A 56,438-nucleotide genomic window follows, 5' to 3' on the forward strand; every position below is an offset into this window, starting at 1 on the left:
CGGGACAAAATAGGCCCCGTTGCAGGGGAAGATCAGGGCCGACCCGAAGGTGAAGACAGCTCTCAGCGGGTCGCTAGTTACATCGTTGGGTCGGGCCGGACCTGTGCCACGCCGTGCGGAAATCGCAACACCACGAACCTCTCGCCAAAGATCCGGGTGTCGAGCTCCTCCTGGATGTGCGTCAGCATGAGACGCAACGCCACCAACTCGAACGGATCATCTGGCCAAAGACCCGCGGCGCTTCGACCTGAGACCCGAATCGCATGACCACACTCCCGGGGACTGAAGCCGAGACGCATCACGATCCGAGTCTGGTTCCATCCATCAGATCCGATCGCTGGCTGCACAGACCAACCACCACCGAAAGTCCTGATCCCGTCCCGGATCAGCGCCACCCGCAGCTCACCGACGAACCGCGCAACCCGTTCTATCATCGGGCCCCAGTATCGACGACCTAGACCACTGAGTTGGCTCCACCAGGCACCAAGCCCGGCAGGCGCCCCACTGAGACAATGACGCAGTGACCTCCAAACGGGCGGTGACGGCAGCCATCACTGTTGCCGTTGCGGTCCTCGCAGGTTGTGCCCACTCACAACCCGCCAGCACGTTTGGCCCGAGTCCTGCGCCTCACCCAGGAACCACCCAGATCGCACCAGAGCAGCGCAAGACCGTGCCGGTGCTCCAAGGGCCGGCACTGAACAGGGGCGGTGTGGTGTCCACTGCTGGTCTTGCCGGTCAAGTCGTGGTCATCAACTTTTGGGCCTCATGGTGTCCTCCGTGCCAAAAGGAAGCGCCAGCCCTCGCACAAGCGAGTCACTGGGCCGGGGATCGAGCAGTCTTCGTCGGCGTGGACAGCCATGACGAGGCACGGTCGAAGGCTTCAGCTCTACTCCGGCAGCGAGGGCTGCGCTATGACAACATCTACGACCCGGCCGACAGCCAACTCGACAAGCTGGCGGGGAACCTCCCCACTGACGTGCTGCCCTCAACGATCGTGCTCGACAAGCAAGGACGGCTGGCCGTGCGGATACTCGGGCCCGTAAACGCCGACACACTCCTGACCGAAATCGAGGCCGTAAACCACGGCCGCTAGAACCCGCGGCCGGCCGCCACAAAGAGACCCTTAACCCGTCCCGGTCGAGCGTCGCCCTCCTCGGCCCGCGCTCGACTGCCGGTGGTCACGCAGAGCGTGCAGTTCACGGGGGTCACGCGGAGCGTGCAGTTGACGGTGGTTTTGCAGACGCCCGCAGCGGCCGGTGTTCGTCGGGTTCCCTCGCGCTCTCCTACGGGAGCTAGCTCTGATCCCAGACAGGCGATTCGGGATCCGCATCGAAGGCGTAATGGACAAGCAGGTGCCCGCGCAACGCGGACTGCAAGCGGTTCGCAAGCGTCCGGCCCATCGCCCGCCACCGCTGTTCACGATCGGCTGACGACTCAACACCCGCTGACACCGCAGCGACCCCGCTCTCCCAGTCTCGGGCCCACGAACGCAGAGCGTCGACGAGCTGAGTTTCGAGTCCGAAGGCGTCGAGGTCCAGGTTGCCCACGACGCCTTCCGACCTGAATGCCCAGATCGGATCCGCTCCGTAATCCACGTCCACGACGACGCGCTCAAGGCCCTGGTCGAGCAGCACCTGCAATCTCCGACCCGGGACGACAGGAGAGACCATGGCCGGAGCGTGCCACACCACCGGTCAACGCAAGAGAGCATCAAAGTCGCCGGTCTCACCCGAACGCGTCGGTAGCCGGTGGTCCCGCGGAGCGTGCGTTAGCCGGTGGTCACGCGGACGCGTGCAGTTGCCGGTGGTCAGAAGACTGATGCGGGAGCGCTACCGCGGCTGCAGCCACGTCAGTCCCGGCGATTGTTGACTAAAGCTCTCGCTCGCGCGGGACGCCGTCGTGACGCGGAGGCGCGCTTTGCTCCAGGATGTTGGGCTGTCGCCGATCACAAAGGACCCACCCACACCCCAGCTCGAGCCCCACCTCCTCCCTACAGGCTGGACCAACACCCGATGTAGAGATCTTGGCGACCTACCTCTGGCATTGACGGGCGTCGGCCAGAAGTTCCCATCGGATCTCACCGAGCGAAGCTACGGCACAAATTCCAGCCGGAACGGATGAGCGCTGGCGGTTCAACCAAATAGCTCGAAGTCGAGATCGGAGAGCACCTTGTACGTCTTGACTCAGTGAATCGCCGATCATCAATGACTCTTCTGCCAAAGCTCCGATGATCGCGACGGCCTCCAGAAACGCCTCAGGAGCAGGCTTTGCTGCTGAGAGAAGTGATGAGGCGATAAACACATCTACTTTCGAAGACAGCCCACACTTTTCTAACTTGAGGCGCTGGTGCCCGGCATCACCGTTGGTCAACACCCCTACGATTAGACCTAGATTAAGCGCTGCATCTAACGCGGGCCCAGCATCTTCAAAAGCCCTCCAGCCGGACTCATACAATTCGAGGTACTCCTCGAACAATTGGTCCAACTCGTCGTTACCTGCCTTTACCTGCAAGAAATCCTGCACCCGCCGCCGACGCTGCTCCTGAAATGTGAGTTCTCGCCTCTGAAAAGCAGCGTAATGCTTTTCCGAGAGGGCACGCCACTTGTCGACGGCGCCTTCGCCCTCGCCGCAGTGGCGGCAGGCCCACTCGGTGGCGGCTGCGTCTGCGGCTGATCTTTGATCAATCAGAGTCTCATCGAGGTCAAACAATACGGCCTTGAGCATGCTCGCGCCTTCCATCCTCAAAGACTTAGGAATGGGCTCCGTTGCGTAGTGAACATCGTGCCGTCGACCGCAACATCGAACTGGTAGAAGGGAGTCCGTCCTGTGCACTTGTCGATACAGTAATCGGCGAAGGCGGCAGCCACGGGAGCTATGGCCGTTGACTTCACCAACTCAGATGCCCTATCCAGAGACAGCCACGAAGCCGACCTTACGTTGCCACCGGGGTCCGTGTTCTGAGGGAGCTCAACGGTCTCACGCAACAGGAATTCAAACCCAATCGCCAGCCAACCATCCATGCCCCCCGCGTCATTCTGCATGAGCATATGTGTGACATAGGCAAGGCGAGTCGGAGACTTCACGTTCAGCCCCGTCTCTTCGGCAATCTCACGTATTGTCGCTTCGATAGGCTTCTCACCAGGCTCGACTTTGCCACCCGGGGCCGACCACTGAGGGCCAAATGGAGACGAGTTTTCAACGAGAACCACTTGGTCCCCGCTACGTAAGATGCCGGACACTACTAGGCTTACTTTTGCAGCTGCCATTTGCCCTCATGATGTCTCGTTAGGTCAGAGCGCCGTCAAGCCCTTAAAATACACTGACCCGCTAGGCAGGACAGATGCCCGCTCAGCTTCGGGTGGGTCAGCCCCAGACTCCTTCAGCCTATCGACCGGTACAGCGCGGCCTGGGTAGCGTGCTCCCTCCTCAGCGCGAGTCGTGCGATAGCCGGTGGTCACGCGGACGCGTGCGGTAGCTGGTCGTCGGGCAGCGCGCATCAACGCTCCTGCCGGGACCACCACTGCTAAAAGGGGGATCGCTAGTCGACGCTGAGTTCCCCAGAGGTCAAGGTCGGGGTGCCATCAAGCTCGCGGAACGAGATGTACACGGTCTCGCCTGAGGACTTGCAGCGAACGGTCAACTCGTCGGCTGCTGACTTGCACACACGATCCCGAAGGAAGGTCGCCTGGACGTCAGCAGGCGCAAGCTCGGACGTGAAGGAGACAAAGCCAGCCCCATTGTTGTCGCAATCATAGGTTCCGGTCTGAACGTTCCGTGCCGCGATGTGCCTCATCACGAAATCGCGCTGGGCATCGAGTGTGGCTTGCGACGGGGAGCTGCATTCAAAAAGATCGTAGGCGACCCGGACGACAGGGAGGGCTGCAGCAACGATCGCGATGACGACCAAGAAGACGAGGAAGCGCCGCGGACGTTGGAGGTGCCGCCCCAAGCCCACGTCGCCACTCTCGGGTACCCCCCGAGGCAAGGCGCTCTCCTCTGTCGTCACGAGCCAAATGTTGCATGTACTGCGGCAGCATTGAGGTCAGCTCAGTCGAGCAACTGCTAAGAGCCTCACGTCACGACGAGTTTGGGTTTGCTAGGTGATGCGGTTCCCAGCCGGTCATCCGAAGCGTGCGATAGCCGGTGGTCACGCGGACGCGTGCAGTTCACGGTGGTCACGCGGACGCGTGCAGTTCACGGTGGTCACCGGGCGCGTGCAGTGACCGGTGATCACTCGGCCCGAGCGTGGTGGGTCCACAGACCCGTGTCAGGTGTTAAGGCGATCAGTCTCACGAAAGGCATCAAGAGTTCGCTGCACGCAGTCGTCCAAGGCGGCTTCTGCGCTGTAGTACCGGACGAGCGCGAAGGCGTTGTGGATGAGATCTTGGATCTCCTCGGCGAGGTGGTCAATGCTTGGCTCGCCATGCTTGGCTACCTTTGCTCCGTGGCGTTCGAGATGCGCGACGGCTTCGGCGACCTCACCCAACTCCTCGGTGAGGCGGGCCAAGATGTGCAAGGGGCGGTCGCCATCGGGAAACGTGTCCCGGTAACCGCGTGCGATCTCCAGGAAGTCCTGTCCTGTGCTGTTCACATCGCCACCATAAAGGCAGGCTCCCAGGCCGAGCTGGCGAAGTTGGCGAGCGCAGGCCAAGGCGGTCGTCGGTGGTCTTGCGGACGCGTGGGATTGCCGGTGGTCACGCGGACGCGTGCAGTTCACGGTGGTCGCGCGGCCGCGTGCAATGGCCGGTGGTCACGCGGACGCGTGCAGTTGCCGGTGGTCGAGGGAGACGGAGGTCGGTGGTTGATCCGTACAGTCGTTAGGTGAATTCAGACGACCGCAGCGAAGGAGCCGACGGTCCACGGTCTCCCTCCGACCCCGACGTGGCGCGCGTCGCTGCAATCAACCGAAAGGCCGGCACGAGGTATGTCGCGACCGGACGAGCCAGCACCGGAACCCTCGGCGGCGGGGTCCTCATCGACTTGGGCGACGGTCGGACAGGTGTCGTCACACGGTTCCATGGTCCCAGGGCACACGCCGACCAGACCGCCGCCATCGCGAACCAGCTGCGCCAGCAAGGGCTGCCCATCGCCGCGCACCGCCGTGTCGTCGAGCTCGAGGACAGCATCTACTTCGTCCAGGAACGCCTGCCAGGTTTGCCGCCGCCGCGCATCCCCTCCGTCGACGCACTGCAGGCCATCGTGGCGGCCAACGACGCGTTCCGCGACGCGCTGGCCGACCGCACCGACGTTCCCCTTCTACCGATGTGCCTAGTCCCGGACCACGACCCTGTCACCGCCAGACACGACCAGATCGCAGCACACTCACGCGCCACCCGCCGGGTCCTCGAACACATCCACGCACTCGGTCACCACCCGGAGGACGGATTAGGCAACGACGCCTTCCATATCGACCTCACTCCCTCCAACATCCTGATGTCCGACGGGACAGTCAGCGGCATCGTTGACTGGAACCTCGGTATCTACCGAGGCGATCGGGACCGTGCCCTGGTTAAGCTGTGCTTCGAGCTCGAGCGCGAACCCGTCAGCCAGGACCGTGAGTCTGCCGTCCGCTACCTCGACCAGATCCTGGCAGAACGCGTCCCCCCGGAGACGTTGCGCCGCTACTGGGCCTCACGCCTGGTCTACGAGCTTCACTGGGCGGTCCAGACAGGCGCTGACAAGGCGGTCGAGGCAATGCTTGGAATCGTCGACGAGCGGGTAGTCCTGTAGCACTCGGACTAGCCGGTGGTGAAGTGGGCTGGAGACAGTCTTACTCGCGAGGTGTCCGTCGACGGCGCCGAACACGGATCGCGGCTAGGACGACGGCGAGGCATACAACCAAGGTCGCCGCTCCCCACAGCAGTCCCATACGCCACCCCTGTCCGAACGAGACGGCAAAACCGACACTAGTGGCCAGCGAGGCAGGAATACTCATCACCAAAGCCCCGGCCAACCGGTTGGCCTCTTCCCGCCAAGGGTCGTATCCCACGGCTGCAGGCTATGACGCCAAGGGGTGCTCTCGGACGAGGAAGTCAGCTTTGCTGTCAGTCGGTAGCCGGTGGTCGCTCGGACGCTGTCTCCCTCGGTATTCAGGTCTCAGAAGACAGCTAGCGCCACTCTGTGCAGAGTGTCAGGGTCCGCAGTGTCATCCGCGTCGACCAGAATCGGGTCTTCCTTTGTCGGCGGCTCGAAGCTGTCCCCGTGAGCAGCGAGGACGTCATCTGAAACATCCATCCGGCCACGCTTCTCCCGGTTCGCTAGTACGCGCTCGCGTTGCCGCGCTGAGTCAATGGTGACCCAGACCAGTGAAAATGAAGTACCGGCCTCAGCCGCAACCTCACGCCAAGCGTCTCGAATGAAGCAAGGGGATCCGGTGTCGTCCACGATGACGTGGCGGCCCTTGCGCAACGCCTCTGCGGCGACACGGTGCGCCAGGTCGTTCGTCTTCGCCCATTCCTCGAGTGGCAGTGCTTTGGAGCCGTCGAGTCCTCGGGCCGCATTGATCTGATCCAGATTGATGACCTCGGCATCACCGAGTTCGGCCAGTCCGGCGGCGAGCGTGCTCTTGCCGGAGAAGGAGTGCCCGCACAGCAGCGTCAGAGTCACACCAAAAGACCTTAGGAGGGCTTGCACGCAAACCGCAGCCCACGAGGGCCTTGAGGCGCTGCGTGGAGCGATCTAGCAGCTGGCGGTACTCCCAACGGAGCGTGCGGTAGCCGGTGGTCACGCGGACGCGTGCAGTTCACGGTGGTCACGCGGACGCGTGCGATAACCGGTGGTCACGCGGAGGCGTGCGATAACCGGTGGTCACGCGGAGCGTGCGGTTGCCGGTGGTCACGCGGAGCGTGCGGTTGCCGGTGGTCACGCGGAGCGTGCGGTTGCCGGTGGTCACGCGGAGCGTGCGGTTGCCGGTGGTCACGCGGAGCGTGCGGTTGCCGGTGGTCACGCGGAGCGTGCGGTTGCCGGTGGTCACGCGGAGCGTGCGGTTGCCGGTCGCCATCCGAGATGTCCCTCCTAGCGACCCAAATGGGCCGGCTCGGCGACATAGCCAGGCTCATGCAGCGCTGCTTGCGACTGTCGAGCCTGGTCAACTGCGAGGTGTCGCATATAGCCCGCCCGCATTGATTCTCAGTGAGGGGGCCTCAACTGCTACACGATTTGGCCACCGTGGGCACGGCGCCACAGGTCCATCCCATACACCGGCCCGAGCGACCGCCGGCCCCGTTCGAACCCGACCCGCAGATGCTCCTCGAGCTGGTTCAAGTCCGCGCCGGCGTAGATGCACAGCCCGGCCAGCAGCAACTCGGTACCGATATGAGTAGCCGGTGAGGCCACCCAGGTGCCGACACTCGTGCCGGCGGTCTGCGCCAACAGATCAGCTCGACCGTCCGCGATCGCCCTAAGTTCGGCGACCGCCGCATGGACGGAGCCTCGTTCGGTCGCCCGCCGCCACGCCGTCCCGTGCAGAGCCGCCACCGTCAAGTTGTCCCGCGTCGCCACCATACCAGTATCGAACACACGTTTGATTGCAGCAACACTGAGCGGTTGGCCTTCAGGACTGGCAGGCTGCGGTCGTGGAGGTTCCACCTCGACCGGGCGTGCCGGTCATGTCGAAGGTCTATGCGGCCTGGCTTGACTCGCTGCCCTGGACCGAGATCACCGCCCGGCAGCGCGCCGGCGAAAGCGTCAAAGCCCTCGCCGCCGAGCTAGGAATCAACCGAGCCACTCTGGCCCGCCGGATCGCCTCCGATGATCCGATCCGTCGCGGACCACCCAGCATCCAGCTGCCCGTCAGCGACGACGACCTCCGCGCCCGCCACGCGGCCGGGACGACCGTCACCGAGCTGGCTCGCACCTACCAGGTAAGCCGCGCCACCATCTGGCGCCACCTCACCGTCCAACCCCTCAACACCACTCCCGCCACCACGACCAACCCTCGAGCTGGGCGCAGTGTCCGCGCCACCGCACGAACCCGCGATTACCGGGCCTGGCTGAACGGCCTTCCCTGGCCCGAACTGGCCCAGCGCTACCAGGCCGGCGAAACCATCATCTCCATGGCCAACAGCCTCGACATCCCAACAGCCACGCTCTACAAACGACTACGACAACACACCACCATGCGACCAACCCGACAGCCAGCCGACATCTCAGCCAGCCCAGCCGAACTCGACGCCGCACACCGAGCCGGAGTCAACGCCACCCGCCTCGCCCAAGCTTTCGGCGGCACCGCCACCAGCGTGACCCGACGCATCAGACTCCACCGTCAAGCCCAGGCCTCCGAGAACGCCAGCGAGTAGCACTGCCGAATTTGGCTCTATGAGATCAAGGCGGCTCGCTGCGCTCGCCGCGGCTGCGGTCCGTGTCCTCACTCGCTGCGCTCGCTGCGGGCCGGTCCTCGCTCCTCGCGGCCCTCTGGCAACGTGGGATGCCGCCAAGCTATTCGATGCGCTGACGGAACGACATTGAAGGGCTGCTGGCTCCATTGAATTCCAATCTGAGCCAACTTCTTTGACTGCCTCCTTGGTAGGTGCATCTGAAGACCAAGAAACTGAATAATCGCTACAATAAGCAAGAAAAGCGCGGCTAACGCCACCGTATAAACCGCAAGCGCGGATGCGCCACCCGTCTTTTGAGTGAATTGCACTACAACTGACTCTTGAGGAAACATCCCGGAAACAATGGTAATCGCATCACGCAACGCCGGCAGGCCAAAGACTACGGTGCCGATCAGACCAAGAAGTGTGAAAAAACCGGCACGTCGATCTCGCTTCTCTGCCACAAATGCCTGGGACACCGCATGTAGACCGTTAACACGGTCCTTCAGTCGTTCATAAAGTTGATCGGCATTCGACATCCCGAGCAACCTATCGACGACTGCCTGCAACTGGATCTGGCTGTGGAACCGGCGCTTGTACTCAACGAGACCCGCTGCAAGCTGCATCTGCGCCCACAAGAGTTTTCGCCTGGTTTGGCTTGGATTAGATGTCGCCTCATCGATCATGGTCAGCTGCCAGAATTGCAGCAAATACTGCTCAATTGCGGATACGACTGCAAATTGCGAAAACAGCACGTTCGTCGATGCCCTTCGACGCACGTGCAACGCATTGCCCACTGCAAGCCAAAGGGACTCGCTATCTTGGAACATGACGTCCTCCAAGACTTCATCGAGCGCGCGCCCTCGCAGTACAACCTCCCCTTTACCTAAGCGCGAGATGACGGACCCGAGTTCTGTCTTGTGATCCTCAACGAGGCTGAGGCAGCAGCCTTTCTGGCCATCACAGAATAGCGTGGTGTACCAGAGCCAATAGGAAGTAGTTAGACCGAGAACTGAAAGTAAGCTGTCGAGGTAGAGCACGCCCAAGTCTTCGGGAGCAAATGGGTACGACTGTTCTTGGGTGTCTTCAGCAGGGCTAAAGACGACAGTCTTCGCTCCTTCTGAAATTGCCGGCTGCTCTACGCCGTCAATGAGTCGTTTTTCGCGGAAGATTGGCCTACATTGGCCAACAATGTCACTCGACACTTCAACCTCCCGCAGAAACTGGGTGGTTACGGAAGAAAGCGCAGTGAGGTGGCCGACATCTCCAAGACTTTCATTCGGGAAGACTAGCGTTAGTATCGCCGCCCCTGACCGATGGAGTGTCAACCAGACCATCACCTGCCGCGGCTCGCCGTCGACTCCGTCGTCCGCCCACCTGACAAAGGCGGGTCGAGCCTGAAGACGCACATACGGCTCAGACTCTAGATATCCGTAACTATAGACAAATTGATCAACTGCGTTCCGAAGGCCACCAAGTATTTGGGCTTCTTCCACAGCCACTGCGGCCGCCTGTCGCAAACTTGCTAGTTCCGCGATTTGTGCGTCGTATCTACCAGACCCGGAACGCTCTTCTTTCGCGTCAATGTTTTTACGCCTTAACAGCGCTGGCAGAAAGATCTTCGCAGACAGCAAGGGGTGGGCGGTCAGCAAGCTCGACATGCGAACTTCCTGGTCATTCAGCCTTGTCATGAAGTCGATAATCGAGTCTAGATCACGCTGTGATTTTTCGACATATTTAAATCTGTGGGCGACACGCACAGAAGCTTCAGCCGGCGTCGTTGAGGTTCGCGCCCAACCGACCCGGAGCAGCCTTTCCGCGGCACTGGAGAGATCTACGCCAGCCGCTAGTGAAAAGGCCATGCTGTAGACGGAGGTCTGTGCATAGAGATTGAGCGGATGCACGGTCGGTTTGCGACGATGCCAGTACATTACAGCATTGTACATAGACCGAGCACGTAAAGTCGTGTGGCTCTAGAAGCCACCACGGAATTAGTCGCCTCAGCACTGCGGCTCGGCCAGCCGGAAGCCACTAATACCGGAGCGCCGTTGAACATTGCTTGGGCATACATAATATGTCATGCTGCCTGCCTTCACTGAGGGGTTCAGGAAATCTTGACCTTGGGTGGCCCCCCGAGTCGAGCGTCCCGACTAGCTTTGTCGCGAAAAGTTGATGCAGACTTGCCCGATGGGACTCGAGAGGGCGCAGGCGGCCTGGGAGCGAGCAGCGCGAATGGTCGCCGACCTGAGCGCTCACGCTAGCAGCGGTGCGCCCTTCGAGTTCCCGGACAGACTCCCTTACGTCCTTGATCTCTTGGCAGGCGTGAGACGACAAATTAATGAAGGCCTCAAGTCCGCTAGCCCAACTGTCCTAGCGTGGTGGCGCTCGCAGCTCACCCCGCGCCGCCGAGCCATCACTGAGATGCGCAACGCAGCCTTGAAGAGGCTCGATCAGCAAGTGGAAGAAGCCGGCTTTTTTCAGGTTTTCAGTTCTGATGGCACGATCAAGACAACAACTACCTCACTGATGGGCGAGTCAACCAGCCAAAGAACGGTCCCCTCTGGGGACGTTGTACGTATCTCGACGGGCTGGCAGTTCGTCGGAGGCATCTTCAATGGCGAGGACGTGCTTCGAGTTGTGAGAGAGGAGCTTGACGACCTTGCGAAGCTGCTCGTTGAAGCCAAGCGGCGCGCTGGTGAGTGACTGTCTCGGTGACAACACTGCGGGCGGTGAGCCTATCGATGTCGACGGGCACGGACGGCATCGACGCTCAGGATGCGTTCCGCGAACCGTAAAAGGGTGATTCGCATGCAGCAGTCCCGCCCAGCTTGAAGGCCGGGGGAGCGACGCTGGACGCCACGGCTGCAATCCGGCGCCGCGGCAGATCTGCAAGGTGGCGTCGTCCGGCAGCCATGATGGCAGCCAAGCTCGTGCAACGGCCCTGACTTCGACACCCTTGAGTGGACACTCCCAGGCGGAGGCGGGCGAAGCAGGGCGTCCCGCGGCCGACTCGTAATGCGTAGGTCCGGGGTTCGAATCCCCGAGGCGGCTCCCACCACGACAGCTGATCGGTCTCCTCGTCCACTTCCTTGGTCCTGTCGATCGGACCAGTTGGCCAGCCGGTTCGGTTCACCTCCAGCCCGTACGAGGGGCCTCGAGGACGCGATCCCGCTGGTCGGCGACGGCCAGCGGCCGTCGCCGCAGACCCGGCGCTGTGCCTTGTTCGCTGAGTGGTCGTGCCCTGACAACCGCGCGCACCCGATGAATTCGGCCCGGACCCGAGGTCGACCGCCTTGAGACCACCGAAAGCCACCGCCACTGCCACCCCGGAGGACCTGTGAAGCTCCTGCTGACGTCTGGCGGCGTCACCAACCCGTCCATCGAGGCCGCGCTGACCGGCATGCTCGGCAAGCCGGTCGCTGAGGCCGACGCACTCTGCATCCCGACGGCCCAGTGGGGTCACCCGGACTGTGGGCCGGCGTCCGTCCGCGGCTTCGTGCAGGGCGTGCCGCCGTGGAACCTGACCGGCCTGCCGTGGAGATCGGTCGGCGTCCTCGAGCTGACCGCGCTGCCGAGCATCGGCGCCGAACGCTGGCAGCCCTGGGTCCGCGACGCCGATGTGCTGCTGGTCGACGGTGGCGACGCGACCTACCTGGCCCACTGGATGCGTGCTTCGGGGTTGGCCGAGCTTCTCCCCGACCTGACCGACACCGTGTGGGTCGGGATCAGCGCCGGCAGCATGGTGATGACGCCCCGGATCGGGGAGACCTTCGTCACCTGGCACGGGGCCGCCGACGACCGCACGCTGGGTGTCGTCGACTTTTCGATCTTCCCCCACCTGGACTACCCGGGCTGGGAGACCAACACGCTCGCCCGCGCCGAGGCCTGGGCCGCCCGGATCGGCAGTCCCTCCTACGCCCTCGACGAGCAGAGCGCGATTAGCGTCGTCGACGGCGAGGTCACCGTCGTCTCCGAGGGCCGCTGGCGCCGGTTCCCGGGCTGAGGGCGACCGACGCCCGTGGCTCACCGGTCCGGCGAGCCCGCTGGCGACAGCCCGCATGCTCTCGAGTCCGCCGACGGCTCAGAGCCGTGACCTCTGGACGAGGGTGAGGCCGGTCGGCTGTCAGGTGACCAACTCGTCATGCGTCGGCCCTCGTGCAAATCCTCGAGGCGGCTCCGCAGCCGGGTCAGTCAGGCGGTTCCGCTGATCGCGGTGCGGAGGACGACGTAGATCGCGACGAGGAGGACCAGGACCGCAAAGCCGCGGCGAAGCTTGAGTCCGGAGAGTTTGGGTGCGAGCCGGCCGGCGGCCAACGCGGCGACGACACTGGCTGCGGTGAACGCGGTGGCGACCGACACGTCGATGGTGGTGTCGCCGAGGTGAGCGACCAGGGCTGACGCCGAGTTGGCGACGATGACCACGAGCGAGGTGGCGGTGGCCGCGGCCATCGGGAGCCCGAGGAGCAGGGTCAGCGCGGGGATGATCAGGAAGCCTCCGCCGACGCCGAACAGCCCGGTGAGGAAGCCGACGACCACACCGGCCGCGGCCGCCTTGGGGAGGCAGCTCCGCCAGTGGACGCCACCGCCCGGCAGGGCGCAGGAGCCGCCGACGGCGTCCCCGCTCCGCAGCATCCGCACGGCAGCCGCGATCATGACCGCGGCGAAGCCGAGCAGCACGATCGACGGATCGAGCAGCTTGTTGACCGCGGTGCCGGCAAAGGCCGCGACGCCTCCGGTGACGGCGAACACGAGGGCCAGCCGCCACTGCACCTGCTTGAGTCTCGGGAGGGCGCCGGCCGCCGAGGAGAGCCCGACGACCAGCAGCGAGGTGGGCACCGCCTCGGCCAGCGGGAGCCCGACTCCGTAGACGAGAGCGGGGACGGCCAGGATGCTGCCGCCACCGCCGAGCAGCCCGAGCAGTGCGCCCACCACCAGACCGAACGCGGTGGCGAGGACCAGGGTGCCGATCACGAGGCCGGGCCGGCCGGAAGTCGGTCCAGCAGGGCCTGGTCGCCGGGCTGGCCGGCTCGGTTGTAGGGCAGCTTCCCGAGCAGCCGGGCCATCGTGCAGGTGTCGGTGAGCGCCGAGACGGCGAGGCCGGCGCCGATGCCGCCGGAAAGGATCAGGGTGAACGACGTCAGTCGGCTGGTGAGGACACCGAGGAGCACGAGTCCGCCGGCCACCATCCGAACCTGCCGCTCCATCGCCCACCGCGACCGTCCGGTGGTGACGGTGCCACCGGCCTGCGCGTAGCCGTCGACACCGCCGGTGAGGACGTGCAGGTTCGCCATGCCGACGGCGGCGAGTCGCTGTCGGGCCTGGTCGGCTCGGACCCCGGACTGGCAGACGAGGACCACCTTGCGGTCCAGCCGTGCGGCCAGCGCAGCGGCATGCTCGCCGACGAGGTGCAGAGGCAGGTTGAAGGAGCCGGTGATGTGGCGGGTCTCGAACTCGCCCGGGGTGCGGACGTCGAGGACGGTGACAGCGTCGGGGTCGGCGGTCATCCAGGCGAGCACGCTGGACGCGTCGACCGGGCTGGCCTGGTTTCGCGGCGGGTGCTGGTTCGTTCGCGTCACGGGATCTTCCCTCACAGGACGGTGCCGGGGCCGCTGGCGGTGACGACGGGCAGTCCAGCGGCCGACCAGGCGGCCATCCCACCGTCGAGGTTGCTGACCGAGCGGCCGTGCGCGGCGAGCTGGCGCGCGGCGAGGGCGGATCGTCGGCCGGAGCGGCAGACGGTGATGACGGGACGGTCGGCGGGGATCTCGCCGAGTCGGTTCTCGAGCTGTCCGAGTGGGATGTGCAGGGCCGACGGGGCGTGGCCGGCCTGCCACTCGTCGGCCTCCCGCACGTCGAGCAGGAGTGGAGCTGCACCGTTGCCGGAGACGGCGGCGTGGGCGTCGAGGGGGGCGATGGTGATCGGCGCCGAGAAGGTGGCGCGGAGTCGCTTGATCATGAGTGGTCGGCCTCGCTGTTCTGGTCGGTGATGAGCGGGAGTCCTGCCGGCCCGGCGTTGCTGAACGAGTCGTCGACGGCGACGAGCTGCCGTCCGGCGGCCGACAGGAAGGAGGCGGCGACGGAGGCGCGGTAGCCGCCGCCGCAGTGGACCCAGACCTCGCCGTCGGGGACGTCACGGATTCGGCCGGGCAGTTCGTGCAGGGGGATGGTGACGGCGCCCTCGATCCGCGCCGCGGCCGACTCGGCGGTGCGACGCACGTCGAGGACGACCACGGGGCGGTGGTGTCGTACGTGGGCGAGGTCGGCGAAGGTGGCCCGCGGGAAACTCGCCAATGGGCGATCCGACCAGTCGTCAGGTGAGCCGGTGGCCATCGCCGCTGGACGGTCGATGCCGATCCGCACCAGCTCGCGCTGTGCTGCCTCGACGTCGGTCCTCGTCTCACCGAGCAGAGTCACCGGCGTGCCCCAGTCGATCAACCAGCCCAGATAGGTCGCGAAGCCACCGTCGAGGCCGAAGTTGAGACTGCCGGGGACGTGGCCGGTGGCGAAGACGGTCCGGGTGCGCAGGTCGACCAACCACTCACCGGCCTCGATCCGGCGTCGCAGCTCCGTGCGGTCGGCCCGACCGGGCAGGGTCAGGTCGGCCTCGGTAGGCCCGGCGCTGTTGGTCGGGGCCATGTGGACGTAGTAGGCCGGGTAGACGTCGAGCCCGTCGAGCAGCGCCTCGACGTACTCCTCCTCGCTCGAGGTGAGCACCGGGTTGGTGGTGCGCTCCCGGCCGATCGTGGAGTCGGTGGCCTCGGACTGGCTAGCCGAGCAGAAGCTGCCGAACCCGTGGGTGGGCAGCACCTCGGCGCGGTCGGGAAGCTCTTCGGCGAGACGGTGGGCGGAGTGGTACTGGGCGTGGACGAGGTCGTGGGTGTGGTCGGGCCCGAGCAGGTCCGGGCGGCCGGTGGCGCCGAACAGCAGTGAGCCGCCGGTGAAGACCGCGACCGGGTCGTCGCCGGCGCTGAGGGCGTAGGCGAGGTGGGTGAAGGTGTGGCCCGGCGTGGCGATCGCCCGCACCCGCATCGTCGACCCGACCACGACCTCGTCGCCGTCGGTGACCGGGGTGCGCTCGTAGCTGACCTCATCGGCGGCATTCACCAGGTAGGCCGCCCCGGTCAGCCGGGCCAGGGCGAGGCCGCCGGTCACGTAGTCGTTGTGGATGTGGGTCTCGAACACGTGGGTGATCCGCACCCCCTGCGTGGCGGCCAGGTCGAGCACCCGGTCGATGTCGCGCTGGGGGTCGACCACCAGCGCCACCTCGCCGTCGTGGGCCAGATAGCTGCGATCGCCCAGGGTGGGCGTCTCGATCGGAATGATCGTCGGTCGCACACTGCCGCTCCTCTCGTCCGATACCCATGGGGGTATCTGTCGGGTGACAGAGTAGGCGGCGTCACGGCTGTGATCAAATCGCGGATTCACAACCACGGAACAGGTGTCGATACCCCTGGTGGTATGCTTCGGCCCTCGATACCGAGGAGGAACGTCCGTGACCTACGCATTGCGCACCACCGTCGAGCGCCCCTACGCCGCCGTCGTGGAGGAGACCCGCCAGGCCCTGTCCGACCAAGGCTTCGGCGTGCTCACCGAGATCGACCTGCAGGCCACCATGAAGGCCAAGCTCGACGTGGAGATCGCCCCGCAGGTGATCCTCGGCGCCTGCCGGCCGCCGCTGGCCCACGCCGCCCTGGAGGCGGAACCGTCGATCGGCCTGCTGCTGCCGTGCAACGTCGTGGTGAGGGCGAGCTCGGAGACCAGCACCGTGGTCGAGGCCGTGGACCCGCAGCTGATGGTCGGTCTGACCGACAACTCAGCGCTCCAGGCGGTGTCCGACGAGGCTGCTGGTCGGCTCCGCGCCGCGCTCGGGGCCCTGGACGGCACCCCGGTGGAGCAGGCCTGATGGTTCAGCTCGATCAGGCGTCCATCCGACCGGCGGTGAACCGGCTCAAGCGGGCCCGTGGGCAGCTCGACGCCGTGATCCGGATGCTCGAGGAGGGCGAGGACTGCGAGGACGTCGTGACCCAGCTGGCTGCGGTGAGCCGAGCCCTGGACCGGGCCGGTTTCTCGATCGTGGCCACCGGGCTCAAGCAGTGCATCGCCGACGAGGGCGTCGACAGCCTGGACGTGCAGAAGATGGAGAAGCTCTTCCTGTCCCTGGCCTGAATCGCGCCTGCGAGTCAGCGGCGGTCGGCGGAGCTCCGGGCGGCCTCGACCCGGGCGATGTCGCGGTCGTCCGGTCCAGCCGCGTGGAACTGACGCACCAGCGCGGACTCCTGGTCGCGCAGCGCGGTCTGGACGGCCGGATCGTCGGAGACCCGACCGATCCGCATCCGCAGATCCAGGAGGGCGAGCACCACCTCGGTGGACGAGACGGCATAGGTGCGGATCTGGTCGAACGCGAGGTCGACCAGCTCGGCGACGCCCACCGGACGGACGAGCAGGCGCACCTCGCCGTCACGCCCGAGCTGCCCCGGTGGATCGCCCAGCTCGCTGATCATGGTCAGCCCGGTGCCGATCTCGAGGATCGCGTTGATCGCGGTGTAGGGGTCGTTGGTGCCGCTCGACAGCGCCCGGACCGCCATCTCGGCGAGCTGTAGGACGGCGTACCGCTGGTCCTGGTGCGGCGTCCGCGAACGCCCGAAGTCGAGGTGACGCCGCAACCGCTGCTCGACCCGCTGAGGCAACTCCCCCACGCTGCGGAACTCGATCAACGGATCGCCGGCCACCACGTGGTCCCCGACGCGGATCAGCAGCCGCGCCCAGCCGTGCAGTTCGGCGGTCGTCTCCACCAGTCCGCGGTAATCCACGTGCCGGAGGAAGCCGTGGTCCTCGGCGCGGAGGACGAGATCGGCTCTCGACTCGCCCGTCGGGTCGAGCACGACGTTTCCGGGCACCGCGAGATCGCGGTGGTCGTCGAAGCGCAGGCTGCTCTGAAGATCCTGGAGGACGCGGGCGGCGAGGTTGGCGATCTGGATCGACTCGGCGATGTGGTGGATGAAGTAGATCAGCACCGCGACGTCGAGCACGGCCAGCCCGATCGCCAGCGTCACCGCGAGGTGCGGCACGAACTCCGGACCGGCGGACGACTGCTCGCGCACCGACCGCAGCACCAGCAGCGCATAGAGGAAGGTGGCGCCGAAGGTGCCGAGCACCAGCTGGTTGCCACGGTCGGCCATGAAGTTGCGGACCAGGCGCGGGCCGTAGGTCGAACTGGCCGTGGCGATCACCGAGATGGTGATCGAGAACGACGTCGCCGCCACCCCGAGCATCGATCCGCCGATGGCGGCCAGCAGGTCCCGGCTGCCCGAGGCGCCCACGTTGTTGACCAACGGCAGGCCGGCGACGCCCCGACCGACCAGGTCGCGGTCGAGCCCGACCAGGACCTCGGCGAGCACGGCGGCCACCGCCAGCAGGACCGCAGGGACGAACCAGAACGACTCCACCACCGAGGCGAGCCGTTGACGCAGAGAGTGCACGGCGCAGCCTAGCGGGAGGGCGTGACGGTCACGGCTGGACCACGATGCCGTCCCCGACCGCGGTGATCACCAGCCCGTCGTCGGTCGCGCTGATGCCGCTCAGTCGCTGCGAGAACGGGAGCGATCCGAGCGGGATGGTGACGGTGAGCCGCTGACGCAGCAGGAGGCGTGCGGTGGCCCCGAGCGTGCCTCCGTTGGTCGAGACGGTCTGTGGGATCAAGCGGAGGTTGCCGTCGGTGACGGCGAGCCCGACCTCCGCACTCGCCTCGAGCCGTTGGTCAAGCACCTGCACCGTCCCGGTCAGCCGGACGCTCTGGTCGCCCTCGGCCCGGCTGATCGTGAGACGACGACCGGTGGCCGTGAAGTACCGGTTGAGCGCGTCGTAGGTCAACCGCACGGTGGCGTCGGAGTGGCCCACCCCGATGGTCCGGACGTCGCGGACCAGGACGTCGTGGAAGGGCACTCGGACGTCGGTGAGCCGGGCGTCCACCCGGGCGATGGTCAGCGGTCCGTCGTGCAGGTCGTCGACCCGGACGTCGACCTCGTCGTAGGCGCCGCGGACGACCTGGGGGAGGAACAGCCCACCTCCGATGTCCACCGACGGCGGCCGGCTGCTCCCGGTCGCCGAGGCGAGGTCGCGGGAGATCAGGTCCTCAGCGGAACGCCGGGCGAGCCGATCCCCGGCCCAGCCGAGAAGCAGCAGGGCGATCACCACGGCGACGGCAGCCGTCCAGGAACGCGAGCGTCGCGCGGATCGGCTGGAGTCAGGCACGCTGACCTCCTGGCAGGCCACCCGCCGTGCTCGGTGCCGGACCGCCGTCGGGCGTGGGGTGCGGGAGAGGCCGGGGGCCGGGCACTCGCGGCGGTCGGCTCGGCCAGCGCGCCGCGGGCCCGAGCAGGGCGAGGACCGCGGGCGTGAGCACCGGCCGTACCAGGAAAGTGTCCAGGAGCAACCCGACCGTCATGGCGAAGGCGATCTGCCGAAACGTCGCCAGCGGGATCACCGCGACCAGCGCGAACGTCGCCGCGAGGATGGCGCCGGCGGTCGTGATCGCGTGGGAGGCGCGCGGTACCGCCTCGATCAGGGCCGGGCGCATGGGCTGTCGTCGAGCTTCGTTCCAGATGGTGCCGATCGAGAAGACGTTGTAGTCCGAACCGAGGGCGATCAGCAGGACAGCGGCCGCGAAGGGCGCGTAGAAGGTCAGCCCCTCCTGGCCCAGGATGTCCTGGAAAACGAGCGTGGTGAGCCCGAGCGCGGCCGCCACGCTGAGCACGCTGCAAGCCAGCAGCGCGACTGGCGCGACGACGGCTCGCAGGAACAGCACGAGGATCATGAGCTCGATCGCCATCGCGACCAGCAAGGTCACCTCGAGGCTGCGTCGCGTGAGCTGTCCGACCTCGTCGGCGATCAGGGTCTGACCGGTGAGCGACAGCTGGGTGTCCGCCAGCCCGGCGCGAGCGCTGAGGGTGGGCAGCCGGTCGCGGAGCAACCGAGCGTCGGTGATGGCCCGGGAAGCCAAAGGATCGCTGTCGAAGACGACGACGTAACGCGCGGCACGACCGTCTGGGGTCAGCACCAGACCGCGCGCCTTCGCGGTGGGCAGATCGGCGGGGCCGATCACCCGACTGACCCCCGGCTGAGCCGAGAGCTTGCGTTCGAGAGCTGCCAGCGCGGTACGGCGACCGGTCAGGTTCGTGCCTTCGACGAGGATCTCGGTGGGCGCCGTGATGCCGCGCAGACCGACCTGGTCGAGCAGCCGAGCTCCCTCGGCCACGGCGTCGTCCCGCGGCAACCCTGCGGTGAAGGACAGGTCCAGCCGGGCGCGGGCCAACGGGAGGGTGGCCAGGCCGAGGACGACGACGACCAGCACCAGCGTGACCAGAGCCGGACCACGGCGGGTGATCAGCGCGACGAACCTGGTGAGGCGGGAGTCCGTGGAGACCTGCCGTCGGCGGGTGATCGCGCGCTCGCGCTCGGAACGTCGGCCGGGCAGTGGTGTGAACAGTCGGCGACCGAGCACCGCCATCACCGCGGGGGTCAGGGTGAGGCAGACGGCGAGCCCGACCAGCACGGTGAGAGCGAGGGCCGGACCAAGGCCGCGGAAGATCGCGAACGGTGCCGCGAGCAGCGCGATCGTGCCGCCGGCGACGGTCAGGCCGGCGACGCCGACGATCGACCCGTTGCGCTGCAACGCTGCTCGAGTCGCGTCCGCCACCGTCGGCCGGGTGTCGAGCTCGTCGCGGAAGTCGGCGAAGAAGAGGACGCAGTAGTCCGTGACCACGCCGAGCAGCAGGGCCACCAGCACCGGTTCGAGCTGGGTCGGGACCTCGAAGCCGAGGGCGGCTGCGAGCGAGGACAGCACGGGGAAGTAGACGCCGTAACCGACGGCGGCGATGGCGAGGACGGCGAGCGGGGCGAGCAGCGAGCGGAAGGCAATCGCCACCACCAGGATGATCAAGAGCACGGTGGCGATCTCGAAGAGCCGGAGGCGCTCGCGCAGATAGTCTCCCTGGGCCACCTGGGCCGGCACGAAGCCGGTGACGTAGGTGCCGACCCCGCTCTGGTTGTTGAAGTGGGCGGCGTACTGCTGGGCGAGGCGCACGGTGTTGCGCAGACCGGTGCCGTCGGTCATGAACAGATAGGTGACCGTGGTGTCGGAGCGGCCGGTGGGCACGGGGATCGCAGCCTGGATGGCGCCGGGTGGGGGCGGTTCCGGGGCTTCCAGCACCGTTTGGGTGGTGCCCAGGGCCCAGAGCAGCGAATCGGCCCGGGTCAGCACGCTGAGCCCGCCGGGCTGGTGGACGACGACCGTGGTGCCGGCGATCACCGGGACCCGGAACGTGGCCAGGATGCGCTGCTCGACCCGGAGCACCGGGCTGTCGGGTGGCAACAGATCGCCGAAGCCGCCGCCGTTGGTCTGGACCGGAACCAGGATGATCATGATCGTGGCCAGGGCGGTCCAGGCCCCGATCACCACCCAGCGGCCCCGGACGACCACGGTGCGATAGCCATGGCCGACCGCCGCGACCACGGCCGAAGCGCTGGCCGCCATCCGCTCGATCAGCCGAGGCTCTCCCGGATCCGTCATCGGATCATCGGGTCGGCGTGGGGCTGGGTGTCGGTTGCGAGGTGCTCGGCTCCGACGTGGCGACGGGGCTCCCCGGGGCGCTCGGGCCGGCGTTCACGTCGGTGCGCACGCGACAGTCGGCGAGGTCGGTGGCCAAGCGCGGTTCGACGGGCTGCAGCCGCCGGACGATGTCGTCGAGGGTCGTCAGGTCGTTCTGGTCGAGGGCGGGTCCGAGATCGCCGAGGGCCGCGTACACGTCCTGGGCGTCGTTGATCACGGCGAGACAGGCCGCATTGACCTGCGCCTGCGCCGCGGCGCCATTGGCGACTGGGGTGGGTGTCGATCGGCCCGGAAGCGTCGACGTGTTCGATGTGCGGGTGGCGAAGTCGGGCGTGCCGGCGTCGAGCAGTCCGACCGTGAGCACCCCGACCAACAACCCGGCGGCGAAGATCAGCACGGCGAGCCAAGGGGCGGGCCGGCGCGCCCGAAGCGACTGACCGACAGTCGGCGGCGTCCCGTCGTCCGGTCGATCGTCCTGGCGGTGATCATCCGACGTCGTCATGATCGGCTCCTCCCGTCCCCCACGGCCACGGCCGCCCACGCCGGCGATCGCCTCAGCGGTTCCGCCCGGCGTCACCCGGTCGCTCGGACAGTACACCGAGGTCGAGAGCGCCCACGATGATCAGGTGCGGAACCGTCAGCGCGAACAGGGCGCTGAAGGCGGACGCGGCGAGACCCGAGCCGCTGCGAGCCAGGACGACCAGCGCCGCCGTCCCGGTCAGCGCCAGCCCTGTGGGTACAGCGGCCGCGCGCAGGAACCGGCCGACCGGTGCCGCCCGGCGACCACGGCGGAGATCAGCTTGGTTTTCCGGCTGGCTCTCGATCATCCGAGCCGAGTGGCGCAGGCCGTGCCAGCCGCCGAAATAGACCCCGAAGGCCGCCAGCGGGGGCACGCAGCCGAAGAGGGCGAGCAGCGCGATCAGCTCGACCACCGTGAGCGGATCGTGGCGACGCCCCGCCTCCACCAGGCTCACGGCCACACACCCGACCAGCAGCGCGATCAGCGCGAGTCGGATCGTCGGGGTGGCCGGGTGAGCCCCGGGCGCGACGGCGCGCAGCATGCGGTCCGTCCGTGCGGGCCAGACAGCGAGCGGGAGGACGACGGCCGGCAGACCGCGGGCGAGAACCGCGCATCCGAGCAGGAGTCGGCGCATGCGCGGGCGCGTCGTAGGCCCCGCGAGCCGCCCCCGGTCGGCCATCACGTCGCCGACACCGAAGTGCAGCACCGACAGCGCGAGCAGCACCAGCAGCGCAGCGGGACCGACCAGCCGTAGGGTCACCAGCACGGTGGCGGCCAGCGCGAGATAGCCGCCGAGGACGACGGTCATGGCCCGCGCCCCCGACCGCAGCCGGCCGGTCCAGAACGGCACCAGGTGGTCGACGGCCCCATGCGGCATCCCGATGACGATCCCGATCGCCAGGACGACCGGACCGCCCCGCTCGAGCACTACCGGATCGGCGAGCCCGAGCGCGACGGCAAGACCGGCGAGCACCAGCGAGCACCGGACCGCCGCCCGTTCCCACCGCACCGGCGACGGGTCGGGGCGGACGGTGACCGCGTGCTGGACCTGGGTCACGATCAGCGGACCGTGGCGCCGACCGGTCGGGCGTCGGCGAGGCGCTCACCGGAGACGAACACCGGATCCGGGTGCGGGGCCTCGCCGTCGGCGACCTCGGAGCCGGTGCGGTGCTTGGCCACGGTGTGGATGAAAATCCCAAAGCCCACCTTGGCGGCGATGTCGGCCAGGGTGAAAGCCAGCTGTCGTCCCACGGCCCACCCGGAGGAGTCGGCGAAGAAGAAGGGCACGCAGTAGGCGAGTGGGTAGACGCCCCAGGTGAGTGAGAGCAGCAGGCCGGCGCTCCGCAGCGCCGATCCGGCCGGCCCACCGAGGGCTTTGGCCGAGCGGAACGCCGTCCGCAGCAGCAGCACGTAGAGCGGGATGAAGACGACGGTCGAGATCAAGCCCCAGACCAGTCGCCCGGTGTCGCTGGAGAAGGTGTCGGCACCGAGGAAGCCGGTGACAATCATCAACCAGGCCAACACGATCAGGAGACCGCGCATCCGACGGGCCGCCCGCCCGACCAGGGTGGAGACCACCACGATCTCGACGGTCAGCAGCGGCACGGTGACCGACCAGTCGACGTACCGGTAGGCGTTGCGGAACTGCAGCGCGTGACCGGACGGGACGTACATCGCGGTGCCCGGATCGAAGCGGAAGCCGACGATCCAGGAGATGATCAGCAGCAGGTAGGCGAGAAAGGCGACCAGGCAGACGATCGAGCCGGCAATGCCGGAGGACCGGAACCGGGCCGAGATCTCCCGCTTGGTGCTCAGCAGATAGACGAAGCCGCCCAGCAGGGCGAAGGCGGCCATCACGAACGAGGCCAGCACGATGTCCCACTGGGACTGGGTGAAACTGAGATGACTCTCCACGAACACTCCTCATCGATGTCCGGGTCATTACCGCCCGGCTCGTGAAGAGCATAGTTGCTATATGACAATCTTCAGTCGGCGGGGTGAGCCCCGTCCGGCTCGAGGGTCGCTCCGAGGCGTCGGCCGGCGTCGGTGAGCGTGCGGTGCGCTTCCTGGGCTGCCATTCCCTGCCCGGTCAGCAGGGTGATGGCCACCCCGATCTCCCGGAACACCTCCGACGAGCGCTCGCTCGCCACCGGCTCACCGATCACCAGTTCGCTGAGGGAAGCCAGCGAGCAGTAGGAGGCGAGGATCGAGCCGAGCGCCACGTCCTCGGAGTCGAAGGCCTCCGGCCACTCGGAATAGAGGGTGAAGGCCACGCGATGTTCGCGGGTCAGATACAGGCGGAAGCACAGCGCGCTCGCGATCGACGTCTCCGCCCCGACGCGGCGGGCCCACTCCGGCCACCGCTCTTCGGTGCGCACGTCCGGGCAGACCACTACGTCGTTGCTGTGCAGGACCTCGAGCACCGGGGCGGCTCCGGTTTCCTCGCCGATCCGCAGCACCGTGTCGATCGTCGCGTCCGTGCGACCCAGGGGGCGGAGGCGACCGTCGCGATGCTCAACCAGCTCGACGTAATGAGCTTGCGGGAGCAACCGTCGGGTCAGTCCGGGCACGACCTGGGCGGTGGTCGTCAGGGAACCGTCCGCCAGTTCGCGGACCAGGAGCCGGAACGCTTCCGCCAGCTCAGCCAAGGAGCTGCCGTCGCCCGCCGTCGAGCGGTCTGCGTCGTGCAGGTCGGGGTCTGCGGCAGAGGGGAGAGTGGTCATCGTCGCTCCTGGTGGTCCGCACGGGCCTGGTCGGTCAGCCGCTCGACCAGCGACAGCAGCGTGCTCCGGTCGCCGGCCGCGAGTGGCTCCGTCATCCGGTAGAGCTCGCGGCTTTGTTCGCGTTCGATCTGCGACACCGCCTCCCGTCCACGGTCGGTGATCACCACCGAGAGAGCGCGCGCCGCGCCAGCCTGCCGGTCGACCAACCCATCCCGCTCGAGCCGCTGACCCAGGCGACTGGCCGAGGGATCACTCATCCGCAACTTCTGCGCCCAGTGGCGGAGTGGCACGCCGTCGGGTTCGTCGAGCAGGGCGTAGAGCGCGCGGAGCTGCACCAGGGTCAGCGGCACGTCGACGCGGTCGAGTACCTCGGCGAAGCGCTGGGTCACCGCTCGGGCCACCAGGCGGAGGCTCGCGGGCATCTCGGTCTCCTCATGCGGACGGCGCGCGTCCGAGGGATGCGAAGCCGGATCGTTCACGCCGTCACCTTCGTTTCGCCCTGGTCTGGACTGCCAGGATCATAGGCCGACACGCCAACGAGCCGGCGGAGATCACCGCCCAGGACGACGAGGCGAGAGCTCCCGCGACTTTGGTCAACCCGAGTCGGTCTCGAGGACGGCCCGGAAGGTCTCACCCAGCTCGGCGGCGAGGACGAGTGACTCGCTGCGGAGCTCCTCGGCCCGGGCGGCGATGGCCGCCACGTGTCCGCGCATGGCCAGGCAGAGCTGCAGCGGTGACTCCGTGGTGTGGGAGGACGGGGCACCGGCCGGTGCTCGGCGCCACGACGTCCGTACGCAGTTCTGTTCGGGTTCGTAGCCGACCCCGGACGGCCCGTCCTGCAGGAGCAAGATCAACTCCGTCACCGTCGGTGGACGGTTCAGTCGTCCGCGCAGCACGATCGGTCGATCGGGATGGCTCAAGCAGTCGGCGAGGTAGCGCGGTGACAACTCGACGAAGGAGACGATCCGCAACTGGACGGCGGGGGCCTCGACTGCCACCTCCGCGTTGGGGCCGTCGTCGGCCGCCTCGCAGACGTGGGGGCCCGCACTCGGGATCCCCGCGGACACAGGTCTCGGGGCGATAACGATGATCTTGATCCTTTTGGCTCGGGGTGGGAATCCTCCCTAGAGTCGGCAACTCCTGGAGCGATTCGTCACCGACGACGGATTGATCGGCAGCACAGACCGGTCGGCTCCGGGGCTGTCCGGCGGCCGAGGGGATGGCCCGAGCCCTGGAGGGAGTCGGGTCGTCGCGGACAGCCGGGTTCCCGTCGCGCGCCGTGGGAGCGGGCGACGGGAACCCAACCACCGCGGCGATCCAGGCCCGGGTGTCTCTCGACGAAGCTCTCGAGGCTCGCGTCGAATCGGGAACCGGTGACGTCAGTTTCGGCCGCGCTCCCCGGACGCATGATCATGGGTGACGTCTTCGGTTCGGACCTGCGTGGATTCGTCCGCGGATCCCTCAGCCGCAGGCGGAACGATCGGCTGATCCGCCGACAAGGCGCCCAGGTCCGGAAGGCCCATGCGCTGGCTGGCCTGCGCGCTCACCTTGCGCGCTCGGACGGCCGCCACCACACACAACACGGCGACGACGACCACCACGGCGACAATGACGAGAACGGTGGTTGTGCTCACGGATTCGGCCTCCTCGGCTCGATGTCGTCCGCTGAGCATCTGCAGCGCCCAGCGGCTGTCAGGTCACTGACCACCGTTCCCAGGAACTTGCATGAATGCAACCATGTGTCGGGATCGCGACGAATTCGTTACCTCGGGACGCTCGGAGGTGCGGGATGCGTCGTGCCCGAAGTCAGCCGGAATCAGCCGGAGAGACTGCCGGTCCGCGGCTCGCCTGCCGCGTCGGCGAAACGCTCGAGGCTGCGGGTGAGGGTGCGCTGCTGCGTCGCTGGCAGGTCCGCGACGATCTGCGCGAACGCCCGACGCCGCTCGGCCATGATCGCTGAGAGCAGCGAGCGTCCTCGCCGGGTGAGGACCAGGAGCGAGCTGCGCCGGTCCGTCGGCGATTCGCGCCGGGTGAGCCACCCAGCGGCGACGAGACGGTCGCAGAGCCGGCTGGCCGAAGACAGATGGATCCGCAGTTCGCTGGCGACCGCCGTGGTGGTGACGTCGGGTCCGGAGGCGACCATCACCAGCACGCGGAGCTGCGGCATCGTGATCCGGTTGTCGTTCCGCGCCATCGACCGTGCCACGATCGCGGTGACGACGCGAGAGGCGCGCATCAGGGCGTCGAGGGTGGCGGACTCCAGGTCGACGTCCTCGGTTGGGCGTGAAGCCGTGGCCGGGAGCCGAGGAGTCTTCGTCAGGTTCTTCTCACCTGTCCGCTGGTCCATGACACCAGTTTGCTTGACTCCGGCTGTGTCCGGGATGAACCCGGCTGTCGGCGTAGCGTGAACACCTGCAATAGTTGTCATCATGCAAGGAGTTCGTCGTGGCGGCCGGCGCTGAGTCGGTCGCGGGTCCTCAGGGTCTCGCGCAGAAGCTGCAGGCTGTCGTGCTCGGAGTGCTGGACGCCTACGAGGGACGGCCGGAGCCCGAGGTCGCCGTCCTGCTGCGACGCTCGATCGCGCTCTCGAGGCTCCCCATGCCGCCGGATCCCTGGATCCGCGCGGTGGCCAGCGAGATCGAGGGTCACCGGGTGTATGTGGTCGGTGCGATGACGATGCCGGCGGACTACTTCGCCAGCCCGGCGGCACGAAGCCGTCGTCGAGGCAACATCGGCGACGGTCACGACCTGGGTCCCGACCCGGAGGCGCGCCGAGAGGCTGATCAGGAGGGAGAAGCTCCCGGTGACCAGGTGGTCTGACGACGGGCGACCCACCGGTCCTCGGATCGCGCCCGTCCAGCGAGGCGCCGGGTTGCTGGCCTTCGTGTTGTGCGCGGCTGGCGTCCTCGGCTTCGTTCCCGGGGTCACCGAGCACCTCGACCGGTTGGCCGTGGCCGGTCCTGGCTCGCAGGCAGAGCTGTTCGGACTGGTCAGAGTGTCGGTTCTGGTCAACGCCCTGCACCTGGTGGCAGGCGGGCTCGGCCTCCGAGCGGTCCGGCGGGGTCCGGCGTCGTCGGTCCGCTATCTGGCGGGGCTGGCCGTCGTCTTCTTCCTGATGTTCGCCTGCGGGGTGGAGACCCGGGCCGGGTCCGCAGCCAATTTCCTTCCGGTCGACGATGCGGCGACCTTCGTCAACATCGCGACCGTGGTGGTGGCGCTCGTCTTCATGATCTTCCTCAACCGGACCGGCCCCGACGTCGTCCGTGAGGTCTACGTCAGCCCGGACCTGCCGTCCGGGGAGCCGCCGGCCTGGGTGGACGCGCCCGTGGTGATCGCCCCGCCGGTCGATCTCCGCGGTGCCACCGTGACCGGCCGCGAGCCGCCGCAGGCCATCACGAAGACCGCATCCCCCGGCGACAAGAACCCCTGATGCGGCGTCGGCCCGGGCACCGTGGCCCGCGCCGGCGGCGCATCAGGTCAGACGATCGAGAAGCCAGTGCAGTGCAGACGCGAACGACACCAGGAGAGGACGCCATGACACAGGTCGTGGTCATCACCGGGGCATCCGGTGGGATCGGCCGAGCGGTGGCCCGGGAGTTCGGCAGCCGAGGGGCCAGGGTCGCTCTGCTGGCCCGGGGCGAGACCGGGCTGCAGGGAGCCGCCGAGGACGTGCGGAACCGTGGCGGACAGGCGTTGGTGATCCCGGTCGACGTCTCCGACGCCGATGCCGTCGAGGCCGCCGCGCAGCGGGTGGAGGACGAGCTCGGGGAGATCGACGTCTGGATCAACGTCGCCTTCACCGCGGTCTTCAGCCGGTTCTGGCACGTCAGCCCCGCGGAGTACAAGCACGCGACCGAGGTGAGCTATCTCGGTTACGTCTACGGGACGATGTCGGCGCTGAAGCGGATGATGGCGCGCGACCGGGGCACCATCGTCCAGGTCGGGTCCGCGCTGGCTTATCGCGGCATCCCGTTGCAGACCGCGTACTGCGGGTCCAAGCACGCGATCCAGGGCTTCAACGAGTCGCTGCGCTGCGAGCTGCTGCACGAGAAGAGCAATGTGCACACCACGATGGTGCAGATGCCGGCCGTCAACACCCCGCAGTTTTCCTGGGTGCTGTCCCGGCTGCCTGACCATGCTCAACCGGTGCCGCCGATCTACCAGCCGGAGGTGGCCGCGCGCGCGGTCGTCTACGCCGCCGACCACCCGCGGCGGCGTGAGTACTGGGTGGGGGCGAGCACGGTCGGCACGCTGCTCGGGGACAAGTTCTTCCCTGGTCTGCTCGACCGCTATCTAGGCTGGAAGGGCTTTTCCTCCCAGCAGACCGGCCAGCCCCGCGACCCGGATCAGCCGGTGAACCTGTGGGAACCGGCCGACGGGCCCGACGGACGGGACTTCGGAGCTCACGGGGTCTTCGACGACCGGTCGCAGTCCACCGCGCCGCAGCTGTGGTTCTCCCACCACCACAAGACCCTGATCGCGGGTGGTCTCGCTCTCGTCGCGGGCGTCGGCACGGCGGTGGCGCGAAAGCTGGCGTCCCGGTGAGCGGCCGGCTCGGCGGCCTGCGACCGGTCGGCGTGCTGGGTCTCGCCTGGGGCGCGGTGCTGCTGTCGCGCGGGGACCAGCTCTTCGCGAGCCTAGAGGGTCGGCTGGCCGTGGGCATCGAGTCGGACGCGATCACCGTGCTCGGTCTGCGGCACGCCGGGCAGGGACTCGTGCAGCTCATCGCGCCGAGGCGGTTCGCGCGCCTCTACACCGGGATCGACCTGCTCCACGCGGCGTCCATGGTGGCGCTCGCCGTCCGTGACCCCACCCGTCGGCGGGCCGCCGGGGTGAGCGCGGGAGTGGCGGCACTCTCGGCCGCGGCGTCCGCTCGCTCGGCCGGCTTTGGCCGCCGGTGACCACGCAACGGCCGCACGGCCTCGAGGCGGACTACCCTCCGCAGGCGCTGCGCGACTACGCCCTGATCGCCGACGGCCACCGCGGTGCCCTGATCGGACCGCGCGGCGACATCACCTGGCTGTGTGCGCCGCGCTGGGACTCCCCGGCCGTGTTCAGCCACCTGGTCGGCGGGGACGGGCTGTACGCCCTCACCCCGGACGCACCGTTCGTCTGGGGCGGCAGCTACGAACCGGACTCGATGATCTGGCGCAGTCGCTGGGTCGCCGACGACACGGCCACCGTGCAGTCGCGCGAGGCGCTGGCCTATCCCGGCGAGGCCGACCGGCTGGTCCTGCTCCGACGCGTCTGGTCCACCGGAGGCCCGGCCCGGGTGTCGGTGTTGCTCCGGGTGAGCGCCGAGTTCGGACGACGACCGATGGAGCGTCCGAAGCTGGATCAGCACGGTCGTTGGACCGCGCGGGTCGGGGAGCTGCGGCTCCGCTGGTCCGGCGCGGCTGCCGCGCGATGGGAGGACCACGCACTCCGGCTCGAGCTCGACCTGGACCCGGATCGTCCGCACGACCTCGTGCTGGAACTGAGCGACCGGCCGCTGGCCGATCCCGTCGACCCGGACCAGGCCTGGTCGGCCACCACACAGGCGTGGACCGAGCAGGTGCCCGACCTCTCCCGGACGGCGGCGCCCCGTGATGCCGCGCAGGCCTACGCGGTACTGCGCTCACTGACTGATCCCGGCGGCGGCATGGTGGCGGCGGCGACCCTCGGCCTGCCCGAACGAGCCAAAGCCGGGAAGAACTACGACTACCGCTACGCCTGGATCCGTGACCAGGTCTACGCCGGCCTGGCCTGCGCAGTCGACGAGCCCTTGCCGCTCTTCGATGACGCCGTCGCCTTTACCACGGCCCGACTGCTCGAGCACGGGGACGCGCTGTCGCCGGGATACCGGGTGGACGGCTCACCGATCCCGGGGGAGGAGCAGCTCGACCTGCCCGGATATCCCGGGGGCACCGTCGTCGTCGGGAACTGGGTGCGCCGACAGTTCCAGCTCGACGCTCTGGGCGAGATGCTCGAACTCCTGGCCGCCGGGTTGCGACTCGACCGACTGGACACCCATCACGTCGAGGCGATCGACCTGGCGATCGACGTGATCGCGCGACGGTGGAACGAGCCCGAAGCGGGGATCTGGGAGCTCGACGACGCCTGGTGGACGCAGTCCCGGCTGGCCGCCGTGGCCGGACTGCGGGCGGTCGCCCACGAGCTGCCGGCCAGCCAGGCCGGCCGCGCGGCGACCCTGGCCGATGCGGTGCTCGCCGAGACGGGACGCCGCGCGCTCGGGACCGACGGCGCGTGGATGCGCAGCCCGGACCATCCGGGAGTCGACGCCTCCTTGCTGCTGCCCGCCGTCCGCGGAGCGTTGCCCGCCGACGATCCGCGGACCGTCAACACCCTGGCCAAGGTCGAGGCGGACCTGGTCCAGGACCACCACGTCTACCGCTATCGACCCGACGGTCGACCGCTCGGTGAGGCCGAAGGCGCCTTCACGCTGTGCGGGTTCATCATGAGCCTCGCCCACCTGCAGCAGGGCAATGCCGTCGCCGCCTACCGCTACTTCGACGTCCAACGCACGGTGTGCGGTTCGCCGGGAATCCTCACCGAGGAGTTCGACGTCCAGCAGCGGCAGCTGCGCGGCAACACCCCTCAGGCCTTCGTCCACGCGATGCTGCTCGAGACCGCCCAACGACTGGGACGCGCCTGAATGGAGGCGACCGGCACCTTCCCCGGGTGGCTGGACCGATTGGCCACCGTATCGCTCCTGCTGGCGGCCCTGTGCGCCGTGCTGGTGCTGATCGACGTGATCCGGCGGCCGCAGCCGATGGCGGTGATGAACGTGGTCTGGCCGATCACGATGCTCTTCGGGAGCGTGCTGTGGCTCGCCTTCTATCGGGCGAAGGGTCGGGCGCCGCTGCGCGGCCGCGACGACGACGCGCCGGACCGTTCGATGCGGGTGTCGGTGGCGGTTGGAGCCAGTCACTGCGGGGCCGGCTGCACGCTGGGAGACATCGTCGGAGAATTTGCACTGGTGCTGCTCCCGGGACTGGCGGCCGTGTTCGGTCTCGGGTGGCTCTGGCCCGACCGGATCTTCGCCGCCTGGACGCTCGACTTCGTGCTGGCCTTCGCGATCGGGATCGTCTTCCAGTACTTCTCCATCGCCCCGATGCGGGGGCTCGGACTCTGGGCCGGCCTGCTGGCGGCGATCAAGGCCGACACCGCCTCGATCACCTCCTGGCAGGTAGGCATGTACGGCCTGATGGCCGTCGGCCAGTTCTGGTTGTTCCCCCTCTGGTTCGGCGGCCGCGCCGAGGCGACCTCACCGGTCTTCTGGTTGCTCATGCAGCTGGCCATGATCGTCGGCTTCGGCACGGCCTACCCGGTCAACTGGCTGCTGGTCCGGCGCGGGGTCAAGGAGAAGATGTGACGGCGTCGGTCGGCAGCTCGCGCTCCGTGGCTCGGCTCGGTGCCGCGCTGCTGCGACAGCGGTGGTTCGTCCGCGCGCCGATCCTGCTCTACCGGTGGCACCTCGGTGCGCTGGTGGGTGACCGTGTGCTGCTGCTCGAGCACCTCGGCCGCAGGTCGGGCCAGTGGCGCACGGTCTGTCTCGAGGTGGTCGACCGACCCGCCCCGTCCGCGCTCGTCGTGATCAGCGGCTTCGGTCGACGCTCCCAGTGGTTCCGCAACCTGCAGGCCAATCCGGTCTGCCGGCTCAGCGTCGGGCGGCTGCGTCGGGTCGACGCCCGCGCCGTCGTGCTCTCCGAAGCGCAGACAACCGACGTCCTGGCCCGGTATGCCGACCGTCACCCGGCAGCGTGGCGGCGCCTGCGCGACGTGTTGACGGAGACGCTCGATGCCCCGACCGCGGTCCCGCCGGCGGTCAGGCTCGAACTCTGCGATTTGGGTAGCAAAAGCCGTCGAATCTGACATCCGACAGCCGTTCAGTTGGACGACGACCGCGGCGGACCGGCGAGCCAGCACGTCGAACGCCTCGGGCCTGGTCAACGACACTGTCAACGCCACGAACTGCTGAATATGGCTCTAGGGGATCAAGGCGGCTCGTGTCCTCGCTCCGCTGCGGGCCGGGCCGCCCAAATCAGGTAGCTGGCCGCACCACGCGCCCACGAGCTGAGTGGTCAGCCTGGAAAGTCCTCCGGAGGCGGCTTGATGATTCGTCTGATCAGCATGCCGATCCCGGTCCCGAGCAGCACGGCACCCAGCGTCACCAGAGTGCCCCAACGGTGTCGAAAGACGCCTGACCAAAGCCCGTACAGACCGAAGCCGACCCATACACACCGCCGATGCGATCGATCCACTGACGCACACGACTCCGCCCGCGAGCCCGACCGGCGTCTCTCCGCACGAGCGCACCATAGGCCAGGGTGGCTCGGAAGAAGCCCGTGGGAGGAAAGGCTGAGGACCAGGCGAGCCTTGATCGGTGCCACCGACATGCCCCCGCCGCCTCGTGGTCAGTCATCGGTACGAGTCATTACCCATCGATGCCGGAGCCTCCACGAGAGGCGCCAGGGCCTGCCATAAGACCGCGGAATTGCTCCTAATGCGTAGGTTCGGGGGTCGAATCCCCGAGGCGGCTCCCACCAGGCCGCACGGTGGTCCGCTTCCAATGGCTTCCGCCTGGCGTCCGATCGTGGGCTTCGCACCAGCCGCCACGCGCGTGCAGTGGCTGGCGATCATCACACGACACAACTACTGCTGTGGCGCCCTTCTATGTCCAGCCGCAGTCGGTGAGCACGCGCCTCAAAGTGTGTGGGAGCGGCGAGTCGGCACCGATCACCTCCTCCGCAACCCCGGGCAGTGGATCGATGTCGCGCCACCACTCACGCATCTCCACCTCGCCGAACTCGTCAGCATTCGCCTTCGTCGCGTGTCGCCTCAGCGTCTCTTCGAAGCTCATCTCGTAGCGGTAGCACCGCGTGACGCCCCGATGGTCAGCGATCAGGTGCCTCAAGACCTCTCCGTAGATCGCGGCGTGGAGGATCCCTTCGACGACCGCGTGCAGACCGCAGTTCAGGGCGTAGCGGACCGAGACATCCACATAGCCTGCGGCCGGTGTGTCGGGGTAGTCCCGGACGTGGAGGATCTCGCGGCGCAGTTGGTCCTGTCCGATGATCGCGATGCCGCGTGGCCGAGCTTCTCGGATCGCCGCCGCAAGTGTCGACTTTCCCGTGCCCGAGTTTCCGCGGACGATGATGAGGCGGGAGTCTCGTTCTCCGAAAGAAGCCACGCCATGTTGTACAAGACGTGCGTATCGATGGGAACAGGCTCACCGGAAACCGGTGGTCGGGCGGAGCCAACAGAGAGCAAAGTGCTGGCGTTCTCGCTCCATCGATCGATGGGGGTGGAGTCGGCGGTCTCCGGGAGAGTCCGGAACGCCGGCGCGGCGACCTCTCGGACCCTTCCTCCGCTGACCTCCGGGCCGGCACCCAGGTTGCTCAGGTGCGTCTCAACGCCGCGCGCATCCGCGGGAACCGTCGTGCGCGACCTGACGTGTGGCCCTGAGGAATCGAGCGGGTGGGGTCGAGCGGATCACACGAGAGGTGACGGAGTGGACAGGGTGGCGGAGACGGCGGGGTCGACCGAGCAGGACACGGGTGCGCGACGCCGTCCGGCACCGGTGCAGCAGGGCGCGGGTGCGCTCGCCTTCCTGCTGGCCGGTGCGGGGGTGCTGGGGTTCGTTCCTGGGGTGACCACCCACGTCGACCAGCTGGCGCTGCTCGGCCCGCGGTCCGGGGCGCTGCTCTTCGACCTGGTCCGGGTGTCGGTGCTGGTGAACGTGGTCCACCTGGTCGTGGGGCTGGTCGGGCTGGTCGCCGCACGCCGTGGCCCGCGACCCTCCGTGCGCTGGTTCGTCGGGGTCGCGGTCGTCTTCTTCATCCTGTTCGTGATCGGGGTCGAGACCGGGCCGCACAGCACCACCAACCCGCTCCCGGTGAACGCCGCGGCCACCTTCACGGCGATCCTCGTGGTGATCGTGGCCGTCCTGGGCATCGTCTTCCTCAACCGGACCGGTCCCGACGTCGTGCGCGAGGTGTTCGTCTCCGACCGGCCCGTGCCGGGAGCGGACCACCCGGGGCCCCGGGCGCTGACGGCGGGTGCGCCGAGCCCGTCTCGGCACGGCTGAACCGCGCGGCTCGGAGGATCAGAGCTCGTCCGGCGACACCGACCGTCCGGTGCTGGCGGCCTGCTCGACCGCGCAGATCACCCGGGTCACCGCGAGACCATGATCGACACCGGGGCCGAGGTCGCCGCCGTCGATCAGCGCCCGGGCGAAGTGCTCGACCATCCAGACGGCCGGACCGACCTGGCTGCGCCCGATGGTGCCCGACAGCGGCCACTCCGAACGGGTGCGGTCGGTGACCACCGACAGCCCCTGGTGCGACAGGTCGGCGGTGATCGATCCCTCGGTGCCGACGACGCCGAACCGGAAGTCGACGATGCCTTCCCCGGCGTCGGGGAGCACCCAGGCCGAGGTCAGGTTGGCGGTCGCCCCGTTCGCGAAGGCGATCAGGGCGTGCACGACGTCCTCGGTGTCCACCCCGCGCGCCGCGAGCACGCCCCGCGAGCTCACCGCACGGACCGAGGCGACGGCGCTGTCGTTCAACCACATCAGCAGATCCACCGTGTGCGGCATCAGGAACCAGGCCGGGGACGACCGCTCGGCCCACGCGAGCATCCGGGTCGGGACGAAGAAGGAGTTGCTCAGCGTCGCGTGCGACGTGATGGGCGAGCCCAGGCTCCCCGAGGCGACCACCTCGTGGGCCCGGTGGGCGTGCGGGTTCCACCGGTTCTCGAACCCCACCAGGCAGCGTCCACCGCCCGCGCGGACGGCGTCGGCGATCAACGTCGCGTCCTCGACGGTGGTCGCCAGCGGCTTCTCGATCAGCAGGTCGATCCCGGCGCCGGCCACGTCGACGGCCACCTCGCGGTGCGCGAAGTCCGGCGTGGCGATGATCACCGCGTCCGGCGACGTGGCCGCCAGCAGTGCCCGGTGATCAGGATGGACCGGGACGCCGGTGGCCCCGCTCGCCGCCTCGCCGGTCTGCGCGGAAGGCTCGGCGAACCCGGCCACGCGGACACCCGGGACGTCCGCCAGGGCGCGCGCGAACAGCTGCCCGCGCAGACCGGCGCCGACGATTCCGACGGTGAGCATCGGGACTCCTCCCAGGATCAAGACGTGCGGACCGCGCGGGTGGCCGGTCAGAACAGGGTGAACCCGCCGTCGATCTTGACGATCGAGCCGGTCATGAAGCTGGACGCGTCGCTGGCCAGGAAGATCGCCGCCGGCCCGAGCTCGTGCGGCAGTCCGTACCGCTTCATCGGGGAGGGGTCGACGACGAACGGGGTGAACTCGGGCTGGTCCACCGGCGACATCTCGGTGAGGAAGTAGCCGGGGGCGATGGCGTTCACCCGGATGCCGTAGGGCGCCCACTCCGCCGCGAGTCCCTCGGTCATGTGGTGGACCGCCGCCTTCGACGTCAGGTAGGAGATCTGCCACCGCGGCTGGTTGACGATCTGCGCGGACATCGAGCCGATGTTGACGATCGCGCCGCCACCGCGCTCGGCCATCCGCCGGGCGACCGCGCGGCTGCAGAACCAGACGCCGTCGACGTTCACCGACATCACCGAACGCCAGACGTCGTCGGCGGCCTCGAAGGCGGTCGCGCCGACCCCGATCCCGGCGTTGTTGAGCAGGATGTCGATCGCGCCGAACTCCTCGCTCACCTGGGCGACCGCGCGCTCGACGTCGTCGACGTCGGAGACCTCGAGCTGGACGCCGTAGGCCCGGATGCCGGTCGCCTCGAGCTCGGCGGCCGCCGCCTGCGCGCCGGCCAGTGTGGTCGCGCTGACCGCGACGGCGGCGCCGGCCTCGCCCAACGCCTGGGCCATCGCTCGGCCGAGCCCGCGGCTGCCCCCGGTGACCAGGGCGGTCTTGCCGGCCAGGGAGAAGGTGTCGAGTGCGCCCATGGTTGGTCCCTCCGGGGCCGGCGGCGGATGAGGTCGGAGCGCGGCCCGTCCCTGGGCGCGCGTCCGATCGTGACGGTGCCGGGGAGCCTACCGAGCGCCGGCGGCGCCCCGCGGTCGGCCACCGTCCGTCGGGTGATCGACGCCGCGGGAGGCGGCTAGCCGAGGCGGCGCAGGGCGCGCTCGACCACGACCTCCAGCCGCGCCGTCATCCCGGTGGCGTCCACCGGGCGACGCCCGGCGACCTGCCGCGCGATCGCCGACGGCGCGCGGTCGTCGTGGTGGAGCAGTGCGTACAGGTCCCACCACGGCTGCAGCGTGATCCCCACCGCCACTTCGTAGCGCTGTTTCAGCTCCTCGGCCCAGACCGGTGACCAGAGCGAGGCGAGGTAGCGGCGGCACTGGCCGACGTCGACGGCGCGCGAACCGCGGTGGATGCTGTTCCAGTCCGTCAGCCCGGTGATCCTGCCGCGCGACCACAACAGGTTGACGGGCAGGTAGTCGCCGTGCAGGAAGACGGCGGGATCCTCGGGTGGCTGCGACTCCAGGGCGTCGAAGGCGGCGCGCCAGACCGACGGGTTCCTGGCACCGGTCGGGACCCGGAACCGGCCGAGCGGGGTGATCCACGAGTCCGTCCAGGGCCGGAACGCCGGCGCGGGCAGGTCGACGGCATGGATTCGAGCCGCGAAACGGGCGACCTCCTCGATCCACGGCCCGCGCTCGGCAGGATCCAGGTGGACGTGGCCCGGCAGCCGGGTCATCAGGAGCGAGGGCGCACCACCGGTCGCGGCGCCCGAGACGTCGGTGGCCACGATCGTGGGCACCGGGAGTCCGCTGTCGGCCACCAGCGTGAGGTGCGCGATCTCGGTCTCCAGGGCGGTTCGGAGCGCGGCGCTGCCCGCCGGGTACTGACGCAGCACCAGCACGGTGCGGGTGCGGCCCCGCTCGACCGTCAGCCGGTGCACGGCGGAGTTGACGCCACCGGTCAGCCGACGGCGGCCGACGACCCGAGCGCCCGCGCCGACAGCGGCGGCGACCCAGGCCAGCGTCTCGTCGCTGGGCCGGCGTCGGAAGAAGGCGTGCTCCCGCCAGGCGCTGTCCTCGGTCAGGTCGGGAGCGTCGTCCCCGGTGCGGGTCACGCCGGGCGACGCGAGGAAGACGGTCCCGGCACGCCCCGGTCCTCGCCCGTCCGCCGTTCGTCGTCGCGGTCCAGCTGCCGCAGGACGCCGGAGAGCTGCTGCCGGGAGCTGACGCCGAGCTTGGGGAAGGCGTTGTAGAGATGGACGCCGACCGTGCGCGGGGACAGGAACAGCGTCTCCCCGATCTGCCGGTTGGTGAGACCCTGCGCGGCGAGCCGGACGACCTGCCGCTCCTGGCTGGTGAGGGTCGCCCAGGCGTTGACGTCGGTGGCGGGTGCCCCGCCGACGCGGTGCAGCTCGACGCGGGTGGCCTCGGCCCAGGCCGGGGTGCCGAGCCTGTCGAAGGTGTGGAGGGCGGGAACGAGCTGGTTGCGCGCCTCCGGACCGCGGCGGTGGCGTCGCAGCAAGCGTCCGTAGTCGAGTCGCGCGTTGGCGAGCTCGAAGGGCCAGGCGGCGTGCGCGGGGTCGTCGACGACCGTGCGGTACAGCCGGTCGACGTCCTCGTCGTCGGCCAGCAGCGCGCGGGCGTGCGTGGTCACCAGGACCTGGTGGACACCCGGCGCGTCGGGCAGTGCGGCCTCGACGCCGTCGAGCAGGGCGCGGGCGTCGTCCGCCTGCCCGACTCGGAGTGCGACGGACACGGCCGGGGCGAGCGCCCGGACGGACAGCCGCAGGTGGCGGGGGCGTCCGAGCGGCTCGAAGGCCGCGCGCAGCTGGCGGTAGCGCAGGTCGTCGTCCTCGCCGTACCAGCTGTCGGCGATCGCGACCCGGACACCGATCTCGAGCGCGACGCACGAGGCGAGGTCGAGCCGGGACCAGACGTCGTCGGCGATCTCGCGAGCCTCCTGGCGGTGGCCGCGGAGGGCCGCGACGGCTGCCCTGGTGTGCTGAGCCACGGCGCGTTGGTAGTCCAGTCCCTGCGCCTCGGCGATCTCGAACAGCACCCGCGCGGCCTCGTCGGCCTCGTCGAGGGCGAAGCGGTCGGCATGGACCTGGGCCAGCGCCACCAGGACCGGGACCAGCTCCTGGGAGTGCGGCCGTTCGAGGATGGCCCGGGACTCGCGCAGCTGGGCGGCGGCGAGGTCGGGCAGGTCGAGCAACCAGGCCGCGGCCCCGAACATCATGGCGCGGAGCCCCACCACGACCGGTGGTGTGCCTGGCGGCAGCGGCGGCGCCCCCCGGACCTCCTCGAGCAGGTCGGCGGGGCGGGCAGCAGGTTCGGCGGCCGCGCGGCTCCAGACCCTCGACGCGGTGATCAACGGGTGCTCGTCGTCGCGGCGGCCGAGCCGTCGGACCCAGTCGGTCAGGAACGTCGGGTCGCCGGCGGTCTGGTAGAGCAGGACGGCCAGGCTCGTGACGGAGGCCCAGGCCGCACCGAGGTCGACGGCGGAGGACTGGACGACGGAGTCCTCGAGGGCGAGCCGGGCCGCCTCGAGATCCATCGTCTGGGTCAGGGCCGCCGCGATCACCTGCTGCGCACCGGCCCGGACGACCGGGTCCGCGGTGTCGTCGCGGACCCGGCGGGCCAGGCCGAGCTGGGCCGAGAGCCGGCCCACCGGGACAGCGACCCGCAGCAGCTCCAGCGTCCGCCGTTCGCGGGCCGCAGGCTCCGGGGTGAGCTCGATGGCGCGGCGCAGCGCCCGGGCGGCCTCGGCGTAGGCGACCCGGTCGACCGCGCGGGACGCGGCCTCGACGAGCTCGCCGGCGACCTCCTCATCGGGGGTGGCGACCGAGGCGGCCCGGTGCCACACCCGGCGGTCGGCCTCCTCGGGATAGGCCGCGGCCAGGGCGCGGTGCGCCCGGAGGCGTTCGGCGGCGGTCGCGCAGGCGTACACCGCCTGCCGGGCCAGGGGGTGGCGGAACCGGACGCAGTTCCCGCGCACGCTGATCAGGCCCAGCCGCTCGGCCGGCTCGAGAGCTTCGACGACCAGGTCGGCATCCATGCACCGGGCCAGCACGGCGAGGTCCTCCGCACCCGTGGCGGCGAGCAGCAGCGCCTCGCGGGTCACCGCCGGCAGGCCCGGGAGGTCGGCGGCGAACGCCTGCTCGACCCGCTCGGGGACGCCCAGGTCGTCGGGCCCCTCGGTCAGCGTCCTCGGGCCGAGACGCGAGAGCTCGACCAGGGCGAGCGGGTTGCCGGCCGCACGGCGCAGCACGTCCGGGAGTGCCTGCGCCGGCACCGGTGTGCCGGTGTCGAGGAGCACCTGACGTGCGTCGTCCTCGGCGAGGGCGCGGAGCACCACCCCGGGGAGGCTGTCGAGCTCCTCGATCGAGCGGCCACTGCGACAGGCGAGCAGCAGGGCGACCGGACCGGCCGCGAGTCGGTGGGCGAGGAAGGCGAGGATCTGCCGGCTCGTCGGGTCGAGCCACTGGGCGTCGTCGACGGCGACCAGCAGCCGCCGGTCGCCGGCGACCTCCTCGAGCCAGGTGAGGACGTCGAGGCGGAGCCCCAGCGGGGTGGCGGTCCGCACCCCGCCGTCGCCGCGGACGTGGGCCAGCAGACGGTCGCGCAGGTCGCGCCCGGCCCTGGTGTGCGGGACGGGGGCGTTGACCAGGAGCTCGCTGAGCGCCGCGAACGGCAGCGACTGGTCCGCCGTCCGACCCGAGGCGGACAGCACCTGCCAGCCCTCCTCGCGGACCAGGTCCGCGACGGTGGCCAGCAGCAACGTCTTGCCCTCTCCGGGTGCGCCGAGCACCACCGCGCAGCGAGGGGGCGAGGTCAGCAACCGTTGCAGTTCGCCGAGCTCGCGGCCGCGCCCGCGGAGCAGGCCCGCGGCGTCGGCCCATGCCCGTGCTCCCGGTGCGGTCGCCACGGGCGAACGCTATCCGGGCCGCCCGTCGGTCACCAGGGCCGTCTACGTCACCCGGCTAAGTCACCGACCTGGACCGGCATGGCGTGGCTGGCTAGCGTCCCCGGTGTCGACCTCCGGCTCGGCGGCGCGCCGAGGCGCCGGACCCGGCCACCCACCGCCACGAAGGGATGCACCCATGACCACCGTCGTCCTCGTCCACGGAGCCTTCGCCGACTCGGCGAGCTGGGCGCCCGTCACCCGGCTGCTCCTCGACGCCGGGCACGACGTCCGCGTCCCCCCGGTCCCGAACCGCAGCCTGAGCGGCGACGCGGAGTACGTCCGCCGCTTCGTCGAACAGCTCGGCGGCCCCGTGCTGCTCGTCGGTCACTCCTACGGCGGTGCCGTGATCACCGTCGCCGGTGTCGCCGACAACGTCGTCGGTCTGGTCTACGTCGCCGGCTACGCCCTGCAGGAGGGCGAGAGCCTCGGCCAGCTGCAGGGTGGCTTCCCCGACTCCGACCTCGCGGCGAACCTGGTCTACGAGCCGTACACGCTGCCCGACGGGACGGACGGCACCGACGTGTCGGTCAGGATCGACGCCTTCCCGGCCGTGTTCGCCGCCGGCGTCGACCCGCGGACCGCCGAGGTCCTCGCCGTCTCCCAGCGGCCGTTGTCCGCGCTCGCCTTCGGGGAGACCGCGACCGCGCAGGCCTGGGCGTCCAAGCCGAGCTGGGGACTGGTGTCGGTGGAGGACCGGACCATCAACCCCGACGTCGAGCGCTTCGGTTACCGGCGCGCCGAGATGACCAAGGTGGTCGAGGTCGACGGTGCCCCGCACCTGGTGATGCACCAGAACCCGCAGGCCGTCGTCGACCTGATCACCGAGGCCCTCGCCGGCACCGGCTCCTGACCCACCCAGCCCACGTCCGGTCGCGACCGCCGTCACCGGACCCGTTCCGCCACCGCCCCGTCCCGCCCGTCCACCAGGAGAGGCCCGCCGTGCCCGCCAACCCGCACCACGTCTCGCTCGAGCCCGCTGCGCTCGCGTTCGCCGAAGCCACCGCCAACCCGCCCTTCCTCTACCAGCTGCCGCCCGAGGAGGGCCGCAAGGCCGTCGACAGCGTCCAGGACTCACCGATCGACAAACCCGACGTCGACGACCGGTGGATCACCGTGAAGGGTGGTCCCACCGGCTCGGTCCGGACCCGGATCGTCAAGCCCACGGGGGCGGTCGGCGTACTGCCGGTGATCATCTACACCCACGGTGCCGGCTGGGTCTTCGGCGACGCCCACACCCACGACCGGCTGGTGCGCGATCTGGCGGTGGGCGCCAACGCCGCCGTGGTGTTCCCCGAGTACGACCGCTCGCCGGAGGTGCGCTACCCGGTCGCGAACGAGCAGTCCTACGCGGTCGCGCGCTGGGTCGCGCAGTCCGGCGCCGAGGAGGGCCTCGACCCGAGCCGGATCGCCGTCTGCGGCGACTCGGTCGGCGGGAACATGGCCATCGCGTTGACCCTGATGGCCAAGGAGCGTGGCGATCTGGCGTTCGCCGCGCAGGTTCTGTTCTATCCCGTCACCGACGCCGGCTTCGACACCGACTCCTACCGTCGGTGGGCCGACGGCTACTGGCTCACCCGGGACGGGATGAAGTGGTTCTGGGACCAGTACACGACCAGTGAGGAGGACCGCGCGCAGATCACCGCCTCCCCGCTCCGGGCGACCCCGGAGCAGCTCGCCGGTCTTCCCCCCGCCTTGATCATCAACGCCCTCCAGGACGTGCTGCACGACGACGGCGCCGGCTACGCCGATCTGCTGCGGACCGCCGGGGTCCCCGTCACCCACGTCACCTATTCCGCGATGGTGCACGACTTCGTCATGGTCAACTCGCTGCACGACACGCTCGCGGCGCGGGCCGCGATCGCGCAGGCCACGGCGTTCCTGGCCGCCGCGCTCGCCGGCTGATCGGCCGGCCGCAGGTCGTCGAGCGCATGATCAACGGCGTCCGCGGGTCTCGAGCGCAGTCTGCCCGATCACCCCGCTCGGTCGCGGTCTGCGCCGGTGATCAACTCCGCTCGGCGAGGAGCGCGAGATCGCGGGCGACGAAGCGATGGTGTTCGAGGTTCTCGGTCAGGACCGTCCGCAGGCACTGGCCCACCGTGCGCCCGCGGGCGTAGGTCGGCCACACGTCGCCGTCGGGGACCGGTGCCGTCGCCTCCAGCTCCTCGGCGGTGACGTCCGCGAGCCAGGTCGTCAGCTCGGTGCGTTGTTCGTCGCGGACCGCGACGACCGCGTCGGCGCCCGGCTCGAGGGACGGGTCGAGGCCGTAAGCACGGTGGTAGGGCTCCGCCGACGGCCCGATGCCCCACGGGGTGAAGAGCTGGGCCGAGCCGAGACAGCAGCGGCGGAACCAGGAGTCGTGGACGAAGACGAGATGCCGAAGCGTCTGCAGCACCGACCACTCCCCGTTGACGCTCTCGTGCTCGAGACCTCGAGCACGCGCCGTGCTGGTCGTCCTCTCCCACTCCGCGCCGAGCTCCCGCCACGCAGCGCGAAGATCATCGGGCCGCCCCGACCGGATCAGGACCCGGACCGGGTGACGGCGGTCGAGCTCGGCGTCGACGTAGGCCGACACGTCGACCCCGTTGACGACCAGGTGGTCGAACGAGCCGTCGATGTCGACCCGGTCCATGATCACACCGACGAACCGGGCACGCGTGAGGTCGCACTCGCGGAACTCCGCCCCGCTCAGATCCTCCTCGACGAATCGCTGCATGCCCTCGAACCTAGAGGTCGGCTCAGACGGGCAGGTGGGTGGTGAACCAGTCCACGACCCTGGTCATCAGGTCGACCTGGTGTCGATGCTCCTCGATGCCGTGCGGCTCGCGCGGATAGACCACGAGCTGGACCGGGAGGTCACGGCCGCGGAGCGCCCGCTGCATGCCGATGGACTGGCTGAGCGGCACCCGGACGTCCTCCTGGCCATGCAGCATCAGCAGCGGCGTCGTCACCTGCGTCGCGCGGGCGATGGGGGAGTGCTCGAGGCTGTGACCGGGCTGATCCGACCAGGGAGCGGCACCGGCGACGTCGGCGGAGAACGTGGGGACGTCCGACGTCATCACCATGGCCGGCCACGAGCTGACGCCGGCCCCCATCACGGCGGCGCGGAAGCGGGTGGAGTGGGTGACCGCCCACGCGGTGAGGAAGCCTCCGTTGCTCCAGCCGCCGATCCCCAGCCGCTCCGGGTCGGTGATGCCGGCCTCGACGGCGCTGGCGATCACCGCCTCGACGTCGTCGAACTCGACCCCCGGGTCGCCCAGGACGGCGGAGGCGAAGGCGTTGCCGTGCCCGGACCCGCCCCGGAAGTTGGGCAGCAGCACGGCATAGCCGGCGGCGGCCAGCAGCTGCGACCAGTCGTGCCAGGCGCAGTGCAGGTTGCGGGCCATCCGCCAGTACGGTCCTCCGTGCGGGAGCACCACCGTCGGGTGCGGGCCCGGCCGACCGCCCGTCGGCAGGACCACGACCGAGTGCAGCTCCCACCCGTCGTCGGTCCGGCTGATCAGCTCCTGCACGGCGCCGAAGGTGATGCCCGACCATGCGGCGTGGTGGTCCGAGAGCTGGCGCAGGTCGCCGGGGACTCCGGCCCACACCTCGAGCGGCCCGGAGCCGGCGTGCACCAGGGCCGCCAGCACCGGGCCGTCGGCGGTCATGGCCACGTCGACGTCGAGGATCTCCCCGTCCGACTCCCACAGCGTCGTGGTCGCGTCCGGGCCGTCGCCGCGCCACTCCAGCCGCGTCTCTATCCCGTCCGCGATGGTGATCACCGCGGGCGCCGGGGCTCCGGGCCCCGGACTCCGCACCCCCAATGCACACAACGGTTCCTCGATCCGCGGTCCGAGGACGCGCCCGGTCGAACCCGCCGCCGCCGGCATCGTCCACACCGTCGCCGACGACTGCAGGCTGGTCGCCTGACGACCCAGCACGAGCAGCTCCGTCCCGTCCGCCGTCCAGCACAGGTCCTCGGCCCACGGGGCGGCCCCGACCCGCTCGACCTGCGGAGTGCCGCCGGGTTGCCCGGGATCGGCGGCGACGAGATAGACCGCGGCGTCGGTGGAGAGGTCGAGCTCGGGCTCCGGACGCGCGATGAAGGCGATCCGCGACCCGTCCGGCGACCAGGCCAGCACGGTCGGGTGCAGGTCCCCGACGGGGAGGACCACCGGGTCGCCACCGGTGACGGGCACGGTCAGCAGCTGGTTGCGCGCCAGTCTCTCGCCGGAGACGATCGCATCGTCACGTTCCTTCTCCCGGCGCTGGTCCTCGTCGTCCGGATCGGCCGGGACGGCCAGGGCGAGCGCGGACCCGTCGGGGGACCAGGCGATCGTCTCGACCGCCCTGCTGCGGACGACCAGCGGCTCGGCCTCGCCGCCGTCCGGATCGATCAGGTAGAGGCCGGCCGTGCCGCGCTCGGCCCGGTCGGAGAGGAAGGCGATCCGGGAGCCGTCCGGTGACCAGCGGGGAGCGGTGTCGTTCCCGCCGCGGGTGAGCCGCCGGGCCGAATCCGGGTCGGCGACCGAGGCCGTCCACAGCCCGCTCTCCGGGTGCTCACCCGTCCTGCCGTGCGGGGCGGCGGCCCAGACGACCCGGCCGCCGTCGCGGGAGAGCCGCACCACGGTGGGTTCCCAGGTGGTGCTGATCAGGTCGGGGGTCAACCGACCGGGGCCGGAGGCGGGGCTGCGGTCGGCCGTGGCGTCCATGGGCGAAATGTATTCTGCGGCTATCGGCAGCCGTCCGCGGCCCGTTCCCACCCGATCGGCTGGAAGAGGAACCGTGACCTGGCCCACCGACACCGGCAGCTTCGCCCTGGGGGACCTGCCGGTCGAGCACGGCGGCGTCATCCGCGACGCGCGGCTGGGCTGGGCGACCCACGGGACGCTCAACGCCGCCCGGGACAACGTGATCGTCTATCCGTGCAGCTACGGCGCGACTCACGACGACCTCGCCTGGCTGATCGGCCCGGACGGGGTGCTGGACCCGACCCGGTGGTTCGTGATCATCCCCGACATGTTCGGCAACGGGATCTCCTCGTCGCCGGGCCGCTCCGGGCCGGACGAGCCCGACGACCCGGACTATCCGGCGCTGGTCACCATGGCCGACAACGTCCGCGCGCAGCACCGGCTGCTGACCGAGGTGTTCGGGGTGACCGAGGTCGCCTGTGCCTACGGCTTCTCCATGGGTGCCGGGCAGGCCTACCACTGGGCCGCGCTCTATCCGGACCTGGTGCGGCGGGCGATCGTGGTGTGCGGCAGCGCGCGGACGGCCGTGCACAACCGGGTCTTCCTGTCCGGGCTGCTCCGGGTGCTCGAGGCCGCTCCCGAGCACCTGGGCGACGGACGGTTCTCGGCCGAGCCGACGCGGGCGGTGCGGGCGTTCGCGCACGTCTACGCCGGCTGGGGCCTGAGTCAGGACTTCTACCGGGAGGGCCTGTACGAGACCGCCCTGGGTGCGCCCGATCTGGAGACCTTCCTGCGGACGGACTGGGAGGACTCGTTCTCCACGAGTCGTGCCGCCAACCTGTACGCCCAGGCGCTGACCTGGTCGGCCGCCGACATCAGCGCCGGCCACGGGTCGGACCTGCCGGCTGCGCTGGCCTCGATCCGGGCGAGCGTGCTGCTGCTGCCCGGCAGCACCGATCTGTACTTCCGGGTCGCGGACAACGAGGCCGAGCTGCCCTTCCTGCGTGACGGTCGGCTCGAACCGATCCCGAGCATCTGGGGCCACCGGGCGGGGTCGCCGGCCGGCAACCCCGAGGACCTGGCCTTCCTGACCCGGCACGTCCGGGACTGGCTCGACCGCGACCCGGCTCCGCGCTGATCACCCGACCTCGCCGGCGAGGAACTCACGCGAGGGAAGCGGTCGTCCCCCGTGGCTCCAGGTGCGGGGCGGCGCCGGTGCGGGCGGTCGGGGCGGCTCCGGCCATCACCTCCAGCAGCAGCCGGGTGACCTGGACACCGTACTCCTGAACGTCGTGGCTCATCGCGGACAGCGGCGGCGTGGTGACCTGGCAGAGCACCGAGTCGTCCCAGGCGAGCAGACTGAGCTGGTCCGGCACCCGCAGCCCGAGCTCGGAGGCCACCCGGAGACCGGCGACGGCACTCAGGTCGTCGTCGAAGATCAACGCGGTGGGACGGGACCGGCCGAGGAGCAGGCTGCGGGTCGCGCGCGTCGCCTGATCGACCGAGTAGTCCGTCGACCGGGTCACGGACTCCAGGCCGCGCTCGGCGCAGGCGAGCGCGAACGCGTCGGCGCGCACCTGACTGTGCGCCAGGCGTTCGGGTCCGCCGACCCGGCCGATCCGACAGTGGCCCAGGGCGGCGAGATAGCCGACCGCCTCGTCCATCGCAGCGGCGTCGTCGGTCCAGACGCTGGCCAGCCCGCCGGCGTGCGCGGGGGGCCCGGCGGCGACGACCGGGAAGGGCCCGTCGGCCAGCGCCCGTACCCGTGGGTCGTCGAGCTCGACGTCGACCAGCACCGCGGCGTCGACCCGCCGCGACCCCGCCCAGTTGCGGTAGATCCCGAGCTCGGTCCGCTGGTCGGTGGCCACCTGCAGCAGCAGCGCGCGGCCCTGCGGCGCGAGCACCAGCTCGATCCCGCTGATGAACTCCATGTACCAGGGCGAGACGCCGAGCGTTCCCGCGACCCCGGCCGGCAGGACCAGCCCGACCGTGTCGGTCTGTGCACTGGCCAGTGCGCGGGCGGCGCTGTCGGGCTGCCAGCCGAGCTCCTCGGCCACCGCGCGGATCCGCGTCCGGGTCTGCGCCGAGACGCCGGGTCGGTCGTTGAGCGCGTACGAGACCGCGGCGGTCGAGACACCGGCCCGGGCGGCGATCTCCTTGATCGTCTGACGGGCGACACGCCGTTCGGTCACGCGAGCAGCGTATCCGGCCGTCGCCAGTGCTGAGAGTGAAACGCTTAAGTCGTCAACTATGCCCGAGCGGCCGCGCACTCGGTGGACCTTGACGTCGCTGTGCTCAAGCGCTTAAGTTGCCGCGACGCGACCAGCCACTCGGCCAACGAAGGACGGGCAATGACGCACCTGCTGCGACGACTGGGGACCCTGCTGGCCGGAAGCGGCCTGGTGGCCGGGCTGGTGCTCGGGCTCGGCGTCCCCACCCCGGCGTCCGCTGCCCCTGGCGCGCCGCGCGCCGCCGCCTCGCGCTTCGTCACCCGGGTCGGCACGGCGCTCCAGCTGGACGGGAAGCCGTTCCGCTTCTCGGGCCCCAACATGTACTGGACCGGGCTGGACGAGAACGTGGGCGGCATCGACCCCTCGGCGAAGCCGACCGTCGACTACCCGTCCTTCTTCCGGATCAGGGACGGTCTGGTCACCGCCAAGGCGATGGGCTCGACGGTGGTCCGCGCGCACACCGTCGGGATCTCGACCGGGTCGCCGCTGTCGCTGGAGCCGTCCCTCGGGCGGTTCAACCCGAAGGCGTTCGCCACCATGGACTACACCGTCGCGGAGGCGCACCGGCTCGGGCTGCGGTTGATCGTCCCGCTGACCGACAACTACCGGTACTACCACGGTGGCCGGTTCGACTTCCTGACGTGGCTGGGCCTGAGCACCGCGAACGACGGCGCCCTGTTCTACACCGATCCCGACGCCCGCGCCGCCTACCAGCAGTACGTCCGCACGCTGCTCACGCACGTGAACATCTACACCGGTGTCCGCTACGACCAGGACCCGACGATCATGGCCTGGGAACTCGGCAACGAGCTGAACGGGATGACTGCCGACTGGGTCCAGGACAACGCGACGTTCGTCAAGCGACTGGCTCCGCACCAGCTGGTGGCGGCCGGCCGCCAGAGCGGCGTGGACCCCGCTGTGCTCGCCTCGTCGGCGGTCGACATCAGCGACTCGCACTACTACCCGCCGAACGCCGCCACGATCAGTGCCGACGCCGCCCGGGTGACCGCGGCCGGCAAGGTCTATCTGGCGGGGGAGTACGGCAGCCCGTCCGCGAGCACGGACCTGCTCGACCAGGTCGCGGCCGATCGCCACGTCAGCGGTGCGCTGTTCTGGTCGTTGTTCCCGCACGCCGACCACTACGGCTACGTCCAGCACGACGACGGCTTCACCCTGCACTATCCCGGCGACACCACCGCCATGCGCGCCGAGGTGGACGCCATCGCCGAGTTCGCGCACCAGTTGTCGGGATCACCCACCCCACGGGTGTTCGGCGACCCGCCGCTGATCACCGCGATCAGCAAGAACGCCGGGGTCAACACGGTGAGCTGGCGCGGCACGGCCGGTGCCGACGGCTACCGCGTGCAGCGGTCCGTGCTGGACGGTGGTTGGAAGACGGTCAGCGGGTCGACGCCCGTCACCGACGACGACACGCCCTGGATCGACGTGCACTCGGTGGCGGTCCGGTCGTCCTACCGCGTCCAGGCCCTCGACCGGAACGGCTCGGTGGTCGCGACCTCGACCGCCCGGACGGTGACCGCCCGCCAGCGGGTCAGCGTCGACCCGCTGGCCGACTGGTACCTGACGAGTGCCCACAGCAGCTCGCTGCAACGGGTCCCGACCGCGCACGGCGTGCTGGTGGCGCCGCAGGCAGGACGCAGCGGTCAGCTCAGCTACCACGTCCCGGGCTTGACCTCGGCGGTGATCGACTTCGCCGGTGCGCACCGCCCGCGACCGGTGATCGCGCTCGAGCAGGCCGGCACGTCCCGCTGGCACCAGGTCTACAGCCAGGTCCGGTCGGTCGGCTCGGGTCGCTGGCGGCTCACGCTGACCGGGCTGCGCGGCGTCGACGGCCTGCGGATCAGCTGGCCCGCTTCCGGGGCGTCGTTCGCGGTCACGTCCGTCGCGTGGACCGACGTCACCGAGGTGCCCACCGCAGCGCCGGGATCGTTCGCGGTGACCGCTCCGGCTCCCGGTCAGACCGGGGTGAGCACCTTGGCCGGGCTGCAGTGGAGCAGCGCCGGGCAAGCGGCGTTCTACACCCTGACCGCCTCCACGCACAGCGATCTGAGTGATCCGCTGGTCTCGGTCGACGGGCTCCGGGCCACCGCGTACCGGCCGAGCACCCCGTGGCCGGCGGACACCACCCTCTACGTCGGGGTCACCGCGCATAACGGCGTCGGCACGACGGCGGCGACCGGGTCCCCGATCACGTTCCACACCCGTCCGGCGACCCCGGGCGTGCTGGTCGACGACTTCGACTCCTACGCCGACGACGCCGCTGTGGCGGCGGCCTACCCGGCCAACTCCGGCGGCGACCCCATCACGGCTTCGCTCGGCCCGGCCGGCGAGGACGTCGGGCACAGCCTGGTGCTGAGCTACGGATCCGGGTCCAACGGGTACGCCGGGGTCATCCACACGCTGCCCGCCGCCCAGCACTGGAGCGGGACGTCGGGGCTGCGGATGTGGGTCAAGCCCGGGTTCGCCGGTCAGCAGCTCAACGTCCAGTTCGTCGCGTCCGGCTCCTACTGGGAGAAGTCGGTGACCCTGTCCGACACCACGGCCCGGGTGATCACCATCCCGTTCAGCGCGTTCGCACCGCCGCCCTGGGCCGACCCGAACGCCAAGCTCGACCTGTCCTCGGTCACCCAGCTCTCGCTCTATCCCTCGGAGTCGGGCAGCTCGGACACCATCGCCATCGATTCGATCTCGGCCACCCCGTAGCGAGCGCGGCGACGCTAAGTTGGGACGTCGCCCCGTCGTTCCGAAGGCGTGGACGCGACATCGGCAGCGTGACCTGGGGGTTGGTCGTGGTGAAGCGAGTGGTGCCGTCGGTGCTGGCGGCGGCAGGTCTGGTGATCGGCGGTCTGGTGATCAGCACGCCTGCGGCAGAGGCCGCGTCGACCCAGAGGATCTGCAGCAGCAAGGCCTCGGCAGCCGACTTCTACCTCTACTTGCCGAACGGCAACTATCACCGCATGCACCGGACCGACTGCTACACCGTGCCGTTGCGGACGGTGGTGGGGATGGAGGCCGGCTCCTACCGGGTCGGGTACGAGTACGGCCCCTATTCGGAGTGCCGCATCGGCGTGCGGAACTTCATCCCCTGGCAGCAGGCCAAGATCATCTACTTCAAGACCTACGCCACCTCGAACTGCTCGAGCTGACACTGCTGCCCGCCGTGTGGCGGCGGACCGTACGGCTGCGCCTCGCGGGCGGGACCGGCGAGTCAGTCCGGTGCGTCGAGCGTCGAGAACGTCGCCGGGAGCCACTCGCCGACCACGTTCGCCGCGATCAAGGTCGGGCCCTCGGGATCCCACAGCAGGACGCCGGCTGCCTGCACCAGCGCCATCACGCCGGCGACCTGATCGACGGGAACGGCCTGCGAGTGCCGCTCCTCGTCCTCGGTGACGATCAGCAGCTCGAAGTGCGGTGAGGTCCCAGGCGTCCAGTTGCCGTTGACGAAGCTGACGCGTCGGGTCCGGTCGCTGGCGCCACTCATCGTCCGACGCTAGCGCAGCCGTTGACCGGGTCACGCCGAGCCGAGAGAGCCGCTCCACTCGACGCGGACGTCGTCGGTCCTGCAGTCCGCCCCAGCCCGTCGCCACCGGGTGCCGCAGGCCCTCGGGAGGGAAGATCCTGACGGGAACAGCGTGCTGCCTCGGGCGCCCGAGCGGCGGAGCTCACGAGGTGCGCTGCAGCCGCTGCCGGTAATGCAGAGGGGACTCTCCCACCTCGCGCTTGAAGGCATTGCTGAAGGCGGCCTCGGAGCGGTAGCCGACCTCGGTCGCCACCGCGCCGACGCGCGCCCCGGGCGCACGCAGCGCCCGCTGCGCGAGCAGCATCCGCCACTGCGACAGGTAAGCCAGCGGCGGGACACCGGCCACGCTGCGGAAGCGTTCCGCAAAGCTCGTCCGCGACATGTTGGCCGCGCGCGCCAGCTCGAGCAGCCTCCACGACCGGCCGGGCTCGCCGTGGATCAGCCGGACGGCCGGGGCGAGCTCGTCGTCGATCAGGAGCCGAAGCCACCCGGCGGGCAGCTCGGTCTGGTCGACGTAGGTCCGCAGCACCTCGAGCAACAGCAGCTGGGCGCACTGGCGCACCGCGAACGCCGACCCCGGCCGCTGGCTCGAGGCCTCCGCGAACAGACGACCGACGAGCTCCCCGACGGGCGACGCCTCCGTCCTCGAGGCCCGGACGTGGAGCACCCCAGGGAGCGCTGTGCTCAGCAGAGTCAGACCGGCGGGCGTGACATCGATCCAGCCTCCGATGACCACGGTGTCGCGGTCCAGATCGGCCGCGGCCAGGGCCATCGCATCGAAGCTGGTCTCCGGAACGAGCTCCCTCACCCGGCCGTCGCCCGTGCCGCCGGTCACCTCCAGCCGGGTGCGGTGGTTGAGCAGCACGACGTCTCCGGGCCCGAGGGCGACCGGCCCCTCGTTCTTCCCGGGTCCGTCCGCGCGGACCTCGGCCCTGCCGGCGACCAGCGCCACCAGCTTGAGCGGTCGGGAGATCTCACCCCGCGAGACCCACGGCCCGCGGACGGCGAATCCGCCGGTCACGATGCCACGGACCTCGATCTGCTCGAGGACCTCGGACAACAGGTCGGACGGGGCAGACGGGCCAGGTGTCGGCATGGCCGTATTCTCGCGCAACAAAGACGGACGCAGGAGCATTCTCCGTACGGCGCGAGCGCAGCAGGCTTGCGGCATGAGAGATCAGCGGGCTCCCCTGCACACCCCGTTCACCGCCGCGTCCACCGCCACCGACGTCCTCGACGGCCTCGACCTCTCCGGCCGGCGAGCCATCGTCACGGGTGGGCACAGCCGCCTCGGCCGAGAGGTCACCCGCGCTCTCGCCTCCGCCGGAGCATCGGTGACGGTGGCCGCCCGCAACCCGGATCGCGCCGCCGCCGCGCTCGACGGCATGCTTGGGCTGGCGATCGAGCCGCTCGACCTCACCGATCCGGCATCCGTCGAGGCGTTCGCCCGTCCGTGGCTCGACGGCCGGCCGCTGCACATCCTGATCAACAACGCCGCTGTCTTGTTCAACCCTCAGCTGCAGCGCGACCGCCGGGGTCACGAACTCGCGTTCTCGACCTCCCACCTCGGTCACTTCCACCTGACGCAGGCGCTCATCCCGGCGTTGACCGCCGCCCGCGGAGCCCGCGTGGTCAACGTCACCTCCGGGGCCGCGCGCATCGGTCAGATCCGGTGGGACGACATCGACTTCACCACCGGCTACGACCCCGTCGCTGCCTACGCACAGTCGAAGCGCGCCAATGTGCTCTTCACGGTCGAGCTGGACCGTCGGTACGCCGCCGTGGGCATCCGCGCCCTCGCCGTACACCCCGGCGTGATCATCGGCCCCGGCCCGCACCGCCCCGAGGTGCTGTCCTCCCTTCGTGATCAAGGACTCGTCGACGAGCAGGGCAAGACGATCATCGACCCCGCGGCCGGGAAGAAGACCATCGAGCAGGGCGCCGCCAGCATCGTCCTGGGCGCGGCCAGTCCGCTCCTCGACGGCATCGGCGGTGTCTACCTCAAGGACTGCGACGTCGCCGTCATCGACGACGAGGAACGCCCGATGACCGCAGACAGCATCCCGGCGGACGCCAACTCGGCCATGCTCGACCCGGACGACGCCCGCCGGCTCTGGGACCTGACCGAGGAGCTGGTGCGGGCGAGGTGATCACCGGGCTCGACCTCGGCCTCGAGGCGCCGTTAGCCTCGTCGTCCATGGAGGCCGCCGACCGGACCGAGCGGGATGCGCTGGAGCACTTCCTCGACGCCAACCGCGCTGCCGTGACCGCCGTCGTCGACGGGCTCGCGGACGCCGACGCCCGACGGTCGGTGGTCCCGACGGGCTGGACGCCCCTCGAGCTGATGGTTCACCTCGGCGGCGTCGAACGCCACTGGTTCCTCCGCGTGGTGCGGGGCGATCGGTCGGACCGCCCCGCCCACCACGGACCGCTCGCGTCACTCGCGGACGCGACCGCCGCCTACCGCGCGGAGTGCGCGAGGTCGAGGCAGATCCTCGAGCGCTTCGGTCTGGACGACGCCGTCTCCTTCGACCAGCCGGCCGATCTCGTCGGCGAGGTGCGGACCGTCCGGGACGTCGTGCTGCACGTCATCGAGGAGACGGCCCGGCACGCGGGTCATCTCGACATCCCGCGGGAACTGTTGGACGGTCGCACCGGGCTCGGTCCACGCTGACCTGCTAAGCCCAGCCGGTGCCCCCGACCTACTGGTGGCCCTGGATGGCGTGCGGCGTGTAGGCCGCTTCGAGCTCCTCGATCTCGTGGTCGTCCAGGACGATGTCCACGCTGGTGATGGCCTCCGCGAACTGCTCGGGCTTGGTCGCGCCGATGATCGGGGAGTGCACGAAGGGCTTGCTCAACATCCAGGCGAGCGCGACGCCCGCGCGCGGCACCCCGCGGTCGGCGGCGATCCGGGCCACCGTCTCGACGATCGACTTGTCGCCGGCGTCGTTCGGGGAGGGCTCGCGGTTGCTCTGCTCGGACCGGGCGGTGCCCCGCACACCCCAGTCCCTGACCAGCCGGCCACCGGCCAGCGGGCTCCACGGGATGACGCCCACGCCGGTCGCGGCGCAGTACGGCATCATCTCGCGCTCCTCCTCGCGGTAGAGCAGGTTGTAGTGGTTCTGCATCGAGACGAACGGGGTCCACCCGTTGGCCTCGGCGACGTTCTGCAGGGCCTGGAACTGCCACGTCCACATCGAGGAGGCGCCGATGTAACGGGCCTTCCCGGCCTTGACGACGTCGTGCAGCGCCTCCATGGTCTCCTCCATCGGCACCTCCGGGTCGTACCGGTGGATCTGGTAGAGGTCGACGTAGTCCATGTTCAGCCGCCGCAGACTGTTGTCGATCTCGGCGAGGATCGCCTTCCGCGACTGGCCGTGCCCGTAGGGACCGGGACGCATCTCGCCGTGCACCTTGGTCGCGACCACGATGTTCTCGCGGTCGGTGAGCTCCCCGAGCACCTTGCCGGTGATCTCCTCCGAGCGGCCCGTCGAGTAGACGTTCGCGGTGTCGAAGGTGGTGACGCCCGCGTCGAGGGCCTGCTTGATGATCACGCGGCTCTCGTCCTCGCCGAGCGCCCAGGAATGACGGCCGGGACCACCCCCGAAGCTCATGCACCCCAGCGTGATCGGCGAGACCTTCAGCCCGCTGTCGCCCAGTCGCACCACGTCCATCGTCATCTCCACCACTCCTCGATCGCGCGTCGCTTCGCCAAGCCTGGGTGCCGGTTCGCGGCCACCCGCGTCTCACTATGTCAAGGGCGATGTCGCTCGCTCGCCCGGGTCGGCGACCATGGCCGCGGACGCTTCCCACGCCGCCCACCCGGGCGATGCCGGCACGAGCGCAGGAGGGAACCCTGATGGCCGCGCAGACCTTCTCGTTCCGGTCCTACGTCGCCCACCCGACGCACGGCCCGCTCCCGGGGATCCTGTTGCTGCTGACAATCAGCACGGGCGTCGTCGACGCGACCAGCATCCTCGGCCTGGGGCGGGTGTTCGTCGCGAACATGACCGGCAACATCGTGTTCATCGGATTCGCCCTGGCTGGGGCGCCGGGGTTCTCCCTGCTGGGCTCCATCACCGCGCTGGCTGCCTTTCTCGTCGGTGCGGCCGTCGGCGGGATGATGATCGGCCGGACCTCGCACCGAGCGCGGCTTCTCCGCAACGGCCTCGTGTTCCAGGTCGTCTGCGCCACGCTCGCGACCTGCGTCGCCGCGGTGGGCGGCGGTGGAACGGCTGCTCAGGTCGCGATCCTCGCGACGATCGCCCTGGCGCTCGGCGTGCAGAACGCGGTCGTCCGGTCGCTCGCCGTCCCCGACCTGACCACCACGGTGCTCACCCTCACCCTGACGGGCATCGCGGCTGATCTCCGCAGCGGCGAGATCGCGACCGCGCTGCGACGACTGACCGCGGTTCTGGCGATGCTCGTCGGTGCCCTGGCCGGGGCGGTTCTCGTGCTGCAGGAAGGAGTCGTGGCCGGACTGATCGCGGTGGTCGCGCTCTTCGTCGTGGCGCTCGTCGGGGCAGCGCTGGCGAGTCGCTCCACCCGTCCCTGGACAGCGCGCAGGCGCTGACCGGGTGTGGGGTCACCCGAGAAGCCGACGGCCCACCTCGGCTGAGCTCACCCCGCCCTCACCCCGCCGTCACCCCGCCGTCACTCCGCCTTCACGACGCCGGACCGGCGGAACGTCTCGCCCAGGAGATGGGCGTAGCCCAGCGCGTCGTCGATGGCTCGGTGGGTATGGGGCACGTCGCCCAACCAGGCGGCAGGCAGAGCTGCGGGTCCGGCGTCGGCGAAGTCACGCCCCGTGACGGCGGCGGTGTAGGAGCGCAGGCACAGGGCGTGGTCGAAGAGCCCGTCGACCTCGTAGAGACCTTGGAGCAGCCCGAGCGGGGTGAAGCGACGCAGGTAGTAGTCGATCCAGAGGCCGTCGAAGGCGAGCGGTGACGCGACGAAGACCCGTGGCCCGGTGATCCGGGTGACGAACTCGACGAACCCGGCCATCACCGCCGCGGGATCGCGGGGTTCGGCGGTCGCGGCAGCGAGGGCTTCGGGTTCCGAGCTCTCGAACCACCGTCTGGTGCCGGGGTTCCAGTCGGCGCCGGGCAGTTCGGCGAGCACGGCCTCGAACCGGTCGAGTTCCTCGCCCTCGGCCGTCACGGCCACCGTGGCGAAGGAGAGCATCGAGTTGTCGCCGGGCCGGAAGCCGGTGCACTCGATGTCGGTGACGAAGTAGCCGGCGGTGTCCACGGACGCACTCTGCCCGATCCGGCTGTGCCGGAGCCCCGGAACCCCGACGTCGCGGAGAGGACCCGCACCAGCTGGGGTCTGGCGGCGTACGCAGCTCGACGCCTCAGGATGATCTTGCTCGACCAGGGCGGGGCGGGAGGACGGCACCGTCGCCCGTCTCCTGCCCACCCTGGACACCGCGACCACCGGGCTGATCACCGCGGCCGTGGCCCGGCTGACCTCGTGGGCACCCCTGATCAGACGGCGATCCGGCCGCCGTCCACCGGGAGCACGGCGCCGTGGACGAAGCTGGCGCCGTCACCCGCGAGAAAGGCGATCGCGGCGGCGATCTCCTCAGGCTGACCAGGGCGCCCGGCCGGTCCGCCCGCGGCGAGCTGGTCGAGCGCTTTGCCCATGCCGGCGGTCCCCTCCGTGCGGGTCGGCCCCGGGCTGACCGCATTGACCCGGACGCCCGAGGGCCCGTACTCGGCGGCCCAGGACTTGGTGAGCAGGACCAGTGCTGCCTTGCTCGCGCCGTAGAGACCCATGCCGGCCGCCCCGAACTCGGCGACCATCGTGGTGACGTTGACGATCGCGCCGTGCCCGCGGTCGGCCATCGCCGGGGCGAGGGCGGCGACCAGGAAGTACGGCGCGGTGACGTTGACCGCGAACACCTGGTC

General features: G+C 69.6%; 60 protein-coding genes (1 of these 60 only partly in view). 23 read left to right on the forward strand and 37 right to left on the reverse strand.

Features of this window, described 5'->3' with window-relative positions; all coding sequences use genetic code 11:
• Positions 1-709: 709 nt before the first annotated feature.
• Entirely contained in the window at positions 710-1,093 is a 384-nt protein-coding gene (locus FHX74_RS08265) for a TlpA family protein disulfide reductase (RefSeq protein ID WP_328823725.1), read from the forward strand.
• 199 nt (positions 1,094-1,292) lie between these two features.
• On the opposite strand, the gene FHX74_RS08270 is transcribed toward FHX74_RS08265, so the two are convergent.
• The 5 genes from FHX74_RS08270 to FHX74_RS08290 form a co-directional block, all read right to left on the reverse strand.
• On the reverse strand, positions 1,293-1,634 hold the full coding sequence (locus FHX74_RS08270) for a hypothetical protein (protein ID WP_182559576.1): 342 nt from the start codon (positions 1,632-1,634) through the stop codon (positions 1,293-1,295).
• A 397-nt stretch (positions 1,635-2,031) separates the two neighbouring features.
• Positions 2,032-2,739 carry an HAD family hydrolase gene (locus FHX74_RS08275; protein WP_182559577.1) on the reverse strand — a complete coding sequence of 236 codons (708 nt, stop codon included), beginning with the start codon at positions 2,737-2,739 and terminating at the stop codon, positions 2,032-2,034.
• A 2-nt stretch (positions 2,740-2,741) separates the two neighbouring features.
• Positions 2,742-3,266, reverse strand: a complete 525-nt coding sequence (locus tag FHX74_RS21075) for an NUDIX domain-containing protein (protein ID WP_328823707.1) — start codon at positions 3,264-3,266, stop codon at positions 2,742-2,744.
• Positions 3,267-3,538: 272 nt separating this feature from the next.
• On the reverse strand, positions 3,539-3,955 hold the full coding sequence (locus FHX74_RS08285; protein ID WP_182559579.1) for a hypothetical protein: 417 nt from the start codon (positions 3,953-3,955) through the stop codon (positions 3,539-3,541).
• Positions 3,956-4,267: 312 nt separating this feature from the next.
• Positions 4,268-4,591, reverse strand: coding sequence for a MazG nucleotide pyrophosphohydrolase domain-containing protein (locus FHX74_RS08290; RefSeq protein WP_182559580.1), 324 nt, complete (start codon positions 4,589-4,591; stop codon positions 4,268-4,270).
• 230 nt (positions 4,592-4,821) lie between these two features.
• Between FHX74_RS08290 and FHX74_RS08295 the strand changes: the two genes are divergently transcribed.
• On the forward strand, positions 4,822-5,730 hold the full coding sequence (locus FHX74_RS08295; protein WP_182559581.1) for a protein kinase family protein: 909 nt from the start codon (positions 4,822-4,824) through the stop codon (positions 5,728-5,730).
• Between the two features lie 366 nt (positions 5,731-6,096).
• On the opposite strand, the gene FHX74_RS08300 is transcribed toward FHX74_RS08295, so the two are convergent.
• The 3 genes from FHX74_RS08300 to FHX74_RS08310 form a co-directional block, all read right to left on the reverse strand.
• Positions 6,097-6,606 (reverse strand): AAA family ATPase, encoded by a 510-nt coding sequence (locus tag FHX74_RS08300; RefSeq protein WP_182559582.1) that lies wholly within the window; start codon positions 6,604-6,606, stop codon positions 6,097-6,099.
• A gap of 145 nt (positions 6,607-6,751) precedes the next feature.
• Entirely contained in the window at positions 6,752-7,000 is a 249-nt protein-coding gene (locus tag FHX74_RS08305) for a hypothetical protein (protein ID WP_182559583.1), read from the reverse strand.
• Between the two features lie 149 nt (positions 7,001-7,149).
• Positions 7,150-7,371, reverse strand: a complete 222-nt coding sequence (locus FHX74_RS08310) for a hypothetical protein (protein WP_182559584.1) — start codon at positions 7,369-7,371, stop codon at positions 7,150-7,152.
• 203 nt (positions 7,372-7,574) lie between these two features.
• Here FHX74_RS08310 and FHX74_RS08315 point away from each other — a divergent pair, with 203 nt between their 5' ends.
• Positions 7,575-8,297: a helix-turn-helix domain-containing protein gene (locus FHX74_RS08315; protein WP_182559585.1), complete on the forward strand. Its 723-nt coding sequence runs from the start codon at positions 7,575-7,577 to the stop codon at positions 8,295-8,297.
• A 68-nt stretch (positions 8,298-8,365) separates the two neighbouring features.
• Here FHX74_RS08315 and FHX74_RS08320 read toward each other — a convergent pair whose 3' ends face one another.
• Positions 8,366-10,246 carry a hypothetical protein gene (locus tag FHX74_RS08320; RefSeq protein ID WP_182559586.1) on the reverse strand — a complete coding sequence of 627 codons (1,881 nt, stop codon included), beginning with the start codon at positions 10,244-10,246 and terminating at the stop codon, positions 8,366-8,368.
• A gap of 301 nt (positions 10,247-10,547) precedes the next feature.
• Between FHX74_RS08320 and FHX74_RS08325 the strand changes: the two genes are divergently transcribed.
• Positions 10,548-11,018, forward strand: a complete 471-nt coding sequence (locus FHX74_RS08325) for a hypothetical protein (protein ID WP_182559587.1) — start codon at positions 10,548-10,550, stop codon at positions 11,016-11,018.
• Positions 11,019-11,652: 634 nt separating this feature from the next.
• Positions 11,653-12,318, forward strand: a complete 666-nt coding sequence (locus FHX74_RS08330) for a Type 1 glutamine amidotransferase-like domain-containing protein (protein ID WP_182559588.1) — start codon at positions 11,653-11,655, stop codon at positions 12,316-12,318.
• Positions 12,319-12,506: 188 nt separating this feature from the next.
• On the opposite strand, the gene FHX74_RS08335 is transcribed toward FHX74_RS08330, so the two are convergent.
• Genes FHX74_RS08335 through FHX74_RS08350 form a run of 4 tightly spaced genes read right to left on the reverse strand, consistent with a single transcriptional unit; the run spans position 12,507 to position 15,650 of the window.
• Positions 12,507-13,286, reverse strand: coding sequence for a sulfite exporter TauE/SafE family protein (locus FHX74_RS08335; protein WP_220483598.1), 780 nt, complete (start codon positions 13,284-13,286; stop codon positions 12,507-12,509).
• Positions 13,283-13,891, reverse strand: a complete 609-nt coding sequence (locus FHX74_RS08340; protein ID WP_220483599.1) for a rhodanese-like domain-containing protein — start codon at positions 13,889-13,891, stop codon at positions 13,283-13,285. The genes FHX74_RS08335 and FHX74_RS08340 overlap by 4 nt, the downstream gene beginning before the upstream one ends.
• An 11-nt stretch (positions 13,892-13,902) precedes the next feature.
• The gene (locus FHX74_RS08345; protein WP_182559589.1) at positions 13,903-14,271 is read right to left on the reverse strand and encodes a rhodanese-like domain-containing protein; all 369 of its coding nucleotides are present in this window, start codon (positions 14,269-14,271) and stop codon (positions 13,903-13,905) included.
• Positions 14,268-15,650, reverse strand: coding sequence for an MBL fold metallo-hydrolase (locus FHX74_RS08350; protein WP_328823708.1), 1,383 nt, complete (start codon positions 15,648-15,650; stop codon positions 14,268-14,270). Before FHX74_RS08350 ends, FHX74_RS08345 begins: the two co-directional genes overlap by 4 nt.
• A 157-nt stretch (positions 15,651-15,807) precedes the next feature.
• Here FHX74_RS08350 and FHX74_RS08355 point away from each other — a divergent pair, with 157 nt between their 5' ends.
• Together FHX74_RS08355 and FHX74_RS08360 are read left to right on the forward strand one after the other, a co-directional pair.
• Entirely contained in the window at positions 15,808-16,218 is a 411-nt protein-coding gene (locus FHX74_RS08355) for a DUF302 domain-containing protein (RefSeq protein ID WP_182559590.1), read from the forward strand.
• Positions 16,218-16,481, forward strand: a complete 264-nt coding sequence (locus tag FHX74_RS08360) for a metal-sensitive transcriptional regulator (RefSeq protein ID WP_182559591.1) — start codon at positions 16,218-16,220, stop codon at positions 16,479-16,481. Before FHX74_RS08355 ends, FHX74_RS08360 begins: the two co-directional genes overlap by 1 nt.
• A gap of 14 nt (positions 16,482-16,495) precedes the next feature.
• On the opposite strand, the gene FHX74_RS08365 is transcribed toward FHX74_RS08360, so the two are convergent.
• The 11 genes from FHX74_RS08365 to FHX74_RS08415 form a co-directional block, all read right to left on the reverse strand.
• Positions 16,496-17,794, reverse strand: coding sequence for a DUF2254 domain-containing protein (locus FHX74_RS08365; RefSeq protein WP_182559592.1), 1,299 nt, complete (start codon positions 17,792-17,794; stop codon positions 16,496-16,498).
• Positions 17,795-17,822: 28 nt separating this feature from the next.
• Positions 17,823-18,566, reverse strand: coding sequence for an LmeA family phospholipid-binding protein (locus FHX74_RS08370; protein WP_182559593.1), 744 nt, complete (start codon positions 18,564-18,566; stop codon positions 17,823-17,825).
• The gene (locus FHX74_RS08375; RefSeq protein WP_182559594.1) at positions 18,559-20,883 is read right to left on the reverse strand and encodes an MMPL family transporter; all 2,325 of its coding nucleotides are present in this window, start codon (positions 20,881-20,883) and stop codon (positions 18,559-18,561) included. Before FHX74_RS08375 ends, FHX74_RS08370 begins: the two co-directional genes overlap by 8 nt.
• Before the next feature lie 4 nt (positions 20,884-20,887).
• Positions 20,888-21,424 (reverse strand): hypothetical protein, encoded by a 537-nt coding sequence (locus tag FHX74_RS08380; protein ID WP_182559595.1) that lies wholly within the window; start codon positions 21,422-21,424, stop codon positions 20,888-20,890.
• Positions 21,425-21,476: 52 nt separating this feature from the next.
• Positions 21,477-22,499: a Brp/Blh family beta-carotene 15,15'-dioxygenase gene (locus FHX74_RS08385; protein ID WP_182559596.1), complete on the reverse strand. Its 1,023-nt coding sequence runs from the start codon at positions 22,497-22,499 to the stop codon at positions 21,477-21,479.
• 2 nt (positions 22,500-22,501) lie between these two features.
• Complete coding sequence (locus FHX74_RS08390) at positions 22,502-23,356, reverse strand: bacteriorhodopsin (protein WP_182559597.1); 855 nt, start codon at positions 23,354-23,356, stop codon at positions 22,502-22,504.
• 71 nt (positions 23,357-23,427) lie between these two features.
• On the reverse strand, positions 23,428-24,165 hold the full coding sequence (locus FHX74_RS08395; RefSeq protein ID WP_182559598.1) for a GAF domain-containing protein: 738 nt from the start codon (positions 24,163-24,165) through the stop codon (positions 23,428-23,430).
• Complete coding sequence (locus FHX74_RS08400) at positions 24,162-24,587, reverse strand: MarR family winged helix-turn-helix transcriptional regulator (RefSeq protein WP_182559599.1); 426 nt, start codon at positions 24,585-24,587, stop codon at positions 24,162-24,164. Before FHX74_RS08400 ends, FHX74_RS08395 begins: the two co-directional genes overlap by 4 nt.
• Positions 24,588-24,758: 171 nt before the next feature.
• Positions 24,759-25,019, reverse strand: coding sequence for a hypothetical protein (locus tag FHX74_RS08405; RefSeq protein ID WP_182559600.1), 261 nt, complete (start codon positions 25,017-25,019; stop codon positions 24,759-24,761).
• Positions 25,020-25,544: 525 nt separating this feature from the next.
• Positions 25,545-25,799, reverse strand: a complete 255-nt coding sequence (locus FHX74_RS08410; RefSeq protein WP_182559601.1) for a hypothetical protein — start codon at positions 25,797-25,799, stop codon at positions 25,545-25,547.
• 182 nt (positions 25,800-25,981) lie between these two features.
• A complete protein-coding gene (locus FHX74_RS08415) occupies positions 25,982-26,593 on the reverse strand; it encodes a MarR family winged helix-turn-helix transcriptional regulator (protein ID WP_182559602.1) in 612 nt (203 codons plus the stop codon).
• 17 nt (positions 26,594-26,610) lie between these two features.
• Here FHX74_RS08415 and FHX74_RS08420 point away from each other — a divergent pair, with 17 nt between their 5' ends.
• The 7 genes from FHX74_RS08420 (at position 26,611) to FHX74_RS08450 (ending at position 32,040) form a co-directional block, all read left to right on the forward strand.
• Entirely contained in the window at positions 26,611-26,985 is a 375-nt protein-coding gene (locus tag FHX74_RS08420; protein ID WP_182559603.1) for a hypothetical protein, read from the forward strand.
• Positions 26,969-27,595, forward strand: coding sequence for a DUF4383 domain-containing protein (locus FHX74_RS08425; RefSeq protein ID WP_182559604.1), 627 nt, complete (start codon positions 26,969-26,971; stop codon positions 27,593-27,595). Before FHX74_RS08420 ends, FHX74_RS08425 begins: the two co-directional genes overlap by 17 nt.
• Before the next feature lie 104 nt (positions 27,596-27,699).
• The gene (locus FHX74_RS08430) at positions 27,700-28,710 is read left to right on the forward strand and encodes an SDR family oxidoreductase (protein WP_182559605.1); all 1,011 of its coding nucleotides are present in this window, start codon (positions 27,700-27,702) and stop codon (positions 28,708-28,710) included.
• On the forward strand, positions 28,707-29,066 hold the full coding sequence (locus FHX74_RS08435; RefSeq protein WP_182559606.1) for a hypothetical protein: 360 nt from the start codon (positions 28,707-28,709) through the stop codon (positions 29,064-29,066). Before FHX74_RS08430 ends, FHX74_RS08435 begins: the two co-directional genes overlap by 4 nt.
• Positions 29,063-30,820, forward strand: a complete 1,758-nt coding sequence (locus tag FHX74_RS08440; RefSeq protein ID WP_182559607.1) for a glycoside hydrolase family 15 protein — start codon at positions 29,063-29,065, stop codon at positions 30,818-30,820. The genes FHX74_RS08435 and FHX74_RS08440 overlap by 4 nt, the downstream gene beginning before the upstream one ends.
• 39 nt (positions 30,821-30,859) lie before the next feature.
• Entirely contained in the window at positions 30,860-31,540 is a 681-nt protein-coding gene (locus tag FHX74_RS08445; protein WP_220483600.1) for a DUF4396 domain-containing protein, read from the forward strand.
• Complete coding sequence (locus FHX74_RS08450; RefSeq protein WP_220483601.1) at positions 31,537-32,040, forward strand: nitroreductase family deazaflavin-dependent oxidoreductase; 504 nt, start codon at positions 31,537-31,539, stop codon at positions 32,038-32,040. The genes FHX74_RS08445 and FHX74_RS08450 overlap by 4 nt, the downstream gene beginning before the upstream one ends.
• A 799-nt stretch (positions 32,041-32,839) precedes the next feature.
• On the opposite strand, the gene FHX74_RS08455 is transcribed toward FHX74_RS08450, so the two are convergent.
• The gene (locus FHX74_RS08455; protein ID WP_182559609.1) at positions 32,840-33,358 is read right to left on the reverse strand and encodes a kinase; all 519 of its coding nucleotides are present in this window, start codon (positions 33,356-33,358) and stop codon (positions 32,840-32,842) included.
• Between the two features lie 330 nt (positions 33,359-33,688).
• On the opposite strand from FHX74_RS08455, the gene FHX74_RS08460 reads away from it, so the two are divergent.
• Positions 33,689-34,255 (forward strand): DUF4383 domain-containing protein, encoded by a 567-nt coding sequence (locus FHX74_RS08460; RefSeq protein ID WP_182559610.1) that lies wholly within the window; start codon positions 33,689-33,691, stop codon positions 34,253-34,255.
• Between the two features lie 18 nt (positions 34,256-34,273).
• On the opposite strand, the gene FHX74_RS08465 is transcribed toward FHX74_RS08460, so the two are convergent.
• From FHX74_RS08465 to FHX74_RS08480, 4 genes are all read right to left on the reverse strand, one after another.
• On the reverse strand, positions 34,274-35,284 hold the full coding sequence (locus tag FHX74_RS08465; RefSeq protein WP_182559611.1) for a Gfo/Idh/MocA family protein: 1,011 nt from the start codon (positions 35,282-35,284) through the stop codon (positions 34,274-34,276).
• Positions 35,285-35,331: 47 nt separating this feature from the next.
• A complete protein-coding gene (locus FHX74_RS08470; protein ID WP_182559612.1) occupies positions 35,332-36,099 on the reverse strand; it encodes an SDR family NAD(P)-dependent oxidoreductase in 768 nt (255 codons plus the stop codon).
• Positions 36,100-36,254: 155 nt separating this feature from the next.
• Positions 36,255-37,235 carry a phosphotransferase family protein gene (locus tag FHX74_RS08475; RefSeq protein ID WP_182559613.1) on the reverse strand — a complete coding sequence of 327 codons (981 nt, stop codon included), beginning with the start codon at positions 37,233-37,235 and terminating at the stop codon, positions 36,255-36,257.
• A complete protein-coding gene (locus tag FHX74_RS08480; protein WP_182559614.1) occupies positions 37,232-40,048 on the reverse strand; it encodes a helix-turn-helix transcriptional regulator in 2,817 nt (938 codons plus the stop codon). The genes FHX74_RS08475 and FHX74_RS08480 overlap by 4 nt, the downstream gene beginning before the upstream one ends.
• Positions 40,049-40,223: 175 nt before the next feature.
• Between FHX74_RS08480 and FHX74_RS08485 the strand changes: the two genes are divergently transcribed.
• Together FHX74_RS08485 and FHX74_RS20220 are read left to right on the forward strand one after the other, a co-directional pair.
• Positions 40,224-40,937 carry an alpha/beta fold hydrolase gene (locus FHX74_RS08485; RefSeq protein WP_182559615.1) on the forward strand — a complete coding sequence of 238 codons (714 nt, stop codon included), beginning with the start codon at positions 40,224-40,226 and terminating at the stop codon, positions 40,935-40,937.
• Between the two features lie 89 nt (positions 40,938-41,026).
• On the forward strand, positions 41,027-41,989 hold the full coding sequence (locus FHX74_RS20220; protein WP_182559616.1) for an alpha/beta hydrolase: 963 nt from the start codon (positions 41,027-41,029) through the stop codon (positions 41,987-41,989).
• Between the two features lie 100 nt (positions 41,990-42,089).
• On the opposite strand, the gene FHX74_RS08495 is transcribed toward FHX74_RS20220, so the two are convergent.
• A complete protein-coding gene (locus FHX74_RS08495; protein ID WP_182559617.1) occupies positions 42,090-42,800 on the reverse strand; it encodes a DinB family protein in 711 nt (236 codons plus the stop codon).
• Between the two features lie 22 nt (positions 42,801-42,822).
• The gene (locus tag FHX74_RS08500) at positions 42,823-44,778 is read right to left on the reverse strand and encodes an alpha/beta hydrolase family protein (RefSeq protein ID WP_182559618.1); all 1,956 of its coding nucleotides are present in this window, start codon (positions 44,776-44,778) and stop codon (positions 42,823-42,825) included.
• A 73-nt stretch (positions 44,779-44,851) separates the two neighbouring features.
• Here FHX74_RS08500 and FHX74_RS08505 point away from each other — a divergent pair, with 73 nt between their 5' ends.
• Positions 44,852-45,895 (forward strand): alpha/beta fold hydrolase, encoded by a 1,044-nt coding sequence (locus tag FHX74_RS08505; protein WP_220483602.1) that lies wholly within the window; start codon positions 44,852-44,854, stop codon positions 45,893-45,895.
• Between the two features lie 25 nt (positions 45,896-45,920).
• Here the strand turns inward: FHX74_RS08505 and FHX74_RS08510 are convergent, their stop codons facing one another.
• On the reverse strand, positions 45,921-46,949 hold the full coding sequence (locus tag FHX74_RS08510) for a LacI family DNA-binding transcriptional regulator (RefSeq protein WP_182559620.1): 1,029 nt from the start codon (positions 46,947-46,949) through the stop codon (positions 45,921-45,923).
• A gap of 159 nt (positions 46,950-47,108) precedes the next feature.
• Between FHX74_RS08510 and FHX74_RS08515 the strand changes: the two genes are divergently transcribed.
• Entirely contained in the window at positions 47,109-49,712 is a 2,604-nt protein-coding gene (locus FHX74_RS08515; RefSeq protein WP_182559621.1) for a carbohydrate binding domain-containing protein, read from the forward strand.
• Positions 49,713-49,780: 68 nt separating this feature from the next.
• Positions 49,781-50,155 (forward strand): hypothetical protein, encoded by a 375-nt coding sequence (locus tag FHX74_RS08520; RefSeq protein ID WP_182559622.1) that lies wholly within the window; start codon positions 49,781-49,783, stop codon positions 50,153-50,155.
• A gap of 62 nt (positions 50,156-50,217) precedes the next feature.
• On the opposite strand, the gene FHX74_RS08525 is transcribed toward FHX74_RS08520, so the two are convergent.
• Both FHX74_RS08525 and FHX74_RS08530 read right to left on the reverse strand, forming a co-directional pair.
• Entirely contained in the window at positions 50,218-50,490 is a 273-nt protein-coding gene (locus tag FHX74_RS08525) for a hypothetical protein (RefSeq protein WP_182559623.1), read from the reverse strand.
• Between the two features lie 181 nt (positions 50,491-50,671).
• Entirely contained in the window at positions 50,672-51,625 is a 954-nt protein-coding gene (locus FHX74_RS08530; protein ID WP_220483603.1) for an AraC family transcriptional regulator, read from the reverse strand.
• Between the two features lie 73 nt (positions 51,626-51,698).
• Here FHX74_RS08530 and FHX74_RS08535 point away from each other — a divergent pair, with 73 nt between their 5' ends.
• Both FHX74_RS08535 and FHX74_RS08540 read left to right on the forward strand, forming a co-directional pair.
• Positions 51,699-52,679, forward strand: coding sequence for an SDR family NAD(P)-dependent oxidoreductase (locus FHX74_RS08535; protein ID WP_182559625.1), 981 nt, complete (start codon positions 51,699-51,701; stop codon positions 52,677-52,679).
• Positions 52,680-52,726: 47 nt separating this feature from the next.
• Positions 52,727-53,203 carry a mycothiol transferase gene (locus FHX74_RS08540; RefSeq protein WP_182559626.1) on the forward strand — a complete coding sequence of 159 codons (477 nt, stop codon included), beginning with the start codon at positions 52,727-52,729 and terminating at the stop codon, positions 53,201-53,203.
• Positions 53,204-53,231: 28 nt separating this feature from the next.
• Here FHX74_RS08540 and FHX74_RS08545 read toward each other — a convergent pair whose 3' ends face one another.
• Entirely contained in the window at positions 53,232-54,209 is a 978-nt protein-coding gene (locus FHX74_RS08545; protein WP_328823709.1) for an aldo/keto reductase, read from the reverse strand.
• A gap of 179 nt (positions 54,210-54,388) precedes the next feature.
• Here FHX74_RS08545 and FHX74_RS08550 point away from each other — a divergent pair, with 179 nt between their 5' ends.
• A complete protein-coding gene (locus tag FHX74_RS08550; protein WP_182559627.1) occupies positions 54,389-55,102 on the forward strand; it encodes a YoaK family protein in 714 nt (237 codons plus the stop codon).
• An 80-nt stretch (positions 55,103-55,182) separates the two neighbouring features.
• Here FHX74_RS08550 and FHX74_RS08555 read toward each other — a convergent pair whose 3' ends face one another.
• Together FHX74_RS08555 and FHX74_RS08560 are read right to left on the reverse strand one after the other, a co-directional pair.
• Positions 55,183-55,779: a 3'-5' exonuclease family protein gene (locus tag FHX74_RS08555; RefSeq protein ID WP_220483604.1), complete on the reverse strand. Its 597-nt coding sequence runs from the start codon at positions 55,777-55,779 to the stop codon at positions 55,183-55,185.
• A 236-nt stretch (positions 55,780-56,015) separates the two neighbouring features.
• A protein-coding gene (locus FHX74_RS08560) for an SDR family NAD(P)-dependent oxidoreductase (RefSeq protein ID WP_182559628.1) crosses the window boundary here: on the reverse strand, positions 56,016-56,438 show its 3' portion. Its footprint extends 327 nt past the window's final position; the window shows 423 of its 750 coding nt (coding positions 328-750); the start codon falls outside the window, past its right edge — the gene reads right to left on this strand; the stop codon is at positions 56,016-56,018.

The organism is Microlunatus kandeliicorticis (assembly GCF_014137855.1).
GTDB classification, from domain to species: Bacteria; Actinomycetota; Actinomycetes; order Propionibacteriales; family Propionibacteriaceae; genus Microlunatus; species Microlunatus kandeliicorticis.

Coding starts and splice junctions, on each gene's coding strand:
- FHX74_RS08360 (WP_182559591.1), top strand. CDS start 16,218: ATGGTTCAGCTCGATCAGGCGTCCATCCGACCGGCGGTGAACCGGCTC.
- FHX74_RS08400 (WP_182559599.1), bottom strand. CDS start 24,587: ATGCCCGCGAGCCTCCGCCTGGTGGCCCGAGCGGTGACCCAGCGCTTC.
- FHX74_RS21075 (WP_328823707.1), bottom strand. CDS start 3,266: ATGGCAGCTGCAAAAGTAAGCCTAGTAGTGTCCGGCATCTTACGTAGC.
- FHX74_RS08540 (WP_182559626.1), top strand. CDS start 52,727: ATGGAGGCCGCCGACCGGACCGAGCGGGATGCGCTGGAGCACTTCCTC.
- FHX74_RS08530 (WP_220483603.1), bottom strand. CDS start 51,625: ATGCCGACACCTGGCCCGTCTGCCCCGTCCGACCTGTTGTCCGAGGTC.
- FHX74_RS08375 (WP_182559594.1), bottom strand. CDS start 20,883: ATGACGGATCCGGGAGAGCCTCGGCTGATCGAGCGGATGGCGGCCAGC.
- FHX74_RS08485 (WP_182559615.1), top strand. CDS start 40,224: ATGACCACCGTCGTCCTCGTCCACGGAGCCTTCGCCGACTCGGCGAGC.
- FHX74_RS08495 (WP_182559617.1), bottom strand. CDS start 42,800: ATGCAGCGATTCGTCGAGGAGGATCTGAGCGGGGCGGAGTTCCGCGAG.
- FHX74_RS08525 (WP_182559623.1), bottom strand. CDS start 50,490: ATGAGTGGCGCCAGCGACCGGACCCGACGCGTCAGCTTCGTCAACGGC.
- FHX74_RS08325 (WP_182559587.1), top strand. CDS start 10,548: ATGGTCGCCGACCTGAGCGCTCACGCTAGCAGCGGTGCGCCCTTCGAG.
- FHX74_RS08320 (WP_182559586.1), bottom strand. CDS start 10,246: ATGTACTGGCATCGTCGCAAACCGACCGTGCATCCGCTCAATCTCTAT.
- FHX74_RS08515 (WP_182559621.1), top strand. CDS start 47,109: ATGACGCACCTGCTGCGACGACTGGGGACCCTGCTGGCCGGAAGCGGC.
- FHX74_RS08275 (WP_182559577.1), bottom strand. CDS start 2,739: ATGGAAGGCGCGAGCATGCTCAAGGCCGTATTGTTTGACCTCGATGAG.
- FHX74_RS08380 (WP_182559595.1), bottom strand. CDS start 21,424: ATGACGACGTCGGATGATCACCGCCAGGACGATCGACCGGACGACGGG.
- FHX74_RS08305 (WP_182559583.1), bottom strand. CDS start 7,000: ATGGCGACCGGCAACCGCACGCTCCGCGTGACCACCGGCAACCGCACG.
- FHX74_RS08395 (WP_182559598.1), bottom strand. CDS start 24,165: ATGACCACTCTCCCCTCTGCCGCAGACCCCGACCTGCACGACGCAGAC.
- FHX74_RS08535 (WP_182559625.1), top strand. CDS start 51,699: ATGAGAGATCAGCGGGCTCCCCTGCACACCCCGTTCACCGCCGCGTCC.
- FHX74_RS08415 (WP_182559602.1), bottom strand. CDS start 26,593: ATGACAACTATTGCAGGTGTTCACGCTACGCCGACAGCCGGGTTCATC.
- FHX74_RS08430 (WP_182559605.1), top strand. CDS start 27,700: ATGACACAGGTCGTGGTCATCACCGGGGCATCCGGTGGGATCGGCCGA.
- FHX74_RS08470 (WP_182559612.1), bottom strand. CDS start 36,099: ATGGGCGCACTCGACACCTTCTCCCTGGCCGGCAAGACCGCCCTGGTC.
- FHX74_RS08550 (WP_182559627.1), top strand. CDS start 54,389: ATGGCCGCGCAGACCTTCTCGTTCCGGTCCTACGTCGCCCACCCGACG.
- FHX74_RS08500 (WP_182559618.1), bottom strand. CDS start 44,778: ATGGACGCCACGGCCGACCGCAGCCCCGCCTCCGGCCCCGGTCGGTTG.
- FHX74_RS08465 (WP_182559611.1), bottom strand. CDS start 35,284: ATGCTCACCGTCGGAATCGTCGGCGCCGGTCTGCGCGGGCAGCTGTTC.
- FHX74_RS08345 (WP_182559589.1), bottom strand. CDS start 14,271: ATGATCAAGCGACTCCGCGCCACCTTCTCGGCGCCGATCACCATCGCC.
- FHX74_RS08545 (WP_328823709.1), bottom strand. CDS start 54,209: ATGACGATGGACGTGGTGCGACTGGGCGACAGCGGGCTGAAGGTCTCG.